The sequence below is a fragment of the Helicobacter sp. MIT 21-1697 genome (assembly GCF_026241255.1).
Taxonomy (GTDB): domain Bacteria; phylum Campylobacterota; class Campylobacteria; order Campylobacterales; family Helicobacteraceae; genus Helicobacter_C.
Genome location: NZ_JAPHNC010000004.1, coordinates 1 through 57,671 on the forward strand (window position 1 = coordinate 1; position 57,671 = coordinate 57,671).

The window sequence follows — 57,671 nt, forward strand, 5'->3', positions numbered from 1 at the left end:
AATAGATTCTAAAATTATATCACCCATTTGCTTACAGCCCACAAGAGTGCAGCCTTCGCTCATCATATCTCCGGTGCGATAGCCTTTTTCTAATGCTTCTTGCACAGCTCTTTGTATAGCTTCACTTTCTTTTGTCAGCCCAAATGAAAGCTCTAACATCATTGCCGCAGAGAGTATCGTGCCTATGGGATTTGCTTTATCTTCTCCTGCAATATCAGGCGCACTGCCGTGTATAGGCTCATAAAGTCCTAAAGTCCCAAGTGAGAGGGAAGCCGAAGGAATGACGCCGATAGTGCCTGTAATCACGCTTGCCTCATCGCTTAAAATATCGCCAAACATATTTTCAGTAAGAAGCACATCAAATTGACTAGGAGCGCGACAAATTTGCATTGCTGCATTATCCACATACATATGCGAAAGCTGGACATCTGGATAGTTTTTTGCCACAGATTCTACCACTTCCCGCCATAATCGCGAAGAGCTAAGGACATTTGCCTTATCCACAGAGATAACTTGTTTTTTGCGTTTTCTCGCAATATCAAATGCCACCTTAGCAATAGATTCTATTTGTGAAGCACTATAAGTCATACCATCTGTGGCGACTTTTTCACCATTTATTTGTTCAATTTTGTGCTCACCAAAATACGCGCCACCGATAAGCTCACGCACAATGATAAAATCAATCCCGCAATTTAGAATCTCATCTTTTAAGGGGCTAGCCTTGCGAAGTTGGGGCAAAAGCGTGGCGGGACGAATATTAGCAAATAACCCCAATTCTTTTCGCAATGTCAGCAAGGCTTTTTCTGGGCGGTTGTGGCTAGGCTCATTATCCCATTTGGGACCGCCCACTGCACCAAGAAGCACACTATCACTTTGTTTGCAAATCTCCAAACTCTCCTGTGGGAGACATTGCCCACACTTATCAATCGCACAGCCCCCTGCTAGGACTTCTTCAAATATAAATGTATGCCCATATTTATCTGCTGTGGATTCTAAGATTCTAAGTGCTTGAGTGATAACCTCTCTGCCAATACCATCACCATATATTACTGCAATGCGTTTTTGCATATTCCCTCCTTTTAGGCATTTGCCTTTCTTTTGGCAATCCAATTTAAATATCCATTTGCATTGATAATCTCTTGGATAAAGGGCGGAAAAGGTGTGGTGCTAAATTGTTGATTATTGTTGCAATTTGTAATCACGCCTTTATCAAAATCAATCGCCACTTCATCGCCATTTTCTAAGCTTTGTGCAATTTGCTCAGATTCTATAATCGCAAGTCCTATATTGATGGCATTGCGATAAAAAATGCGCGCAAAAGATTTGGCAATAATGCAGCTTATACCACTTGCTTTAATCGCAATAGGCGCGTGCTCTCTGCTTGAGCCACAGCCAAAATTCCACCCACCAACCATAATATCACCCTCTTTGACTTTAGCAACAAACTCTTTGTCAATATCTTCCATACAATGACTAGCGAGTTCTTTATGCTCGGCAGTATTAAGATAGCGCGCTGGGATAATCACATCAGTATCAACATTATCGCCATATTTATGGACAAAACCTTGTGCTTTCATTTGAACTCCTTAGATTCTTTGTTTTTCTTTTGCTCTGCAATTCGCCTTACATTCTTATGCAATGTCTTGTGGCGAGCTTAGAATCCCTCTCACAGCACTTGCTGCAGCGACTTCAGGCGAGGAGAGATACACTTCGCTTGTGATATGTCCCATTCTGCCCACGAAATTACGATTAGTCGTAGAGACACATTTTTCATTTGCTGCCAAGATACCCATATGTCCGCCAAGACAAGGTCCGCAAGTAGGTGTAGAAACAACAGCTCCCGCTTTAATAAATGTTTCCAAATAGCCACGATTAATGCACTCTAGGTAAATATTTTGAGTAGCAGGGATAATAATGCAGCGCGTATTTTTTGCAATGGTTTTGTCTTTTAGAATCTCCGCAGCCACTGCCATATCGCTTAATCTGCCATTTGTGCAAGAGCCAATGACAACTTGGTCAATTTTAATCTCACCCCAATCATCTTTTTCTTTAGTATTTTCTGGCAAATGTGGAAAAGCCACTGTGTGATTGATAGAATCTAAGTTAATATCAAAGACTTGCTCATATTGTGCGTCTTCATCTGCCTTGTAGATTCTAAAATCTCTTTTTGTGCGCCCTTTGGCATAATTGATTGTAATATCATCAACTTCAAAGATTCCATTTTTTGCGCCCGCTTCTATTGCCATATTTGCGATACAAAGCCTATCATCAATAGTGAGATTTTTTAATCCCTCTCCACTAAATTCCATACTTTTATATAGCGCACCATCAACGCCAATTTTGCCAATAATATGTAAAATCACATCTTTGCCACTGACATAAGGGCGCAATTTGCCTTTGAGATTAAATTTCATAGCGTGAGGCACTTTAAACCACGCTTGCCCTGTTGCCATACCCACAGCCATATCAGTAGAGCCTACCCCTGTGCTAAATGCACCTAATGCTCCATAAGTGCAAGTATGAGAATCTGCACCGATAATCAAATCGCCAATAGTTACAATCCCTTGCTCGGGTAAAAGTGCGTGTTCTACACCCATATTGCCCACATCATAATAATGTGAAATATCAAAATCTTTTGCAAAACATCGGCATTGCGCACTTTGTGTAGCGGCTTTTATGTCTTTATTAGGTGCAAAATGGTCCATTACTAAAGAGATTTTATCTTTATCAAAAACTTTTTGAAATTTTGCTGCTTTAAAGGCATTAATTGCCACAGGTGTGGTAATGTCATTGCCAAGCACCATATCAAGCTTTGCCATAATTAAATCATTAGGACGCACAGATTCTAATCCTGCCCTATCAGCAAGGATTTTTTGCGACATTGTCATACCCATAGTTTTCTCCTTATATTTATATAATGCGATTAAGGGCACTTACAAGCCCATATACAGACGCATTGATAATATCATTATCAATGCCTACTCCAAAGTATTTCTTTCCTTTACTCTCTATTTGCACATACGAGACAGCCTGCGAAGTAGAGCCTTTTTTGAGCGAATGTTCGCTGTAATCAATGATTTCAAAATCTAAGTTTAAATTTTCCCTTAGGGCATTTGCGATACTATCAAGTCTCCCATTGCCTTTGCCCGTGATTTCTTGTTGTGTTTCAGAATTTTCTTTTGCATACACAATGTGCAAATTCACATTGCATTCTTGTGAAGGCTTAGAATCTGTATGTGTAAAATGAAAATCCTGTACACAAATTTTATTGCCAAGATTCACAAAGTCATTATGAAAAATCTCACAAATTTCATCAGGACTTAATTCTTTATGCGCCCTATCGGAGATATTTTTTACATAATAAGAAAACTCCTCTCTAAAAAGTGGCGGGAGATTCACACCATAATGATGATGCAAGATATAGGCAATACCACCTTTGCCACTTTGGGAATTAATGCGTATCACATCGCTTTCATATACGCGTCCCACATCTTTTGGGTCAATAGGCAAATAAGGCACACTCCAAGTGCTTAGATTGTGTTCTTTGTGATAAGTCATACCTTTAGCAATAGCATCTTGATGAGAGCCTGAAAATGCTGCAAATACAAGTTTGCCAGAATATGGTTGCCGCTCATATACTTGCATTTTGGTTACTTTTTCATATACATCGCAGATAGAGGGGATATTACTAAAATCAAGTTGAGAATCTACCCCGTGAGAGTGCATATTCATCGCAAGAGTGATAATATCCACATTTCCTGTGCGCTCACCATTGCCAAAAAGTGTCCCTTCAACTCTATCTGCACCTGCGAGCAAACCTAATTCTGCATCTGCTATTGCACAACCCCTATCATTATGTGGGTGCAAAGAAATAAGCACATTTTCTCTGCCCTTAAGATGTTTTGACATATATTCTACTTGACTTGCGTAGATATGGGGCAAACTCATTTCAACGGTTACAGGAAGATTGATGATAAGTTTTTTATCAGGCGTAGGCTCAAATACATCAATAACAGCATTACACACTTCAAGTGCATAATCTACTTCTGTGCCACTAAAGCTTTCTGGTGAATATTCAAACCTAAAATTCCCTTTTGTGCTTTGGGCGTAGGATTTTAGCGCGTGAGCACCATTAAGAGCTATTTTTTTAATATCCTCTTTGCTTTTTTTAAAGACTTGCTCTCTTTGGGCATAAGAGGTAGAATTATAAAAATGCACGATAGCATTTTTGCAACCCTCAAGGCTTTCAAAAGTTTTTTTAATAATATGCTCCCTTGCTTGTGTTAAAACTTGCACACACACATCATCAGGGATAAGATTTTGCTCAATAAGTGTGCGCAAGAAAGCGTATTCTGTTTCGCTTGCTGCGGGGAATCCTACCTCAATTTCTTTAAATCCAACTTTTAGCAGCAGTTTAAAAAATGTAATTTTTTCTTCTAGGTTCATAGGTGTGATAAGGGCTTGATTCCCATCACGCAAATCCACGCTGCACCATATTGGTGCTTTGGTAATGTATTCTTTTTTACTCCATTCTAAAGACGGCGCAGGAGGCATAAAATAACCTCTTTGATATTTTGTATAACTCATAAGTTACTCCTAATTTAAGAAAAAATTGCTACTAAAAGCCTTTTATTGTAGCAATAAAAACTACACAAGTAATAAAAATTCTCTAAAAATGAAAGCTTTTAAACAATTAAGAGAACCTTATGTATCACTTTGTGCAGATTTTTACATAAATGCATCACAAAAATGTGTTGTTATTCTTCATAGCCTTGTATCACCCAGCCTTTTGGTGTGGGGATTATTTCATATTTTTGTGCCGAATGCAAATCAAACACATAGCATTCTGAACTTTCAAGCTCTGCTCGCTCCACAGGAATCACTTTAAGCCTATCCCGCACTTCTTGCATATCTTCGCACATAGCACTAAAGCCACACATCATTAATTTGTATCGCATAAGTTTCTCCTAACTTTTTTAATGTAATATTGCCATTTTATTCTTATAAAATAGCAATAATTTAATATAAAGGGGCAAGAGTGAGCAACATTGATTTTAGCTTGTGGTGTGATTTTATACAAAGAGATTTTTTAGAAAATGAGTTTAGCAAACTTGTGGATTCTAAACTCATAAATGGAGCTACAAGCAACCCAAGCATTTTTGCTCAAGCTCTTAAGAATCCTATCTACCAAAGTGCTATTGCCACATTAAAGGGCAAAAATTCAAAAGAAATTTATGAACATCTTGCTCTTGCAGATATTCGCCGCGCCGCGCAGATACTTAAGCCTTTGTGGGAGAGCAATCCTGCGCAAGGTTTTATCAGCCTAGAAATTGACCCACTTTTATGTGATGATGTGGCACAAAGTGTAGATGAGGGTGTGAGATTGTATCAAAGCATTGCTCTGCCAAATGTGATGATAAAAGTGCCAGCTACCTTGGCAGGATATGAAATAATGAATGCGCTTGCTTCAAAGGGTATAAATATAAATGCGACTTTGGTTTTTGCCCCATCTCAAGCAAAGGAGTGTGTGTTGGCATTACAAAATGGCTTTAAAAAAGCTCAAGATTCTCACACAGAGTATTCTAATTTGCTTCAAGGCGTAATAAGCGTGTTTGTTTCGCGTTTTGATAGAATGCTAGATGATTCTTTGCCCACGAATCTGCGCTTGCAAACAGGCATTATAAATGCTATGGATTGTTATGAAATCATTGAACAATACAATGCGCCCCATATCCGCACCCTTTTTGCCTCAACGGGTGTAAAGAATGAAAATGTGCCAAAAAGTTATTATATTGACAAACTGATTTTGCCTCATAGTGTCAATACTGCTCCGCTTGAGAGTATTAGAGCTTATGAAATGAGTGAGGATAAAGGACAAAAATCATTAATCAATACATCTTCGCGCTTGGCATTTTGGGAGAATCTCAAAGAGAAAAATATTCATCGTGATATTATCGCTCATCATCTTTTAGATGAGGGAATTGTGGCATTTAAGCAAAGTTTTGAATCTTTGCTTACATCGCTTTAGCCTTTGGCTATTTATTGCGCTCATATACAAATGGCACACTTTTAATGCCCGCATCTACCACTTTTTGGTTTATTTTCATTATATCTTTTATGTCAATGTTAATATAGCTTGTGGGCACTTTGGATTTGGGTGTATAGACCTCTTTGAGAATCTTAAGCTTTTCTTTGTCATCTTTAACATCAAGCAGCCTATCGCGCAACATACTTGATTTAATGGGTGAATCTTCGCCAACAAATCCCACAAGCAACATATATACATCAGAATCTTTTAGCCTTTCTTGGATAGCGTTTAATTCTTTTTGACAGCTAGGACAATTAGGGTCAGAGACAATGTAGGTAATTTTTTTAGCATTTTTATTGATAGAGCGAAGGATAATATACTCATCTTGTGGAATCTTTTTAAAGAATGTATCAAGGAGGGCTTTATCAGGTTTGGATTCATTTTGAGTTTGTTTGATGAGACTGCCTACCGCGCCCATATCTTCGCTTTTATGTGCAAAAAATACATTTGAAACGCCCATAACAAGCTTGCCATCTTTGCTTGCAAAAATTGGCACTTGCATATTACCCACAGCAATAAGCACAAGTTTTACATCGGGGCTTGATTGGAGACTTTGAGTTTTAAGAATCTGAATGTCTTGCTTTGTATTGCTTTTAATCGTGGCTTTGAGTGTGTCTTCAAAACTTGCCCCAAAACTCATTGAAGCCCCCAATAAAAGCATATAAAAAAACATATATTGCGACATTTTTTTCATTGCATTGTCCTTTGAATGATATAAATTTGGGCTAAGATTCTATAATGTTTTCACAAATATAAAACCAAAGGCAGATAATGGCACACAAAAGCACACAGATTCTAAGCTCCAAGCATTATCCTTATAGTTTGCATAAAAAGCCTCAAAAATTTGCTTTGGCTAAGTATCGCAATATTTTTGTATTAGGACTTGGTTCTAATCAGGGACTTAGCACTCTCCTCAATGAAAAAGGCAGCATTGCCATTTTGGAATCTGTATTTATGTGGTTTAATGCTCATTCGCATATAGAGATTTTACACACATCGCCACTTTGGCGCAATCCACCTTTTGGTTTTAAGAATCAAGATGATTTTTATAATGCAATTATGGTGTGTGGGAGTAATTTAAGTTTGGTAGAAATTTATGGGCTTATTTTTTATATTGAGCGCCGATTCGGTAGAGCGCGCAAAAGGGCTTTTAAAAATGCCCCACGCACACTTGATATTGATATTATCTTTTTTAATGCACTTCGCATCAAACGCCCTTATTTGCAAGTGCCTCATTCTTTGTATGAGAGTAGGGCTTCAGTGATGTTGCCTTTGAGCTTTATAGAAACATATATGTGAAAGTTTGTATCTTTATAGGCGCAGTTAAACTTTACTAAAACATCAACAAGCTACAATAAGAATTTCTATTTTGAGCTTATAGGCGGATACGATGGCAAAAAAACTTCACACTTTTATGGGAGATACCCCAGCCCAAGCCCTTAAAAAGGCACAAGATACTTTTGGTAATGAAATTTTACTCGTAGAAAATAAAGAGATTCGCAAAAAATCTCTCACCCAATCCGGTTTATATGAAATCGTTATTGCTGTTGATGATGAAAACGCACCATCAGCTCCAGAATCTAAGGATACGCAAGGCACACAAGAGAAAGTAGCGGCGAATAGTGTGCAAAAAAGGCTTGATGAGATTGCAGAAAAAAATATGGCAAAGAAGCGTCAGGAAGCAAATAAACCTAAAGTGTATGATGAGGTAACGCTCCAACTTTCTGATGCGGTAAAACAAATATCACAAATTGCTAATGTGCCAAGCAATATGCCTGCAAATCCTAAGATTCAGCCTAAGCGTCCTTATCCTACGGCTAAAGCAACCTTAAACAAAGCAAATACAACGCATATTTCAAGCATAGAGGATAAAATAGAGAATTTGCAACAAACGCGCTTAGAACAAAGTATTAATCAAAAAATAGAGCTTAAGCACATTAAAAATGAGCTTGATGAGATTAATGACAAGATGAAGATTATTCAAAATATGCTATGGGAGGAAAAAAGTCCCAAAAGTGAGGGCATTAATATTCCCCAAGAGTTTGCAGAGATTTATAGAATCGCAAAAAGTAGTGGTATGAACAAGGAGCATTTGGATACGATTATGCAATTATCATTAGAGCTTATGCCACTTAAAATGCGCTCAAATTCTACAACGATTAAACGCTATTTTCGCGAAGTGCTACGAAAAATGATTTATTGTCGCCCTGAAAATCTCCAAAGCAACGCAAAGAAAATCATAATGCTTGTAGGACCTACGGGCGTAGGGAAGACAACCACTTTAGCCAAACTCGCTGCGCGTTATTCTTTAATGCTTAATCAACGTTATCGTGTGGGTGTAGTTACGCTTGATACCTATCGTCTAGCAGCAGTAGATCAATTAATGGCGTATGCGCGTATGATGAAGCTAAGTATTGACACGGTGGTAGAACCAGAAGAATTTGGCAAGGCGATAGATTCGCTTAAGCATTGTGATTATATTCTTATTGATACAGCAGGACACTCTCAACACGACCGCAGCAAACTTCAAGCGCTTAAATCCTATCTCAATAATGATTACAAAATTGATGTGAATCTTGTGCTTGCAATTAATGCAAAGTATGAAGATTTGCGCGATACTTATAATGCTTTTAGCGAAATGAATATTGATACCTTAATTTTTAGCAAACTTGATGAAAGCCGCAACTTTGGTAATATGTTTTCGCTTGTATATGAAACAAAAAAACCCATTAGCTATCTCTCAATCGGGCAAGGTGTGCCAAATGATTTGATTTTGGCAGGTAATGATTATTTGGTAGATTGTTTGCTTGATGGATTTAAACGCCCAGAATCTAAATAGCGGAAGTGCTAAATGATACAAAACCAAGCCCACGATCTTCAAGCACTTGTCCAAAGTCAGGATAAACGCAATTTTAGCGCAACGAAATTTATTGCCATCACTTCAGGCAAAGGTGGCGTTGGTAAATCAAGCATTAGTGCTAATCTTGCGTATTGTTTATGGAAGCTTAAAAAACGTGTAGCAGTTTTTGATGCGGATATTGGTTTGGCGAATCTTGATTTAATTTTTGGAGTAAAGACACAGAAAAATATTTTTCACGCTTTGTGCGGAGAGGCAAGTTTTCAAGAGGTTATTTATCCTATTGAAGATGGTTTATATCTTATACCCGGCGATAATGGCGAGGAGATTCTTAAATATGCTAATAGCGGTGTGTTGGAACGTTTCCTTGAAGAGAGTGATATTTTAGAGAATATTGATTATATGATTATTGATACAGGTGCAGGTATTGGCGGTATAACACAAAATTTTTTAAATGCAAGTGATGTGGTTATCGTGGTTACTACACCTGACCCATCAGCCCTTACTGACGCCTATGCTACTATTAAGCTTAATAGCAAAATACATAATCACATTTATATGATTCTTAATATGGTTAAAAATGCCAAAGAATCGCGGCTTGTTTTTGAGCGCATTGTGGGCTTGGCTCAAAAAAGTATGCCTGCTTTGAAGCTTTTCTTGCTTGGATTTATTGAACAAAGTCAGGTTGTGGCAAAAGCGGTGCGCTCAAGAGAACTTTTTGCCAAAGCCGAACCCTTAAGTATGTCAAGTGGGCAGATTCAAGATATTGCACGAGAGCTTATAGCAAAATTGGAACAAAATATGCTTACCCAACCTCATAAGCAGCATTTTGCTGATTTTTTGCGGCGGATATTAGGTTATATTTGATTGAGGTTATTTAGGGGATTGTATGAAACCAGATAATTATATGAGCTTTAGCATTGTAGCAGGGTTTTTTATTGGATTAACATTTTCCATTACGAAATTTGATGAACCTGAATTTATGGTTTTATGGACAATTATTACGACAATGGGTATATATTTGATTGTGGCTGTGTGTATCATTATATTTTTGGTTTTTGGATTTTGAACGCACTCGGCTTAAAAAAAGCAAGCTTGAGAATAATCTTGAATTTTATCGCCTTGAATTTGATAAACGTGAAAAAGAATCGGCTAAGATTCGGAATTTTATTAGAAGTATAGAATCTGATGATGAAGAAATGGCAGCACAGGCAGCACAACAAAACGCGCCCAAAGAGAGCTAAAGGTATTTAATGAAAAGCATAAAAAACAATAATGGATATAATCAAACGCTTAAATATGCACAAGATGAGCTTGCCTTGCAATACCTGCCAGCAGTTAAAGCGATGGCATTTCGCCTTAAGGAGAGGCTGCCTAGTTCTATTGAAATGGCAGATCTTGTATCTATTGGTACAGAAGAACTTATTAAACTTGCTCGCCGTTATGATAGTAGTCTCAATGATTCTTTTTGGGGCTTTGCTAAAACGCGGGTGAATGGAGCAATGCTTGATTATTTGCGAAGCCTTGATGTGCTCTCTCGTGCTAATCGTAAGCTTGTAAAAAGTATTGATTATGAAGTCTCAAAGTATTTTAATGAACATCAAGAAGAGCCAAGTGATGAATATCTTGCACAGATTCTTAAAGAAGATATAGCAAAAGTTAGAGAAGCGCGTATGGCTTCAGATATATACGCACTTGTGCCTATTGATGAGCAATATAATGCTATTTGTGGGGAAAATATTCTTGAAGATGTGCAAAAAGATGAGCTTATGGAGATTATCTTTGATGTTCTTAAAAAACTCGGCAAACGTGAGCAGATGATTATTCAGCTGTATTATTTTGAGGAACTTAGCCTTAAGGAAATCAGCGAGATTTTAGACATTACAGAATCTCGTATTTCGCAGATTACCAAAGAAATTGTCAAAAAAATTAGACAAGCATTAGGAGATATTAATGGCTGATATATTAAGTCAAGAAGAAATTGACGCCCTCTTAGAAGTTGTTGATGATGATGGCGATACCGCTGATATAGAGAAACAGGACTTAACACATCAAAAACAAGTTACGCTTTATGATTTTAAACGTCCTAATCGTGTGAGTAAGGAGCAGTTGCGCGCTTTTAAATCTATTCACGATAAGATGGCGCGTAGTCTTTCCTCTCAAGTTTCTGCGGTTATGCGAAGTATTGTGGAGATTCAGCTCCATAGTGTGGATCAAATGACTTATGGCGAGTTTTTAATGAGTTTGCCCTCTCCTACAAGCTTTAATATTTTTTCAATGAAGCCGCTAGAAGGTGCAGCAATTTTAGAGATTAACCCAAGTATTGCCTTTCCAATGATTGATAGGCTTTTAGGAGGTAAGGGCGACCCTTATGAAAGCTCAAGGGAGTTTAGTGATATTGAACTTAATCTCCTTGATACGCTTTTGCGTCAAGTGATGCAAAATCTCAAAGAAGCGTGGAGCTCTATCACAGAGATTTTTCCGAGCGTTGATGCCAAAGAATCTTCTCCTAATGTCGTGCAAATTGTGGCACAAAATGAAATTGTTATTATGGTGGTTATGGAGATTATTATTGGGCATAGTAGTGGTATGATGAGTATTTGTTATCCTGTTATTTCGCTTGAAACCGTGCTTTCGCGCTTGGCAAGTCGTGATTTGATGCTGAGTGATACAAGCTCCAAAAAGAGTCGTAATAAAGAACTCCAAGCTCTTATTGCTGGAGCAAATGTCATAGTGTCTGGTTATCTAGGTGATGCTACACTCACGCTTAAAGAAATTTTGGATTTACAGGTAGGTGATATTGTGCGACTTGATACTGTTGCTGATGATACTATAATTGTTTCTGTTGATGGGCGTGAAAAATATATTGCGAGTATTGGATTGCAACGTTATAGGAAGACATTACAGATTAAAGAAGTGATTAAAACAGAAAAAGACCAAGTAAAAGAAGTCCTTGAAATGCTTGAAGGGCAGCGTAAAAATAGAATTGCAAATATCGCAGAGGAGGGAGAATGAAAGCATTTATTGATTTAGTTGCGACAGAAACAACAACGACTATTGAAGGCTTAATGGGAAAAACTCCAAGCGTAAGTCATACGCGAGATGATAGTGTTAGCCTTGAGAATCTCCCCACACCTTATGCTATCAGCTATATCCAAGCAAGTGGTGATGGCAATGGTGAAATAGCAATGGTTATTCCCGTAGAAATGGGAACAGCACTCGCGGATATGATGCTCGGCGGCGAGGGTGAGGTTAAAAACGAGATGAGCGATGATGATTTAGACGCGATAAAAGAAATCAGTTCTAATATTTTTGGTGCGGTTTCTACCTCACTTAATTCACAAAATGAGCTACCAAAGCTCAATTTTGCGTGTAGCACTATTGAATTTATTACAGAAAATATGGATTTATCGCGCTTTGATAAGGCATATATTTTTAATTTTACCTTAGATTCTATCCAGTCAAATTTTACGATTTTAGCAAATAAAAGTTTTGTGGAACTTTTTGAAGGCGGCAATACACCTGTTCAAGCTGATTCCACAGAATCTACTGCCCAAATAAACACACCCCTCTCTCCTACCGAATATAAAAATATCAATATGATTTTAGATGTACGTTTGAATGTTAAGGTGCGCATCGGGCAAAAAAGAATGCTTCTTAAAGATGTCATTGCAATGGATATTGGGAGCGTGATAGAGCTTAATCAGCTTGCAAATGACCCGCTTGAGATTCTCGTAGATGATAAAGTCATTGCTAAGGGCGAAGTTGTTATTGTTGATGGAAACTTTGGGATTCAAATCACAGATATTGGCACAAAACGCGATAGGTTAGAGCAGCTTAGAGGATAGTTTAGCCAAGTTCAAGCACATACTTCTACCCTTTTAGGACATATGTCAAATCTTTTTTGAATCTCCACTGCAAGCGTAAAGGGCAAGGATTCTAATATAAAAGTGAGTGAAAGAGTAGGCTTATCAAAATAAGCCTACATCAAGTTTATTCTTTCTCTTTTTTAGAGATAGGGCAAATGCCAAGTGGGCAAGCCTGTTTCCCTGTCCATACATACAGAGGACAAAAACCAAATGCACCTGTGAGCAAAGGGATAAGTCCTACAAGTCCCCACCAAGATTCAAAATAAAATCCAGCAGCAAAAATACCACAAGCAAGCAAGATTCGGATTATCCGTTCTATGTTTTTCATAAAAACTCCTTTTAAAAAATATGACAAAGTATAGGGTAAAAAAATAATGATGTCTGTGATAAAATCACATTTGAATGACAAAGCAAGGAGGGAGAGTAAGTGAGTAAAGAGCGATTAAAAGCTATTTTTGCTCCGTTAGGGTTAGCGCAAGAAGATTTACAGGCTTTAATGCAGCGCACACTTTTTAAGAGATTCGCTCCACATACACTCATTAATCAAAAGGAAACTTGTTTGGGCTTTATCCTTGTGCTTTCAGGGGGTTTGCGTGCGTATATTATGAGCGAAAATGCCAAAGAAATTACGCTTTTTACCCTTAAAGAAAACGACATATGTCTGCTTTGCTCACATTGTGCGCTGCATTCTATCAATTATGATATTTTACTTGAGAGTAGCCAAGCCACAGAGGTGTTGCTTGTGCCTCAAGAGCTATTTTCAAGCCTCAAAGACACTTATCCTGCACTTTCTAACTTCGCACTCACAATCATTTCTAAACGTTTAAGTCAAACTATCTCCACACTTGAGCAGGCATTATTTAAGCCACTTGTTGAACGAATCCGCGAGTTTTTGCACGAAAATGCGCACAATAAAGAGATTCGCATAAGCCACGAAGAAATTGCCAATCATTTAGGCAGTTCGCGCGAAGTCATCTCGCGAATCCTCAAAGAAATGGAAAACAAAGGAGAAATTAAACGCGCTTACAAAAAGATTATTCTGCTCCCTTAGGCATTGTTTATTGTTTTGTTGAAAGTAATCTTCTATAAATTATAAAATAAAGAAAACGAATGTGCCCTCGCCCATAGAAGTTATATCAAGAGTGAGTGTATGAAAACAAATTAAAGATAAGGGGACAAAATGTTTTTTAAATGGTGTTTTAGAATCGGTGGCGCATTAGCTGTGGGCTCACCTGTGCTTTTTGCTATGATTGCAATTATGATTGAGCCTATGGGGATTGGATTTGCTATTGGCTATGCTCTTGCCTTTGCACCTTTTATATTCCTTGCATTTTGTGTATTGGGTATTATTTTAGAGGGTATTTATACTTTTTGCACACGCAAACTCCTTTTGCCCAAACTCAAAGAATTTGTTATTTTTCGCACTCAAAATGGACATTTTCTTATCTCTTTTAAAAAGGCAAAAGTTTTTCATAAGCTAGAAATCAAGCTTTTAGAGGATATGCAATGTCAAGTGTGGCATAGCACGAGGCAGAGTGTGAATCAAGAGTGGCGTGAGCAATATTTACAACAAAGCCTTATCAATGAATTTTGCAACAAAAATCTGCCTTTGGTTGGCAATCTTCCAGCACTTTTTGCTTTTCTTGATTTTTGTGCAAAAGTGCCTTTAGGACATAAAGATAGAATTTTGCTTCATCGTGGTATGTCTGTGTATTGGGATTTTCCGCTTTTGAATGATGAGCCATTTCCGCAAGAGATTCAATCCCTACACAAGCGAGAGAAAAAAGTCATCATCAAAAGATTTTTGGCATTATGCTTGTTGATTATTGCGCTCATATTTGCTCTGTGGTTGTATTTGCAGAGCACTTTTTATCCTTGTAGTATTTATTATGCTGTGCAAGAGGGCAATACAAAAAAAGTGGAGAATCTTTTAAAAAATGGAGCAAACCCAAATGTGTTATGTTGGAAAAGCAAACTTGCTGCATTTTTATCTGCAATATTGAATATAAATATTGATAGCAAAAGTGGGCAATCTCCGCTCCAAAGAGCGATTGAGGATAATAAAAAGTACATTGAGCAAGAGCGCACATATCGTAATAATAATGAAATAATCAAGCTCCTTATAGAATCTGGAGCACAAATAGAAAATCTCTCTTAAATAGCAAAGAATCTTGCTTGTCTTGTTGCTATAAGATTAGAAAAATAAAGAGTAAAATTGAAACATTGTCGCTAAAATTTGCAAAAAGAAATGTTATATTTGGAGTTTTCTTATAGTATGGAAAAATTTATTTTTTAGGGAGACAGGAGACAATAGTGAATCCACATTCGCAGCAATCAAAAAATGATTTTTTACAAAAAATAGGTTTATATCCTTGCATTGAGATGAGCACAATGCAAAAAATATGCAAATTTAGCGCAGCTCTTATTGTTTTTATGTATTTTTTTCTTATACGCACTTATGTTCCCTTTATGTCGTCCTCTTTGCTCGTAAATGCGATTGGCATTACGGGGTTGGTGCTCTATCTTAAAAGAGATTTTTTTAAAATCGGACTTCTTGTTTTATACTTCTATTTTGGGGTAGTCATTATTCTTGCTATGTTATTTTTTCAAGGGATTTTTGAGATAGATAATTTTACCTTACAAGAGTTGCTTGAGTTTTTGGATAAAGAAATGGGCGTAACACCCCAAGAGACTATTTTAACAATGACTTGTGCCTTTGTTGCGATGATTCTTTATACGCTTGCGGCTGGAGCAAGCGTATTTGTGCGCAAATATGAAAGCAAACTCCCTGCTTTATTTTTGCTCTATCTTGTGCTTATGCCTTTTATATACATTATCGGTGGCGTATTGGCAGAAGTGTTTATTGATTAGGATTTAATGTTTTACTCTTTGTGCAATTTCTTGGACAATATCATAGCCATATTTGATGGCAGCGGCGATTGAGCCACCATTTTTAAGTGCAATATCTCCTGCTACAAAGATATTTTTCACGCTACTTTCCCATAGGGGAGAACAAAGTGGCACACCTTTTTCATCTGCGGCAATAGAGCATTTTTTCAAAAAATCAATAGGCGAAGCTCCACCAATGGCATAAATCACTCTATCAAAGCTCTCTTTGCTCCCATCACTAAAATGCACTCCTACCTTTCCATTATTATCGCTTAACTCTGTAATATCTATGCCAAGTTTTGTGAGAATCTTTCCTCCTTGAGTGAGTGCTTGAAGTTGGGTAGCGTTAATGTCATTGATACGAGTAAATTCACTGCGGCGGTAATTAAGCGTTACGCTTCCACCATTTGCTGCATTTTGGGCTAAATCGCACGCATACTCAACAGCAGAATTTCCTCCACCTACCACGAGAATCTTTTCATTTTGTTGTGCGTCATTGGCATTGAAATTGATACATTTACGAATCGTTGGAGGCAGAGCATAGCTTGGCTTGTTGGGCTGTCCCATTTTGCCAATACATATAATGACAAAACGCGCCTTATAACTGCGATTATCTGTGGTGGTAAGGATAAAACCCTCATTGCCATTATCTGAAGAAGATGTAACAGATTCTACATCACTTTGATAATTTACTTCAATAGGGGAGAGAATCTCATCAAAAAAGGCTAGTGTGCTTTCTCTATTGCCATCTTTAAAGTCAATTTTGCCCTCTAACTGCACAACTTGCCCTTTGTAATCCTTATCCACGCGTTTGCCCTCTTTGTAAAACTTGCGAATACTCATATTGTGCGAATCACCCTTTTCAAGTGCTATCACACTTAAATTATGTGCTTGAGATTCTATGGCAGCACTAATCCCAGCTGGTCCGCAGCCCACCACAGCTACATCATATATCTTACTCATTATTTTCTCCTTTATTTTTTTGACCGAGTTGAGTCTGCTTTTTATCAGTTTTTGCAGCAAGATTTAAATCTTCCACAGAATCAAAAAGCACACCCTGCATCATTTTGTTTGCATCATCAAATTGTCCATTTTTTAATCCCCATATAAATGCAAGCAATCCAAACAAGCCAAGTATAAGAGAAACGCCGAGCATTACAGCAATCATTTCGGTATTCATTTTTGGACCCCTTGATGATGAATGAATGATTTTTGGCAAAGATTCTAACATATTTTAATATCAAACCCCAAACAAAATGCGTTTTAATGGATAATATTTATTAAAATATACTTTAATAAATGTGGTATAATTTTTTAAACATTTTAAGGGAGATAATTATGTCTAAGACTTTAGAAGTTCAGCCCCCAAAGAAAAAAACAAGCGTGGGCGTTATGCTTAGCTTTGGTTTTGGAGTTTTAATTGTATTTTCGTGCGTAATGGTATTTATGAGTCTTAATCGCGTAAGCAGTATTAATGCTTCATTAAGCGAAATCAATGATAAAAATGCCCTTGCTCAACGTTATGCAATCAACTTTCGGGGAAGTGTGCATGATAGAGCTATTGCTGTGCGTGATGTCGTGCTTATTAGTAGCGAAGATAAAAATGGACTTCAACAACTTTTAGAACAGATTAGCACCTTAGAGAAGTTTTATAAGGAAGCAGAAGATAATATGAAGAAGAAATTTATTGATACAAAGCTCCTTAATAAAAAAGAACTCAGCATTTTGCATTCTATTGAGGAAACACAAGCCAAAGCTATTCCGCTTATTGTGCAGATTATTCAGGCGAAGCTCGCAGGAGATTCTCAAAAGGCATACACTATTCTTACAACGCTTTCCCCTTATTTTACGCAATGGCTTGCACAAATTAATGAATTTATTGATTACCAAGAAAATGCTAATTCAGGGCTTACACATCAGCTAAGGAGCGATGTTGATGGGTTTAAAATTTTGCTTTTGGTGCTTCTAGCTTGTAGCATAGTTTTTGGCGTAATTGTAGCGATTGTGATTATTCGTAATTTGTTGCGGGTGCTTGGCGGAGAGCCTTATATTGCTTCATATATTGTTTCTAAAATTGCAAATGGAGACCTATCTGGGCATATAACATATAAAAATAAAGATTCTATACTTTCGTCTATTGCGAGTATGCAAGAGGGATTAAGAGAAATTGTAGAGGCTATTACACATTCATCGCAGCAAGTAAATAAGATTGCTCTTGAAGTCTCCGATGTGGCGCAAAAAGCACAAGATGATGCGAATATACAAATGCAAAATTCGGCAACCATAGTTGGCAAAATAGAGCAAATAAATCATTCTGTCGCTGAAGTGTCAGATATTGCTAAACAAACAGAGGAAAATTCAGTCAAAAGTGTTGAAATTTCATCTAAAGGAGTGGAGATTATCAATATTACTGCTCAAGAAATTGGCAAAATTACAGAAATGATTAGCTCTTCGGCTGATAATATTCGTGGTTTGCAACAACAATCTGTAGAAATTGGTGGAAGTGCAGGATTAATTGCAGAAATCGCAGACCAAACAAACCTCCTTGCACTTAATGCTGCAATTGAAGCAGCAAGGGCAGGAGAGCACGGCAGAGGATTTGCTGTTGTTGCAGATGAGGTGCGAAAACTCGCAGAACGCACAGCTTCTACTACGGCAGAAATTGCTAATATGATAACGCTTATTCAAGAGAGCATAGGAGTTTCTGTAAATTCTATTGAAGCCATCGTGCCACAAGTTGATAAAGGGCAAAAGCTTATTTTAGATTCTGTGCATACTTTAGAGGAAATCCAAAGTCAAGCCCAAGATTCACTTCAAAAAGCTCGCGTGGTAGCATCTTCTTCGGCACAACAAGAAGACACAATGCAAAGTATTTTGCACGATATGCAGAGTATTTCTACATTGTCTCAAGAGACAAGAAATTCGCTTGAAAATACCAATAAGGTTATCAGTGAGCTTAAAAACATCTCTGATGCTTTAAGAAACAATATGACACACTTTAAGGTGTAATATTGACTACTCTTTTTGGGTATTTTGTCTTTGTATAAGTGCTTGCGCTTCTTTAAGAATATGCTCATCGCTTCCCATATCAAAATATATAAATTCATCGCCGCTTTGTCGTTCGCCACTTAGTATATCTCCGCTATTGCGGTATTTTAAATCTAGTTCGGCAATGTCAAAGCCACTTAATGTATTGCAAAAAGCCTTGAGACGCTCATTATTTGGTTGGTGTGTATAGAGATAGCAATATCCTTTCAATCCATTGCGACTTACACGCCCACGCAGCTGATGTAATGTGGCTAAACCTAATCGTTCGGGTGCGACAATGACAATAGTAGAAACTTTTGGGAGTGAGATTCCTACCTCAACGAGCGTAGTTGCAAGAAGTAGTGAGCCATTGCGTGCAAACTCATCTATAATGTTTTGTTTGTTTTTATCTTTACCTGAAGTAAAATATACATTTTCAAAATGTTTTTGCCAAAAGCTTAGCCCTTCACTCAAAGAGAGATAGTTGAGATGTTCGCTTTCTTCTACGAGAGGATAAATAATAATAGCTTGGTGTCCTTTGTTGATTTCATTTTGTAAGGCATAAAGCATTGTCTTAAATGTGCTTTTATCCACAATGGAGGTGCTTATATCTTTTTTAAAGGGTAAGTCTTGAATAACACTTAGATGAATAAATTGCGCATTAATCATTGCAAGAGTGCGTGGAATAGGCGTGGCTGAAAATTGCAAGATATGAGGGCGAGCCTTTTTTTGAGCATCTTGTCCTATTTTTTCTAGCCCATAACGTTGGTTTGTCCCAAATCGGTGCTGTTCATCACTCATCACAAGGGCTACATTTTCTAATGTAAGCTCACGATAAAGCAAGGCTTGTGTGCCGATGATAAAGTGTGCCTCTTGTGAATCTTGGTGCGTTTTTGCAGTGATAAGATGTATTTTAATAAAGGGTGGGAGCAGTCGTTTTGCTTCTTCATAAAGTTGCGTAGCAAGAATGGTAGTGGGCGCCATAAGAATGCTTGTATGAGGGTATGTCATCATTACAGCGCAGAGGATTATTATTGTTTTGCCACAGCCCACATCACCCATAATAAGCCGTCTTGCTGCAATTTGAGAATCTAAGTCTAAGCGTATATCTTGTATGGCAGCATATTGTCCGTGTGTGAGAGAAAAAGGTAAAGATTCTATAAATGGTGTAATATCGTTGTCGCAGCGATATTTGGCATTAAAATGTATTTTTTTGCGCGAGAGCAAATGCAAATAATGATATATTTCAACAAATTTAAGTGCATTGAGATGTGCTTGAGGTAGAGCGTTACATTCTTTAAAGGCAAGCATAAAATGCGATGAGGGCATAAAAATATCATATATTTTTTGAGCAGTTGTGTGAGGAATGCCACAAGAGAGTAGATTTTCCATAGTAATAGCAGCTTGAGTGAGGCTTTGCATTGCTTTGGCACTAAGCAGGGTCGTTTTAAAATGAGGTGTAATGGTGTTAATGTGCTTAATCGATTTTGGCTGAATCAGCGTGTAATGTTGATTGTAAGATTCAAGTTTTCCCAACACATAATGAATAGAATCTTTGCTAAAAATCTTTTTATGAAAAGGCTTTGGGTGGAAAATAATCATTTCAAGCGGTTGGTTAAAATCACTCATTGTGGCATCAATACTTAAACGCGCGTTTTTGCCAAAACCAAGCATTTTCAAATCGTGTATGCATACTTTAATAAGGACATTACTATGAAGAATAAGTGTAGGAGTAAGTGTAGTATCAGTATAAGACTTGGGTGCGTGGGTAATGATAAGGGAAAGGAGATTATCAATTTTGAGCTTTTTTAAGCGTGATTGGTTTGTCTTATCAAGATATTGGATAAAGGAGCTAAAATCATACATAAATGAATTTAAGAACTAATAAATTGTGCCATATCTAGCACACGATTAGCATATCCCCATTCATTATCGCACCACGCTATAATGCGCGCCATATTTCCATTGACAATATAGCTTAAATCTGGCGCAAACACTACGCTATGAGGGTTTCCGATAAAATCACTACTTACACCTTGTTTTAAATCAATACCAATAATATTTTTCATAGTAGTTTTGCTCGCATTGATAATTGATTCATTAAGTTTTGTGGTGTTCGTTGGGTGCGAAAGAATAAAAGTTATGTCAAGGAGCAGGACATTTGAAACCGGCACGCGCACACTATGCCCACCTAGTTTTCCCTCAAGTTCAGGTAGCACACGAGTGAGTGCGTCTATCGCGCCTGTATGCGTAGGAATGATATTTTGAGCTGCAGCCCTTGAGCGGCGTTTGTTGTGTGGATACACACTATCAAGTAGCGATTGCTCATTTGTATAGCTGTGCATAATGCAAAAACTTGCCATTTCAATCCCAAAGCATTCATTTATAATTTTACAAAGTGGTGCTAGCGCATTAGCTGTGCAAGAAGCATTGGAAATAATAGGCTGTGAGCTATAAAGTGTATGATTGGCACCGAGTGCAAAAGTGGGCATATTATCGCTTGGCGTGGCAGATAAAATCACCTTTTTTACGCCTTTTTGACAATGATGTGTAAGCTGCTTAGAATCTAAAAATTGCCCACTTGATTCAATGACAATATCAGCCCCAACTGCAGCAAAATCAAGTTCATCGGGGTGAGTGTGATTAAAGGTGCGAATGGGTGGATAGGTGCTTTGATTGTTTGTAAGTGTCAGCGTATGGGCACTATGTGAGACTTCAAAAGGCAATGTGCCGTGCGTGGTGTCGTATTCAAGGAGATAGCTTAGAATCTCCCATTCATTAATATCATTAATGGCAATAATGTTGATATGTTCTTTGTATTTTTGCTGCAATGCCGCACGCATAATACTTCTACCAATGCGTCCAAAGCCATTAATGGCAATATTTATCATAGTATCCCTTGAGAATTAAGAATAAAAGTGCGAAATGCGATTGTAGCATATTTGCTATAATAGTTATATTTTTGATGTGTAGGGATAATGAAAATGGATATTTTTCGTGTAGCAATTACGGGAGCAAGTAGCGGTATAGGCAGAGCATTAGCAATGTGTTTTTCAAACCAAGCCACTCATTTGTATCTTGCAGGGCGCAATATTGAGCGCTTAGAGGAAAGTAAAACGCATATTTTAGCGCTAAATCCTCAAGTGCAAATAGAAATTGCTTCTTTTGATATAAGCGATGAAAAAGCGTGCAAACTTTGGTGTGAAGAAATATTTGCCTCTAGGCTTGATGTGCTTATTCTAAATGCGGGAGTTGCGATGGGTGCAAAAGAGAGCATACAAAAGCATTTTGAAATTTGCCATACAAATGCTATGGGTGTAGCGTATATGGCATTTTATGCACTTAAAGCATTTTATAAGCAAAAATTAAAAGACAAAAAGAAAGGACAAATGGTGCTTGTAAGCTCTATTGCTGCACTTCTTGCATTGCCAAATGCGCCAAGTTATAGTGCCTCAAAGAGTTTTGTTAAAAGTTTGGGAGAGAGTTTGAGCGTGGCACAAAAAGAGGTATGTATTACAACTATTTGTCCGGGTTTTATCAAAACGCCGCTGACAGATTATATTCACCCCTCTATTCCACAAATGAGCGTTGAGAAAGCAGCTAAAAAGATGTATATTGCGATTAAAAAAGGCAAAAGATTCTATGCGTTTCCATATTCCTTGGTATATGCGGCAAGATTCTATAATATCTTGCCGCTTTGGCTCAAGCGCATACTTGTAAATCTCATAAGTTTTATGGGGAGACTATAAGCATTAATCTCCCAAAGATTCTTTAGTTTTATCTGCGCGTGATTTGGTATTATGATAGAGCATATATGTTGCTGTTTCTAACATATCTGTATTGATTTTTCTAAGCTTTTCTGAAAGATGAGATTCTTTCTCTCCTGCGAGTTGCCAATGAGTAGAATCTTGATGTATAGAATCTTTGAGAGTGCGTTTATAAAGTACACCTCCTCCCGCCTGCTCGTATTCATTAGAATAGCAATACTCATTGCTTATCAGTAAAGGTGGTCTATTCCAGCGGCGGATAAAAGTAAAACGCCCTTCGCCAAAGCTTTTATCTAGTAAATCTCTACCCATAGTTGTATTATGAACTTTGATTCCAGCTAAACCAGCTGCTGTTGGGAATATATCAATGTGCCCTCCGGCTTGGGGCATTATTTTGCCTTGAGGGAAGAATTTTGGAGCGTGGATAATAAGAGGCACTTGAAATTCGTGCAAAAGCAAGCTTGAATAAGTTTTATCAACCGAAGGTGAAATCTGCGACATTCCGTGGTCGCCTGTGATAATAAAGATTGTATTATCATAATATGATGATTTTTTTGCGCTCTCAAAAAACTTTTTGAGCGCATAATCACAATATTTCATAGAAAGATATTCATCTGCTCTATTTTCAAAACCATATTTTTTTAAATATTGCTCATCAGGTATAGTGTAATCAAAATCAGGTATGTCTTTAGGAACGGTGAAAGGTCCGTGAAAACTTGCAAGTTGAATGAGGCTTATAAAAGGAGACTTTTGTTCTTCAAGGAGGGTGTTAGATTCTTGCAAAAGGTTTTCGTCTGAAATCCCCCATACATCCATTCTAGGAGATTTCCAATATCCCTCCTCGTATATTTTAAGCCCAGAAACATTATTTGCCAAGACTCCGCGTATATTTGCCCAATTTGCATTGCCACCGAGCATATAAAGCTTATCGTATCCTTCAAAGTCATTCCACACAATATGTTGGTCCATTGTATAAGGGTCGCGAGAACTTGTTTTAAAATATTCATTTACATCGGGTATGCCTGTGATAATAGAAAACATTGCTCTTGCAGTGGTGCGGGCTGAAGCGTAGTAATTAGGAAAATACAGCGATTCTTTGGCGAGTTGAGCAAGAAAGCGTGTTGTGTCTAGTTCATCAAACATAAGCGAACTTTTATGTGTACTCATAGATTCAATAACTATGATGACAATATTTGGTTTAGCCCCCCCCCCAGTAGCCTTTGAAAAGCGATCATAACTCATAGAATCTACATTAGGATTTTGCACACCTAAGTATTCTACGGCGGTAGGATAAGCTTCTTTGGCTTGTTTTGTATTGTCTGTGTAGGAATTTTTTGGACGCGTATCTGCAAGATTCTGAATAGGATTAAGCCCTAGTGCAGTAATTTGATTATGTCCAGAGAAGAACGCCTCGCTCCATCGCAATGGATAGTAGATGATGCCATATTGCCCATAAATTAAGATAACAACTACAAGTAAAGTGGCTATCCCTGATGTTATTTTGCTTGAAATAGTATTTGTGCCATAAGCCCACTTGTTTAAAATCATTTTGCTTCCAAATGTAAGTAGAGAGACAATAACGCCAAGAAGCACTAAAAGTTTTATAACCGGATATGTTTGCCAAATCATTCCTAAAGATTCTTTGGTGTCCTCTAGTAATCCAATGGCTGCAAAATTCAGTCGTGATTGTAAATACGCATAGTGAGCAAAATCAACGATATAAATAAGAATATACAAAATAAATACAATCGCATAAAATGCCACCAAAAATGGACGCACTTTATGAAAAGATTTTGATATAAAAGGTGCAAAAAGGCATATAAGCAGAGGAAGAGACATAAATGCAGCTATACGCCCATCAAAGCGAATGCCAATATAAAAAGCCTTTCCTAATTCAGTCCAAGAAAAGTCAGCAAGATTCTCCCATTGCCACAATAAAAAGCCAACGCGCATAAGAATAGCTGTGAGCCATAAAAATAAAAGAAACTTTAAATATATTCGTGTATTGTTGGTAATCATCAGGTGTGCCCCTTTAAGAGTTGGATTCAAAAAGTGTTCAAAAGGCATTATTATATATTGGATTATTTAACTTGGTTTCTAAAAAAGATTCTATAAAAGTTTTCTATCACTCTATTTTAAGGAAAAGCAAAAAGGAATTGGCACTATGGGTGGAACACTATAAAAGCGCGTTAAATGCACTTCTAATATTTTCTATGGAGTGCGGTTCAATCAGGCGCTCTCCTACCTCTCGCCCATCTTTATAAAAAATGAGTGTGGGAATTTTACGAATATTGAGTTCGTCCTTAAGATGAACTTGTGTATCAAAGCTGATTTTAAAAATATGAATTTTCCCTGCAAATTCTTGTGCTAAAGTCTCAAGCATAGGCTCAATATGCCGACAATCTGGACACCACGGCGCACTAAAATCTACCACCACACAACCTTGTTGAATCACTTCATAAAAACGTTTGCTATCAATACTTTCTATCATAATGCCTCCTAAAACATAATATATACCAACCCATAAGTGCCAAACATAAGGATAATAAATAAAACTAATGCAAGAGCAAATGTTTTCGCTCCAAAAGAAATAAATTTTTGCCAATCAATTTGCAAACCAAGTGCTACCATTGCAAAAACAAGGCAAATTTTAGAGGTAAATTGCGTGGATTCTATCACTGCGGGTGGAAAATCAATAAAAGAATGAAGCATAATCACGCCTAAGAATCCAAAGGCAAAATAAGGGATATACAACGCATTTTGTTTTGCGTGAGAGCTGTCATTTGAGGTATTTATATCATTTTGAACGCGCTTTTGATTGAGTTTAAAAATAATGTAAGAAACAATAAGTAAAAGTGGCACAAGCAATACAACACGCGTCATTTTAACGATAATGGCGACATTTTGCGATTCTGGAGAGATAGCTGCTGCCCCTACAACATTTGCTACTTCGTGCAAACTTGCACCGATGAAAATACCCCACTGATAGTCATTTAATGGAAGTATGTTGGCATAATATATGACAGGCAAGAGTATCATACCAATAAGTCCAAAGATGACGATAAAACCAAGTGCGACAGAGCTTTTGCTAGGGTGAGTTTTGAGAGTAGATTCTAAGGCAAGGATTGCTGCTGCTCCACATACTGCACTTCCAATGCCTACAAGCAAGCTGATTTCATTATCAAGTTTGAGCGCTCTGCCAATAAAAATTGCTGCGATGAATACTCCGGCGACAACTAATAAAGAAATCAAGAATCCATTAAGTCCAAGCGTGGCAATTTCACCAAGTGTGATGTATGAACCATAGAGGATAATGCCAAGACGCAAAAGCTTCTTTGCGCCAAAGGTAATCCCTGCTTGCATATCATAATGTTGATTGAGTTTGGGATAAAATGGAGAGAATGCAGCCCCGAGCAAAATGCCAATAATAAGTGGAGAAAGAAAAGGTGTAAGGGTAGCAGAAATAAGGAGTGAAAGCACACTAAAAAAAGCAAGAAATACTATACCATAAATAAAACCCTGAAAGCGATAAGCCATTATATATCCTTTAAAAAATAAATGTTTGTTCTATTTTATGATGTATAAATAAATAATAGATACTAAGGGGTGTGCTGAATGGTGGCTCGAGGCGGAATCGAACCACCGACACGGAGATTTTCAGTCTCCTGCTCTACCGACTGAGCTATCGAGCCACAAAAAGAAATGCGGATTATACCTCAATGCGTTTAAAACTTGGCTTAAAATAAAATTAGCTTGATATTATCCTATAAAAGTGCCTTGTGGAGTTAGACAATCGGGCTAGAATCTAACTCCAAAATTCTAGCCCCATAAAAATTTATTGCACACATAAGCCACAAGCACAAGTGAGTGTAAGCGGCGTGTGTTAAGCTATTTCCATAGAGTCTTAATATGCAACTCTATTTTATCGCTATTCATCTTTGATCCTTGCATACCAAAATCTTTAATGTTGAGTTCCCCTTTGAGCTCAAGTGTTGTGTTTGATTCTATAACAAGCAAGGAATCAAACACAAGCGGCAAAGTTACGCCGTGCAAAGTGAGATTTCCATAGACTTTACCCCTTGCTTTATTGCTCTGTGCTCCCTCAAGAACTTCGTATTTTGTCATCACAAAGCGACTTGTTGGGTAGGCTTTAGCGTCTAAGAAATCAGATTCTAATAAATGTGCGTCTCGTTTTTTGCTATCAGTAAAAACAGAAATTATTTTGACTTCACCACTTAAGGCTGTGATGTTGTGAGCAGCATCAAGGCTTAAATTGCCGCTAAAGTCTTTAAAAATCCCATCAACTGATATAAAGCCAAATTTTGTTGCCTTAAAGCCAATATGAGAATCCTCGCTTAAGCTTAAATTACCTTGAGGTGCGCCATAAGCCTGTATTATTATAAGTAATAGCCCGCATAAGAATCTCACTAAAATTCCTTGTGTCCTTTGTTGTGCTGTTTGTCCCATTATTATCCTTTCAGTTTTTGTTTTTTGTGCTCAAGTCCTATGATTGCCTTATACAATATCCTATGAAGCTCTTGCATTTCTTCTTCGCTTATATATTCTAAGAGTAAGTCATTATGCACCTCCTTCATTATTTGGTATGTTTTTTGGGCGTATTCCTTGCCACTAGGTGTAAGGGTGATAAGATTCTCGCGCCTATTTGCTGGGTTTTGTTTGCGCTCCACTAAGCCTTTGGATTCTAAATCATCAATATACATACGCACATAATTTTTATCACTTGAGGCAAAATTGCACAAACTGATTTGAGAGTGTGGATTTTGTGAGCATACCCATAGAATCCCTGCTTGTTTGTGGTGTATGATACCAAGCGGGGCTACGCGTCTATCAAATTCTGCAGAGAGATTCTCCCTAAGATGTGTAGCAAGAAAGCCAATATTTTTGTAAATATCGCAAGATTGCTTATTTTCATTTTGTCTTTTATTTTTCATTATTTCTCCTTAAATTATACTTTTTAAATATAGTAATTAAAAAGTATAATACTTAAAAATGATAATAAAATCAAGTCAAAGCCAAAAATTGATCAAATTGCACCAAAGACAAATGACAATAAAACTACACAAATTCATTGATAATTTGTGTATAATCCCAGCTATGAATAAACAAGTCAGTATGAATTTTACCAAAGTGAATGTATGGCATTTAGGCGTTGCAATAGGCGTTTTTTGCCTTATTATTGGTATGTTAAGAATCTTTGGCTGGAGCGAGCCGGAGGCATATCCACAGATTCAAAAGGATATTTTCTTAGCCATCAATTCGCTTTGGTCTAATGTCCCATCTCTCGCACACAATCTTACCCAACTCGGTGATGCGAGTATAGCATTCGCACTCTTGCTAGGCTTCTTCATCGCACCTAAGCTTTGGGAAGCACTCATCGCAAGCTCCTTGCTTTCTCTTGTGCTTTCTACATTATTTAAGACAATCTATGCAATGCCGCGTCCAGCACGTGCCTTTGAGAATACTTTTCATATCATTGGTGAGCGACTCGCAGGCACAAATAGCCTACCATCAGGGCATTCTATTACTATATTCACGATACTTTCTGTGATACTTTTTGCTTTTATGCCAAGCACTCTCAAATGGCGTTTGCCTTTTATCATAGGTATCACTCTCTTAGGTGTATTTGTGGGGCTTTCACGCGTGGGTGTAGGAGCACACTATCCGCTAGATGTCATTGTTGGTGCGTCCCTTGGGTATGTGTGTGGAGTCTTTGGTGTGCTTGTGGCTAGTAAGACGCGTATTTTTGCTTGGCTAGATTCACATTTTGGTTTGCTTATTTTTGCTACTTTGGGCGCAGTTGCTGTGGTGATTGCGATTCAAAATATCAGCAAGTATAATCTTGCGGTATTTTATCTTGCACTTATTTGTGCGTCAGGCTGCTTATTTATGATTCTACATAAATATTTTACTAGCACTCAAAGATTGGATTTACAATGCACCCCCCCCCCCCCAAGCCAATCTATCGTCTTTATTTTCGTCATCTCCGCACTTCAAGTAGTATTTTTCCATTTTCCTTTTTTAGGATTCGTGTGGGCAAATCTTGCTTTAGATTCGCTCAATGCAATTGTGCTATTTGTCTCACTCGTGCTATTTTTGTTCGCACTTACTACACTTATGCCACTCTTATTAGCACTCATCTCTTTCAAGCTTACCAAAATATGGTTCGCAATTATCTCAATCACAAACGCCATAGCGGTGTATTTCGTCTCTGTATATGGAGTGTTTTTGGATAAAACGATGATGGGCAATCTCTTTAACACAAACCCAGCAGAAGCAGGAGAATTTCTATCTTTAAAAATGGCACTATATATAGTTATACTAGGTCTTCTCCCAGCGTGCTTTCTACTCTTTGAAAAGGTGGCAATACCTACACGCAAATCACTTGCTAAGAGCTTAGGCTTGATATTTTTCGCGCTTATTGTGCTTACTGGAATTAATTTTCAGAATCTATTGTGGTTTGATAAATACTCTAAACAACTTGGCGCGCTTATTATGCCTTGGTCATATATAGGTAACTCAGTGCGGTATTTTCAAGGGGAGTTAGCAAAAAACAAAAAAGAGATTCCACTCCCTGATGCGCGCATTACAAATGACAAAAAATCCGTAGTCGTGCTAGTGATTGGTGAATCTGCACGTGCAAAAAACTTCTCATTTTATGGTTACTCACGCAATACCAATCCCCTCCTTTTAGAAGTGTCAGGGCTGCGACATTTTTATGCAAAATCAAGCACGACATATACGAGTGCATCTGTGAAAAATATGCTTTCATACAAGGATAGCACGAATCTGTATGAGATATTGCCAAACTATCTTGCACGCACTGGAGTAGATGTGATGTGGCGTTCGACAAATTGGGGTGAGCCCCCACTTCACCTACCGAGTGAAAATATTATGCGATATTCGCAACTTGCAGAGAAATATATTCATCTTGATGATAACTATGAGTCTGCACTTGTGGCGGGACTAATTGAAGACATTGAGTTAGCAAAATCGCCTAAAGTGCTTATTGTCATTCATACAAGCACGAGCCACGGACCAACATATTATAAGAAATACCCTCCTCAATTTGAAGTCTTTAAGCCTGTGTGCAAAAGTGTCGAACCAAAGGGGTGCTTACAGAGTGAAATTATCAATGCGTATGATAATACAATCCTCTATACTGATTTCTTATTGCACTCGGTCATTAGTCAGTTAAGCAAACTTGATAAATACGACAGCACAATGATTTATGTAAGCGATCACGGCGAGAGCTTGGGTGAAAATGGTGTATATATGCACGGGATACCATTAGCATTTGCACCAAAGGAGCAATATGAAATACCATTTTTTGTGTGGAGTTCTAATGCGAGTAGGATTAAAGATTTGAATGAAGCAACACACTTTCATATTTTTCATAGTGTTTTGACATTTTTAGATGTGGAGAGCGAAGTGCTTGATGAAAAGATGAGCATATTTACTCAGCAAAAATAGCAAATGACTAGCGTTTGTATAATGTTTGCATTTTTGGTAAATATAAAATCAACAATGCGCAATAATACTTTGTTGATATTTTTCATTATTATGTGTATTGTCTCTTGACAAATACTAGGTATCAGGTTTTATAATTACATTTTTAATTTGAGTTATTTAAGGAGTATTTATGCTTTTAAAAGAGAATTTGACACAAGCACAAAATGGGCAGAGAATCACCGCCAAAGGCTATGCAGTAGAACATAAAAGCGATACATTTAAGCCCTTTAGCTTTTCGCGCCACGCTTTGGGGGAAAATGATATTTTGATTGAGATTCTCTATGCCGGAATCTGCCACAGCGACATTCATAGTGCGCGTGAAGAATGGCATAAGGGCATTTTCCCAATGGTGCCCGGACACGAAATTGCAGGGCGTGTAGTCGCAGTGGGAAGCAGAGTTAGCAAATTTAAAGTGGGTGATTATGCAGGAGTAGGCTGTATGGTTAATTCTTGCGGTGAGTGTGAAGCGTGTAAAAGAAGTCAAGAGCAATTTTGCGAAAATGGCAAATGCGTCTTTACCTATGATTGCAAGGATTGTTTCCACGATAATGAACCCACCTATGGCGGATATTCAAATAATATCGTAGTGAGCGAAAAATTCGCAGTCAATGTCCCACAAGATGCACCTTTAGAAAAGGTTGCCCCTTTACTTTGTGCGGGAATCACGACTTATTCGCCGATTAAATTTAGTAAGGTTAAAGCAGGTGATAAAGTCGCTGTGGCTGGATTTGGTGGGCTTGGCGTAATGGCACTCAAATATGCAATCAAAATGGGCGCAGAAGTCAGCGTGTTTGCGCGCAATAAAAACAAAGAAAAAGAAGCACTAGCACTTGGTGCAAAGGCACTTTATACCGATACAAAGGGTGTGGAAGAGAGATTTGATTTTATCATTTCTACGATTCCAACAAGCTATGATGTAAATGCCTATGCGGAATTATTGAAATTTGGTGGAGAAATGGCGATTGTGGGCTTACCTCCAGCCAATGAGAATCTAAGCATTGATTTAACGCGCCTTGTGTTTGCAGCGGGCAAAAAAGTCTATGGCTCACTCATTGGCGGAATGAAAGAGACACAAGAAATGCTTGATTTTTCACTCAAGCACAAAATCTATCCCGAAACAGAGATTATTTCTATTGAACAAATCAATGAGGCGTATGAGAATCTCACAAGCGGCAAGGCAAAATTCCGCTATGTGATTGATATGAGTAGCCTCAAGGTTTAGCGTCAATGTTTGCAATCTAGGAGAGATTCTAAGAGTGCAAAGCAAGTTGCGTGAAAATCTCTCCTCTTTGTTTATAAGAGCTAAATTGATCTAAGCTTGCCGCAGCAGGAGAGAGAAGCACAACATCTTTGGCGTTTGTATCGCGCTTTTTATGTATGCAATCCATAGCCTTGTATATATCTTGGCAGGGCGTAATGGCGATATTGTATTTTTTGGCAAAGGCACACAAACGCTCTTCATTTGCTCCAATGCTTATAATTTCAATATCCTTATCTTTTATAAACTCAAAAAGGGGCGTGAGATTCGCCCCTTTGTCATCTCCACCAAGTATGACAATAATATGCGTATGTGTGTAGCGAGCGATAGCTTGAATTGTCGCATCAACATTTGTGCCTTTGCTATCATCAACCCATAAACGATTGAATCTATCATAAAATTCAGCGATTCTATGTGCTCCTATATGAAAAGTATTGAGGAGTCTCATATCATCGGCTTTAAAGGCGAATTTAGCAATGCTAAGGGCTATAATTGCATCAAGTAAAAATGGCTCTTTGAAAATAATATCTTGATGGGAAATGCTACATTTTTGGGCTAAATCCTGCGAGGATTCATAGAGAATGAGTGTGCCCTTAAAATCTTTTGCAAGGCTGTGGTGTGCAAATTCGCTCGGAATAATTGCATAAGTGTGGGAATCCATACGCTTTAATGGACTAAGCTTGTCCTCAATATAGTTTTCAAAGCTCCCGTGCCAACTGATATGATCTTCTTTCACCGGCAATAAAGCATAGATTCTAGGAGAGGCATTGTGCGTATAATGCAAGGTAAAAGAGCTTGTTTCAAGCACCCATACTTTTGGATTGTTTGTATAAAGCGTGGCGAGAGGTGTGCCAATATTACCTCCACTTTGGGCATTAAATGGCTCAAGCAAAAGCGTTGTCATTTCTGTGGTGGTGGTTTTGCCATTTGTGCCGCTAATCCATATTATAAAGGGCATATCTTTTTTATGAGTATTCATATCATTGTGCAAAAGCTCATAAAAATAGTCATATTCACTGATAAGGTGTTGGGCTTTGCGCACTAATGAATGCGATGGGGGAATACCCGGACTAAGAATCTCCCTATCGCTTTGCTCTGGGATAAAATCCTTTGGTGGCAGCAAAGTATTGCCAAAATCATCATTATGACTTTGAGTGAATTTGTCATCATAGATATAGAGGTTGTGTCCCTGTTGATTAAGAAAACTTACAAGCGGCGTTGTTGTAACGCCATATCCAAAGATACTTATACGCATAGACTTTCCTTAGCGAATCTTAAGGCTTAAGAGGGCGATGATATTTGCCAAAATGGCAATAATCCAAAAGCGGACAATGATTTTATTTTCTGCCCAGCCTTTTACTTCAAAGTGATGATGAATAGGCGCCATAGCAAAGATACGCTTTTTGCGGTATTTATAGCTACCTACTTGCAAAATCACAGAGAGGGCTTCAATCACAAAGATAATGCCAATGAGCAATAAAAGAATCTCATTGTTTGAGACAATAGCCATAAAGGCAATAAATGCTCCAAGTGCAAGAGAGCCACTATCACCCATAAAGACTTGTGCGGGGTGGCAGTTATACCATAAAAACCCAAAGAGTGCTCCAATGAGCGCCACAGAGAGAATCACTAGTTCCCCACTATCCGCGACTTTAGGGTAGAGTAGATAGCTAGCAAATCCAGCGTGTCCTGCAACATATACAAAGGCAGAGAGAGAAAAAAGTGCGCAAATGCTAGGCATTGTAGCAAGCCCATCAAGCCCATCGGTAATATTTACTGCATTGCTTGTAGCAAGAAATACAAGCACCCAAAATCCAAGTGCCAACACAGGAACATTCATTATCTTAAAAAAGCTCATATCAAAGAGTGGATATTTCATAAAAGGAATGTAAAACTGCGTATCGTGTCCGATATAAATAAGAGCGTAAGTAATGATGACAGAGATAACAAAAAGCAGAAAAAATTTCATTTTTGCACTCATACCGGCATTATTTTTAGCAGAAATTTTCATATAATCATCTCTTGCGCCAATAAGGGCAAAACAAAGGATGCAAAATAAACCAAGCAATACATAGGGATTGAGGAGATTCCCGCAGAGCAAAGAGGCAAAAATCATACTTGATATAAAAACAATGCCTCCCATAGTGGGAGTATTTTTTTTGCCTTCGTGTGCCGCAACATAGGTAGATATAGGTTGATTAGCTTTTTTAGCTTTTGCCCATTTGATAAAATAAGGCATAAAAAATACATTTAAACCAAAAGCAACAAAAAATGCTACCCCTGCACGAAAGGTTATATAGGAAAAAATATTAACTCCATAGTGTTGATAAAACCAATACAGCATATAATTCCTTTTGCCCTTAACTTTTAAGGGAGTTAATTTAGTTAATGAAAGGTTTTGGATTTTAGCTACAATTAGTTAATACTAAAGATTATCAAGGAGTATTTATGAAAACAATTCTTGTGATTACTGATGGCATAGGATACAGCGATAAGACGGATTATAATGCCTTTTATCACGCCAAAAAGCCTACTTATGATTATTTATTGAAAAATGTCCCTTATGGTATGATTGATACTTTTGGCTTAAGTGTGGGATTGCCTCAAGGGCAAATGGGCAATTCTGAAGTGGGACATATGTGTATTGGCTCTGGGCGGGTGTTGTATCAAGATTTGGTGAGAATCTCACGCGCTATTGAAAGTAATGAACTCAAAGATAATCCTGTTTTGATTGCAGCCACACAAAAAAGTGCAGTTGTGCATTTGTGTGGATTGCTAAGTGATGGCGGGGTGCATTCGCATATTACGCATTTAAAGACACTCATAGAGATTCTATGTGCTCAAGGCAAGAGAGTGTATTTGCATTTAATCACTGATGGGCGCGATGTTTTGCCTCAAAGTGCGCTCAATTATCTTGCCGATATAGAATCGCTCTGTAAGGATAATGTGAGCATAGCAAGTATATCTGGGCGTTTTTACGCGATGGATAGAGATAAAAGGTGGGAGAGAGTGCAAAAGGCGTATGAAAGCATAGCACTTGGGGCAAACCCCACAAATCTTTCGCCTAAAGAGTATATTCAATCTCAATATAATCAGGGAATCTTTGATGAATTTCTGATTCCTGCGAGTTTTGGAGGATTTAAAGGAATGAATGATAATGAAAGTTTTGTGTTTGTGAATTTTCGTTCTGATAGGGCGCGTGAAATTGTTGATTGTTTAGGGAATCCGCAATTCAAAGGGTTTGAGCGAAAAAAATATATCAAACTTCATATTGCTACAATGACAGAATATGATGCGACTTTTCCCTATCCTATTTTGTTTCCTAAGCAAAATGTGCAAAATACCCTCGCTGAAGTTATTTCCTCGCATCATTTGAGGCAGTTTCACACCGCTGAAACTGAAAAATATGCTCATATTACATTTTTTCTCAATGGCGGAAAAGAGGAGGCTTTTATTGGAGAGGAGCGAGTGCTTATCCCCTCTCCTAATGTGAAAACCTATGATTTGCAACCCCAAATGAGTGCTCCAGCTGTGGGTGATGCAGTGATAAAAGCCATAGAAGATGGATATGATTTTATAGTGGTGAATTTTGCAAATGGTGATATGGTAGGGCATACAGGGAATTTTGAAGCAGCGATTAAAGCGGTAGAGGCGGTTGATAAAGAACTGGGCAGAATTGTAGAATCTGCTCAAAAACATCATTATGCACTTTTTATTACAAGCGATCACGGAAATTGTGAGGAAATGAAAGATGAAAAGGGCAATACGCTCACAAATCATACTATCGGGCAAGTGTGGTGCTTTGGTATGATTGAGGGTGTGAGCAAAATCGCCAATGGAGGATTAAATAATATCGCTCCGAGTGTGCTTAAAGCAATGAATTTGCCAATTCCCTCTGAAATGGATAAGCCATTATTTTAGTCTTGCAACGAATCCAAGCTAAAAAGAAAGGCACAAAAACTTTTGTGCTAAATGCTCAAATACACCGCAAGTATGGTGATAATAAATCCTGCCCCTAAAACACCAAAGGCTACCTTGCGTTTGCCTTTGCAAAATGAAGTAATAATCAAGCCAGAAAGATAAAAAAGTAGCATTGAGATACCAAAGCCAATGGCAATCATATCAAAAAAAGAGAATTTGAATCCACCCAGCTCCCATTTGTTCCCGCTGCTTTTGTGCATAAGCATTAAGATTCCATATAAACCCCTATCTATGGTGCGTAAAATTGGTTGTTCATTTTTATCTTTAGTCAATGTTACACCATATTTGATGTTACCCATAGTGATATTCCCTTTCATTACGCGTAAATTCGTATCTTTAGGGACTTTGAGTTGATGTTCTTGCAAGGTTTGAATGATAAAATCCCTCTCTTTTCCTTTTTGTGGCATAGAATCTAGCTTAATTTCTGTAATGCTCGCTCCTGAATTTTGACGAATTTCAAAGATATACAACACCCCAGTGAGCGCATAAATAAGTGCTGCAGGGAGGAAAAAGAGGCTCAAATATAAATGGATTTGCATCCATAATTTGCGATGAAGTTTCATTGAAAGTCCTTTCGTGCAAGATTTATTTTAGATTCTCAAATCGTATCTAAAGAATGTGAGATAAATGTGAAACATTAAAAATCAGCCCTAAAGCTTATCCAATAATTCCGAGAGGGTAAGATTCTCTGATACGCATTTTGCGCACTTTGGTTATTGTCGCTTGAATATTGCACATAATCCATAAAATAGACATCAAAGAGATTATTGACTGCCAAAGTAAGGGCGTAATGTTTGGCAAATTTATAAGTTGCGGCAATATCCACAAGCTGATAATCTTTATAATACTGCCCCACGATTTGACGCACATTTGTTCGCGCACTTGCTCCAGCATAAGGCGTGGGAGTTTTGTATTTGCCACTCCAGCGGATATACATATCAAAGTTGCCATATTGATATTTTGGCGTGATTGTGAAAGTATGGCGGGGGATAGAGTTAATTGCTTCTCCTTTGCCCGAGCCACTTAGAGCTTTTGTATAGGTGTAGCCATACCCTGCATCAAGTGAGAATCCACCAATGGGCTTTAATTTTGCATTTGCTTCTGCACCAGCTACAAGAGAGCTTTCTACATTGCGATAAGTGGTGCAAGTAGCATTATTACAAGTTTGATTGCCCGGAAGTGGAATGCCTTGTCCGCTAAGAGTTTCAATTTGGTTGTTAAAGTCTGTGTAATAGCCTGTGAGAATAAACATAGCACTTTGAGTATCCACAATCGTGCTAAGTTCGTAATTCCAACTTTGTTCAGGTTTAAGGTTTGGATTCCCATAAGTTTCTGTTGTGCCTCCACCACTAGCAGTTCCTGTGGTAACTATGCCATCAATAGTTTGCATAAGGGCAGGAATAAGCATACCATTTGCCACTCCAGCTTTGAAAGTGAGCCAGTCTGTGGGATTATAATTGATATAGAATCTAGGATTTGGCACGGTGGCAAATCTATCGCTATAATTATATCGCAAGCCTAAAGTTGTGCTGATTGCTTCGTTTATAAAATATTCTCCTTCAGCAAAGAGTGCAGCTTGATTTTGGTGCATATTTCTGTATTTGCTAGAGATTGTTCCTTGTAGGTTTTCAAATTGATAATATACACCACCATTAAAAATCAAGCTCCCTGCCTCACCAAAATCAAAGTCATTGGTATAAGTGCTTTGAAACACTGCTGTTTGAGCAGTGCGTTTATTTGCCCAATTAATATAATCTCCCCTGCTTGCACCTATGGGGAGTCTTCCATTAGCGCTATAACTTGCGTGTGGTGCGATAATATTATAGGTATGCTGTGCATAAGTGGAGAGTTTGCCCCAGTCATAGCTTCCATCGTGGCTTAGTATGGAATTTACCTTATAGAGCTCTTGCACAGAGGTAATGCTATTAGAAGAAGTATTCAAAGTTCCTAATCGCCCATTATAGACTTCAGAATCTAAGTAAATATAGTCTTTTGAAGTAGGTGTGTAGTTGAGCCGAAATCCTGCATTCCAATTTTGTGAGCCTGTGGAAGAGTGTGCGGCATAGGGATTGTTATTGCGAATCGCATAGCTTGGGAGTAAAAATGCATTTGCTTCATTGAATCTATATGAGCCACGCAAATTAAGAGAGAGTTTGTTCTTAACAAGTGGGGTGTTGAGATAAGCATTTAGCCCATAGGCATTGCCCCATTCATCGTTGGGCTCAAAAAGTTTAGTTTCTAATTGGATTCCGCTTTGGACTTTATTTGTATGTTTCTTAGTGATAATATTAATAACTCCTCCCATTGCATCAGAACCATAAATAGTTGAAGCTGGTCCTCGTATGACTTCAATGCGTTCAATCATACTTGCTGGAGGCATAAATGAGCTTTGATTTCCTAATCCATTTTGGATAAAGCCACGTGTGGTATTTTGCCTTTTGCCATCAATAAGTATAAGCGTGTAAGCAGAGCTAAGTCCGCGCATAGTAATGGTGTTTTGTCCTGTTTTATCTTGCTCTACATATACACCGGGCACATCTTGGACGGCATCGCCAATGTCCCGAATAGGACGTGTCATAATTTCCTCTTTAGAGATAATGGATATAGACGCTGGGGCTTCTTTAATATCCTGCTCATAACCACTTGCAGTTACGACAGAGCGCCCAAGATTAACTTTTTTTATCTTATCCCCCCCCCCCGCTAGAATCTTTAGATTCTATGCTAGATTCTTTAAGTTCAAGTGTATCAGCAATTAAGCCACTCAAGCTTATCAGTGCCATTAAAAGTAGATGTGTCAATGCTTTCATAGAAAATCCTTTTAGAGAACAAAATATATAAATAATAATAAGAATGATTTGTAAAAATATAATATTAATGATAATTAACTTAAATATCTATAAAAGTAAGGTTTTTATGTATTATGGAAAAATAGAATCTTCATATGAGATTCTATAAAGCTAAATATTTGATTCTTAGAAAAATAAAGAGATAATCAAAACACTAGAAGTTCGCGCTTAAGCTTATTGAGTGCGTCAATTTGGGCTTTAAGCTTTTCAATTTGTTCATCAATTTGTGCAAGCATAGTAAAGGTGAGATGTTCGGGCATATCCTGTGAGCCCCGTTTAATCATAATATAATCAATAAGTGAAATTTTGGCAATATTAAGCAAGATATTAATATCATCACGAATATCTTCTATATTTTTAAAAATCTCATCTATTTTTTCAAACATATTTTCTCCTTTAGCGGCTATTTAATCCCAGCAGCAATCAATGTATGTAAGTGTATAACACCTTGTATATGATTTTGCTTATCTGTGATGATAAGAAGTTGAATTTTATTTTCTTCCATTAGCTTAAGTGCGTCAAATGCAAGAATGTTGGGATTGTCGCAAGTTTTGGGGTTAGGCGTAGCGTAGTTGCTCACTGGTGCGTTTAAATTAAAATTATCCATCATCATTGCGCGGCGCAAATCACCATCGCTTAAAATACCCCACAATGTGTCATTTTGGGTAATAATAGCACTGCCCAATCGTTTTTGGCTCATTATGATAATAGCTTGAGAGAGAGGTATATCTGGCGAAATGAGTGGTAGATTTTCTGTCTGCATCAGGTCTTTTAGCTTTACAAAAAGCTGTTTGCCCAAAGCTCCACCGGGGTGAAATGAAGCAAAATCATCGGCTTTAAAATCGCGTCTCTTCATTAAGCATACAGCCAATACATCACCAATTGCCAAAGTGAGGGTAGTTGAGCTTGTGGGTGCGATATTAAGCGGACACGCTTCTTTTTCAACACTGATGTCTAAAAAATAATCCCCCATACGCGAAAGAGGAGAATGTATATCCTTGCTCATTGTAATGATAGGATTCCCTAGTCGCTTGATATGAGGGATAATATTGAGTAATTCCTCACTTTTGCCACTATAGCTAACAGCAAGGACAATATCATTTTTTTGTAACAATCCTAAATCGCCGTGCATTGCCTCTGTGGGGTGCATAAATACACTAGGAGTGCCTGTGCTAGAGAGTGTGGCAGATATTTTTGCGCCAATGAGCCCACTTTTGCCAACACCACATACAATGACCTTTCCTTGAGAATTGATAATACATTCTACAATAGATTCTAGCATAGTTCCATCTAGTCGCTCTCTTGCTTCAAGTAAGCTCGTAGATTCTATTTCAAGTACTTCTTTAGCGATTAATGTATAATCTAATTTCATCGTTTGGCTCACTATAATACATAAATCATTGGCACAATCGTAGGATATTTTTTGACTTTTTTGAAAATATGCCTTTTAAATACATTATGCACTTCATTTTCAAGATTCTTTGCATTAAAGCCCTCGGCTTTGAAATTTTTTACAAGGAACTCAAGTGTTTCATTCATTTCTTTCTCAAAGCCTTTGTCTTCTTTGTCCGCTACAAGCCCATAACTTGATATTTTAGTTTCTAATATTTTACGCTCTTTGCTTATGCGTGCAGAAATAATTACGATACCATCGTGTGCTAAGGCTTGGCGGTCGAGCACGACATCATTTTCAATTTGCCGATTGATTTGGTTATCAATGAAAGTTTTGCCATTTTTAACACTTCTTACTTTTTTGAGATAATTAGGATTCACTTCAATTTGGTCGCCATCTTCCATAAGATAAATATTTTTTTCTAATACCCCACAAGCGATGGCTGTTTGCTTATGCTTGGCGATATGATTATATTCGCCATGCACGGGAAGAAAGAATTTTGGTTTGATAAGGCGCAACATCAGCTTTTGCTCTTCTTGTGCAGCGTGTCCGCTTACGTGAATCTCACTAAAATCTTGGTATGCTATGTTTGCTCCTGCCTTCATTAGATAATTAAGCACGGCAGATACAGAGCCTTCATTGCCCGGAATAGCTTTAGCAGAGATGATAATCATATCACTTGGTTTGATTTTGATATGTCTATGTTCATCTGTCGCCATACGATAAAGCGCACTCATAGTTTCACCTTGAGAACCAGTAGTAACGATAAGCACCTCTTCGTCAGGATACTTTTCTACTTCGTGTGCTTCAATGAAAATATTTTGTGGCAAGTCAATATAGCCAAGTTCGCGTGCAATTTCAAGGTTTTTTTCCATAGAGCGTCCGATAACAGCGACTTTTCGGTTGTATTTTAGTCCATAATGGATTGCTTGATACACGCGATGAATATTTGATGAGAAAGTGCTCATAATCACGCGTCCTTGCGCTTGTTTAAAGAGTGCTTCAAAAGTTGGTCCCACACTTGCTTCACTTGGTGTTGTGCCACTACGATGAGAATTGGTTGAATCACTGAGCAAGAGCATTACTCCTTCTTCTCCATAATGTGCAAGGCGGTGCAAATCTGTGGGAAGATTATCAATAGGTGTATGGTCAATTTTAAAATCTCCTGTGTGAATAATGACTCCTGCATCTGTACGAATAGCAAGTGCAGAGGCATCAATTACAGAATGTGTGATATTAATCCATTCTACTTCAAATGCTCCAATTTTAATGGGCTTGCGTTTTTCAACAATTTTAAAGAATGAGCGGTATTTTTTTAATCCGTGTTCATCAAATTTGCTTCCTATCATACCAAGTGGTAGAGGTGTCCCATAAATAGGGAATTGTAAAAGTTTGAATAAATAGGGCACTGCACCGATATGGTCTTCGTGCGCGTGGGTAATAACAATACCTGCAATTTTATCCTTAATTGCAAAGAGATAGCTAAAATCTGGCACAAGAATATCTACGCCGTGCATATCTTCATTGGGAAAACTCATACCCACATCAATGACAATTGCAGAATCTGATGTTTCAATGATGGTAATATTGCCTCCAATTTCACCTAGCCCACCAAGTGGCGTAATGCGTACACTTGCTTTTGTGTTGAGGTTAAGTTTATTGTGGGGATTAAGGCTCTGCCTTTGGATTCGTGTGTTTGCTTCCACACCTCGTTTAAGGTCTTTGTGTAATCCAAGATTATCTTTTTCATTTACATCTTTTACTTCTCGGATACCATTTTTGCTCTCATCGGAATTAGGTTTGTTTTGATGAGTGGCTTGTGGATTCTTTCCTTGCCATCGGCGTTTTTCAAAGGGCTTTTGATTATCATAATGGGTTTTTGATGTGTGTTCATTATGATTTTTTTCTGCTGCGTGTGGTTTTGGCTTATAGCGATTTTCTCTGCGCGTGTCTTTTTGATGAGTTTTAGAAGCGTGAGAGAAATGTTCATTTGCATTTTGAGAATCGTGAGTAGATATATCAGCAAGCATATCATTGGCTTGCTCTTCAGGCGTCTTTTTTTTAAATCTGTCCGTAAATGATTTAAATTTGCTGACTTGGTCGTTTTGTTGTTCTTGTGAGCGTTTGTTTTCCATTGTCATTCCTTTTTTTTAAAAATTGTAAAATGTGGTGAAAACTTTCTGTCTTTACTTCGTGAGCTCGTGCATTGTATTTGATATTTGCTTTTACAAAAACTTCTTCAAGGAGTTGTTTTTCAAAAACTTGCGAGAGATTTTTGAAAAGCGTTTTGCGTGGAGCATAAAAGGCAATTTTTAAAAAATATTCTAAATCACAGAGGAAAGAGTCCTCAATTTGGTTTGGTTGGGAGTGTTTATGTATCACAAAAACAGATGAGGTTACTTTAGGCATAGGAGAAAAAGCTTCTTTTGGCACATCAAAAAGCATTTTTGCTTCACCGAAACTTTCAACTAAAACGCTCAAAGCACAAAATTCTTTTTGTCCAGTGGTAGCGCAAAATTTTTGTGCAACTTCCTTTTGTGTCATCACAATAAAGGCACGACAGAATCTATCACGCAAAAGTCGCAATATAATATGTGTCGCAATATAGTAAGGAAGATTAGAGACAACCTTATATTCGTGAGTGTGTAACCAAGCTTGTTGTGAAGGGAGATTTAAAATATCTTCATATATGATATTTAATCGCCCACTCTGGATTTGGTTAGAAAATTTTTTGTTAAGTAAAGAACATAAGTCTAAATCGACTTCATAGGCTATCAAGGATTCTATTTTTAATAGCTCTTGTGTCAAATCACCCAAGCCAACCCCGATTTCTACACATTGAATAGGAAGTGCGGGAATGGATTGGATAATTTTATGCAAAAAGTGGGAATCTTGCAAGAAGTTCTGCCCGAAACGTTTTTTGCTCCGATATTCTCCCACTTCTTTACCTTATATTTTGGTTCATATTATAACCAAAATATGCAAATATTTTGTTTTATAAGGAGTATTTAGCTATGATGTATATAAAATCTACAATATTTTACACAATAGATAAGATTCTTAAGAGAAATCTCAAAATACAAGTAAATTATAGAATCAAGAACAAAAAGGAGCAAGAATGAGCCTTGCTAAAAGAATTATTCCGTGCCTTGATATTAATGGTGGGCGTGTGGTAAAGGGGGTAAATTTTGTTGGATTGCAAGATGCGGGCGACCCGGTAGAAATTGCTCGGCGCTATAATGATGAAGGTGCTGATGAGATTGTCCTTCTTGATATTGCCGCAAGCTATGAGCAACGTGGCACAATGATAGAGGTTGTAAAAAATATAGCAAAAGAAGTTTTTATTCCTTTTAGTGTAGGTGGAGGTATAAGCTCATTGGAGGATATGTCTGCGTTATTGAACGCAGGTTGTGATAAAATTAGTATTAATAGTGCAGCAATTAGGAATCCACAGCTTATTGATGAGGGCGCAAAGCGATTTGGCTCACAATGTATCGTGGTGGCGATTGATGCAAAAAAAATATCTCAAGATTCTTGGAATGTTTATAGTAATGGTGGGCGCGTGGATAGCGGTAAGGATATGTTAGAGTGGATAAAGGAAGTGTGTGCAAGAGGTGCAGGAGAAATACTCCTTACGAGTATAGATGCTGATGGCACTAAGAATGGTTATGATAAAGAAATGATAGAATCTATACAATGTGTAAATGTGCCCATTATCGCAAGTGGTGGAGCTGGAAGTATGAAAGATTTTGCTGATGTATTTGAATATGGAGCTGATGCGGCTTTAGCGGCAAGTGTGTTTCATTATGAAGAAATTGAAATAAAAATGTTAAAGGCTTATTTACAAGATAAAGGCGTGTCTGTAAGGATTTAAAAAGATAAATAAAGAAATTGAATGTGAGGTTTTAAAATTTGACACATAAAATACAAAGCATTGAATACAAAATTTGTCGCGAGGAAAAAGAATGATTGTATGTGCTGGATATAATGAGAGTTTTTCTTTTGCAAAATCTATCGGTGTAGGTTTGGTGGAAAGTGCAATGGGTCTTTCTCAAATATGTGCAAGGGAATATGTGGATTGTGTTATTTTTATAGGAAGTGCGGGAGCATATGATAAAAGTATTAATATATTTGATATATATATATCCGATAGTGCTACGCAAGTAGAGCTTTCATTTTTACAGGATAAATCTTATACACCTCTTGATAATCGCATTGAAAGTGGAATGCTGAAAGATTTGGTTTCATATGAAACATTGAAACATAGACTATATTATAAGCAAGCTGTTATTAATAGCTCTAATTACATTACTACCGATGGACATTTAGCAATGCGTTTGGCTCAAGCGGGGATTTTACTTGAAAATATGGAGTTTTTTGCTTTAATGAGGGTGGCACAGCATTTTCAGATTCCTTGTGTGGGTATATTTTGTGTAAGTAATTATTGTCATAGTGGCGCACACGATGAATTTATGAATAATCATCAACAGGTGAAACAAAAACTCATTGAGCAACTCCCTTTGATTCAAGATATTTCTTATGTGCTTGGCAAAGATACGATACGGAATCTAAAAAATTAGGATAAGAGATTGATATGAGTGCAGATTTTCCACTTCGACCACAAAGCCTTTATGGCTACAAACTTAATGAGTTAAAATCCATTCTTTCTCCCTCATTTCGTGCAAAACAAATTTATCATTGGCTCTATCATCGCTATGAAAATGATGTGATGCGTATGGATAATATTTCAAAGACTATGCAAAATTATATACGCGAACATTTTATCCTCTCACAAATTTATCCTCTACGCATAGAGCACAGCATTGATGGAAGTAAAAAATATCTTTTTAAAACCTATGATGGGCATAGTTTTGAATCTGTGTTAATTCAAATGCGCGATAAAAAATTTGGAGAGCAAGGCGAAGTAATAGAGAGTGAAAAATGGACAATGTGTCTTTCAAGTCAAATTGGGTGTAAGGTAGGTTGTGCATTTTGTTTCACTACAAAAGGTGGATTTGTGCGAAATCTTCACGCAAGTGAAATAGTTGAGCAAGTTGTCATTATGAAAAAAGACAATCAAATAGCGCCTCATAAAAGAGTGAATATCGTTTATATGGGAATGGGTGAGCCGCTTGATAATATTGAAAATGTAACGCGTGCGATTGAGATTCTCTCCGAATCTGAAGGATTGAGTATCTCGGCTCGGCGACAAACAATTTCTACAAGTGGCATAGCACCTAAAATTAAGCAATTAGGAAAGCTTAATTTGGGTGTGCAGCTTGCTATTTCGCTCCACGCAGTAGATGATAAGCTACGTTCTCAACTTATACCTATGAATAAAGCCTATAATATATCTGATATTCTTACTGAAGTGAGAGCATTCCCCATAGATACGCGCAAAAAAGTAATGTTTGAATATCTTATGATTAAAGGTGTGAATGATGATTTAAAAAGTGCAAAAAAATTACTCTCTTTGCTCAATGGCATCAAAGCTAAAGTTAATTTAATTTTGTTTAATCCACACGAAGGAAGCACATTTGAACGTCCAAGAATGTGTGATGTTCAAGCATTTGCTGATTTTCTTATAAAGAGAGGATTGCTCTGCACTATACGAGAATCTAAGGGTATTGACATTAGTGCAGCGTGTGGGCAGCTACGCGAAAAGGTTAATGCTGAAAATGTTTCCTGTGAAACATTAATACAGAATCCAAGAAAGGAGAAGCATATACGATGAATCTTGATATGATTTTGGTAGTATTTTTGGCAGCAGTTGTCATCATTGGTGTCATTTCATTTTGGTATTTTGCGGATAATAAAAATGAGTGAAAGCATACATATACAAAAAAAGAAAAATATGCTTGTGCATATATGTTGTTCGGTGGATAGTCATTATTTTCTTAGCGAGATTCAAAAAATTTATCCTGATACAACGATGATAGGATATTTTTATAATCCAAATATTCACCCAAAAAGTGAATATGATTTACGACTTCTTGATGTGAGGCGAAGCTGTAAAATGCTAGGAGTAAGGCTTGTAGAAGAAGAATATGAAAGCCAAAAATGGTTTGAAAGTGTTAAAGGGCTTGAAGAAGCTCCTGAAAAAGGAGAGCGATGTGTGAAATGTTTTGATATGCGATTAGAAAAAACAGCACAAATGGCACATACAATGTCAATAGAATCTTTTACCTCAACCTTGCTTTCTAGTCCTCTTAAGGAGCAACAGATTCTTTTTGCACAAGGTGAGCAAATCGCACAGCATTATGGTTTGTATTTTATCAAAGTTGATGTGCGAAGCAATGGAGGCACACAAGCGCAAAGTCAATTGGCAAATAAGGACAGACTTTATAGACAAACATATTGTGGGTGTCAATTTGCCTTGAGTAAGCAAAGAGCATCTCAAGGGCAACTTCCTCTTGAGTTAATGAGTAATATTGGGAAGCAAATTTTACCAGCGAGCAATGAGCAACGCAAAGCAGTTTTTGATTTGCGTGATAAATGTGAAAAAGAGGGGAGAGAGTATGCGCTTTATAAGCAATCAAAAATTATTTGGCGCAATTTACGAAGTGTGTGTATTGATGAGGGCAAGGTAATAAGTTCGTATGTTATTACACATTCGCGTAGTAAAAATATGATAAAGACTTCAAATATTACTTATATCAAGCGTTCTGTATATGATAAGGATTATATATTTCAGTGTATTGAGGTAGGTTATGCAAAACGCGATGAAAGTGTATTTTTGAGCATAGATGATGTGAATATTTTATTGAAAACGCAGTATGCAAATGTGCAAGAAATGGTGTATAATGCACCTTATTATGAAGATGAAATAGCATTGCGCACAGCATTGTGTGGTGCAGATAGTATCAATCCTATCATTATCCTTGATACAAAAATTAAACATAATCTAAAACTTTTTATCAATGCACATTTTCAAGAAAGCAGTATTTTTGCTATCACTCCATATTAAAATTTTTTGGTAGAATATCACATTTGTTATAAGGAGTAAGAGAATGGACACAAATAAGATACAAGGAGATATGCCTATAATGAATGTAGAGAAAATTCGTCAAATTTTACCACATCGTTATCCAATGTTGCTTGTTGATAGAGTTATGGAACTTGTGCAAAATACAAATGATACACAGCCAAATGGATATATCAAAGCATATAAAAATGTAACAATTAACGAGGAGGTATTTTTGGGGCATTTTCCAAACAAGCCTATTTATCCGGGTGTAATGCAGATTGAGGGAATGGCGCAAGCTGGTGGTCTTTTAGCATTTGTAAGTATGTTTGGTGATGATGTTGCAGAGGCAAAAAATAAAATTGTATATTTTATGACGATAGATAATGTTAAATTTCGTGTTCCAGTAGTTCCGGGTGATAGACTTGTATATGAACTTAAAGTTTTAAAACATAAGGGAAATATATGGCAACTTGGGGCAAATGCTTTTGTTGAAGATAAGCTTGTAAGTGAAGCTGAACTCAAAGCTATGATTACTGAAGCTAAAGAATCTTAAGGAATGTATATGATAGGAAAAACAAGTATTGTAAAAGAAGGTGCAAAAATAGGAAAAAATGTCCAAATTGGCGAATTTTGCATTATTGATGAGCATACTATCATTGGCGATGAATGTATTATAGGTAATTATGTCCATATAAGTGGTTACACAACTCTAGGTAAGCGCAACAAGGTTTTTAATAATGCTGCTGTTGGTGTGCCACCGCAAGATTTAAAATATGCAGGAGAGAAGACAGAGCTTATCATTGGAGATGATAATTTGATTCGCGAATTTACTACCCTTAATCCCGGCACAGCAGGAGGAAGAGGGAAAACAATAATAGGCGATAGAAATTTGTTTATGGCTTATGTCCATATAGCACACGATTGTATCGTAGGCAGTGATTGCATTCTTGCAAATAATGCCACACTTGGTGGGCACGTGGAGCTTGGTGATTATGTCAATATTGGTGGCTTAACGCCTGTGCATCAATTTGTTAAAATAGGGAATGGTTGTATGATAGCAGGTGGCTCTGTTTTAACGCAAGATATACCTCCTTATTGCCTTGTAGAAGGTAATAGAGCATATATTAGAGGCTTAAATAAACACAGAATGCGCAAACTTTTTTCTCGTGAAGAAATTGATGAAATAAATCGTGTGTATAAGATTCTCTTTTCGCACACTGCACCTATTCGTGAGCTTGCTCAAGCTCAACTTGATAAGAATCCAAATGAGACGATTGCCTCTATTTGTGAGTTTATTCTTTCAAGCACGCGTGGTATCCCCTTTAAAGGAGTGCAAAGTGAATGAAATAAATAAAAAAAGATGTAGTTTTTGCAACAAAGAAGAGAGTCTGGATAATCCTGTTATTCATTCAGGTGTTACGCCAGATGTTTATATTTGTAATTGTTGTTTGATTGTTGGAAGCGAACTTTTGACGAGGTATTTGAATAAAAATCCACAGCAATCCGAAGAAGAAATGGACATCAAAACGCCATCGCCCAAAGAACTCAAGGCAAGACTTGACGAATATGTGATAGGACAAGATGAGGCAAAGCGCGTATTTTCAGTTGCGGTATATAATCACTATAAGCGTATTAAAGCAAATAATATCTCCGAAGAAGAGATGTTAAATCCGATTTTGCAAGATGATGTAGAGCTTTCTAAATCAAATATTTTACTCATTGGTCCAACAGGTAGCGGCAAAACATTAATGGCACAGACTCTAGCGCGTTTTTTAGATATTCCCATTGCCATTTCTGATGCGACAAGCCTCACAGAGGCAGGATATGTGGGCGAAGATGTAGAAAATATCCTTACCCGTCTTCTTCAGGCTGCTGATGGCAATGTCAAAAAAGCAGAGAAGGGTATTGTATTTATTGATGAAATTGATAAAATTTCCCGCCTTTCTGAAAATCGTTCTATTACACGCGATGTGTCGGGTGAGGGTGTCCAACAAGCATTGCTTAAAATTATTGAGGGTAGCGTGGTAAATATTCCCCCAAAAGGTGGAAGAAAGCACCCTAATCAAGAATTTGTGCAGATTAATACAAGTGATATTTTGTTTGTATGTGGCGGTGCGTTTGATGGATTGAGTGATATTATTAAAAGACGTTTGGGTGGAAATGTGCTTGGATTTCACGGAGAAAAAAAAGGCAAAAGTGAAGAAGATACCTTGCTCAAGTATGTAGAGCCTGATGATTTGATTAGCTATGGGTTGATTCCGGAGCTTATTGGTAGGCTTCATATGATTACAACTCTTGCTCCAATTAGCAAAGAAGCGATGGTGGAGATTCTGACAAAACCTAAAAATGCACTCATAAAGCAGTATCAAAAAATTTTTGAGATTGATGGCGCAACATTGCATTTTGAAAAAGATGCGATTGAATCTATTGCCGAACTTGCTATTGCAAGGAAAACAGGTGCGAGAGGTTTAAGGTCTATTATGGAGGGGGCAATGATTGATTTGATGTATGATTTGCCAGAACTTGCAGGCTATGAAATTACTATTTCTAAAGAATGTATTTTACACAAGCAAAACCCTCTTCGTGTGAAAAAAAAGAGAAATATGCAAAAAAGAGCTTAATTTAATATAAAACAAAAGGTTTAGCAAAGGATTAGAATGTATAATGCACAAATTATTTTGTAATATTTTTAAGGAGCTTTTATGTTGATAGATAGACTCGTTGGCGCTTTTTCCAAAGATATTGCGATTGATTTAGGGACGGCAAATACTTTGGTTTTGGTTAAAGGAGAGGGTATCATCATCAATGAGCCTTCCGTAGTGGCAGTGCAGGCTGATAGATTTAGCACAGGTAAGATTCTTGCTGTGGGAAAAGAAGCGAAGGATATGTTAGGAAAAACTCCTGATGGTATTCAAGCGATTCGCCCAATGAAAGATGGTGTGATTGCAGATTTTGATATGACAGAGAGAATGATTCGGTATTTCATTGAGAAAGCCCACAAGCGCAAAGCACTTATTCGCCCTCGTATTATGGTGTGTGTGCCCTATGGTTTGACAGGAGTAGAAAAAAAGGCGGTGAAAGAATCTGCAATGAGTGCAGGTGCTCGTGAAGTGTTTTTAATAGAAGAACCAATGGCAGCAGCTATTGGGGCAGGACTTGAGATTCAAGAATCTAAAGGCAATCTTGTTATTGATATTGGTGGTGGCACAACAGAGATTGGTGTAATCTCTTTGGGAGGTTTGGTTATTAGTAAATCAATTAGAGTTGCCGGTGATAAACTTGATACGGCAATAGTAGATTATGTGAGAAAAAAATTTAACCTTTTAATTGGTGAGCGCACAGGTGAGGAGATTAAGATTCAGATTGGTTCAGCATCTCCGATGGAAAAACCGCTTGTAATGCAAGTCCGTGGGCGCGACCAAGTGAGTGGATTGCTCAATACGATTGAGCTTACAAGTGAAGACGCACGCGAAGCAATGAAAGAGCAGTTGCGAGAAATCAGCAACGCACTTAAAAGCGTGTTGGAATCTATGCCACCTGATTTGGCAGGAGATATTGTTGAAAATGGTATAGTGCTTACAGGTGGTGGTGCGTTAATACAGGGACTTGATAAATATCTCTCTGATATTGTCCGTTTGCCTGTGTATGTAGGCGAAGAGCCGCTACTTTGTGTAGCAAAAGGCACGGGCAAAGCAATGGAAGATTTGGATTTAATGAATCAGCTTGCTTTTGATTAGAGAAAATTATGAGATATAAATTCCTTATTTTTGGGATTATCTTTTTTATTTGTATTTTTGTTTTGATGGAAGTTGATAAATCTATTCAAGCCAAAATACTTTCTGTAAGTGATTATGTTAAGGTATTTTTTTTAGATTCTAAAGAGGATATAGCCAATACTTATAACAAACATATTGACCAAGTTGCAAGGATAGAATCTCTTAGTGCGAAAGTCCAAGATTACGATAGGCTTAAGCTTGAGATCCAAGCTCTTCGAGACGATAGAGACAAACTACACAATCTTATCGGCATAGGTGGTATTACTTATGCTACAAGTGAGATTCACCCAGCACGCATTATTTCGTTCGCAACATTAGGGCAACGCGATAGAGTATGGCTTAATACAGATTTAAGTCGTTATCGTCAAGGTGGAAACTTAGAGGATAGAATATTTGGGATTGTAAAAGATAATGTAGCACTTGGTGTGGCAGTTTATCAGAATGGGCGCATTGAGGGATTCTTAAATGGCAATGAAAATTGCCATTATGATGTATATATTGGTGAGAATAAAGCAATGGGTATTGTATCTGGTTCTCGCAATGGCAAAATACTTGTGGATTATATCTCTGATTGGATTGAGATTCACAAAGGAGACAAGGTTTTTACAAGCGGACTTGATGGCATATTTTTGGAAAATATACCTGTGGGTATAGTTGAAGATGTGCGGGAAAATTATGGGTATTTGAGCGTTGATGTGAAGCCATACGCGAGTGTGAGAGAGTTATCGTATGTATGGATTATTGATAGGGAAATCCCTCAATTAGGCATACAAGATGCCCAAAATGAAATGCTTAAAGAAGTGCCCGAAAATGAAAATGTTGAAGAATCGGCACAAGTCTCTGACAATGAACAATCCTAATTCTGTGCCATTCTCTCCAAATCCCAATACTCAAATCTGCGAACGCAAAGATAGAATCTTGGAGTTTTTACATATTTTTATCAACGCCTTGAATGCCGCTACAAGCAAGATACAAGTTGATTCTTTGCTCAAAGAGCTTTATAGCTTAAAACGTGATGATATGATTTTGCTTCAATCTCACCACGAAAGCCAAATGCTCCTTATGGATATAATCTCACTTGTGAGGGAAAGAATCTATCATTTTCTTTCACAAGGGCATATTTGTGGTGTGGAATATTTGAATATTTTGCTTTTTGTTGATACCTTACAGATGCCTTGTGAAGTTGATACGCGTTTTGAAATCTTTACTCAAATGGCGCAAGAAAGCCTTTTTGCCGATGGAATAAGCGATGTTGAAAATCTTTTGCTTATTGAGCTCTATATACTTTCAAAAGCCTTGGGCACAATGTGCAATTTTGGAGACATAATGCGCGAATACATTTCACTTGTGATTCTTATAGACATTAATCTCCCCTCTTCGCTTGAGCACACAAGTTTTATCGTGGAACATTTTGAGGCGCTTGGTGTGGATATGCCCCTTTTGTTATCTGCACTTCAAATACAGCTTGAGCCGCAAACCTATTTTGCTCACTCTACTCTAAGGCGAAGAAGTATTTTGAATTGGCAGCTGCATTGTTTTTGGAATGTTTCACATTTTTTTAATCATCACTTATGGCTTGAACTCTATCCATCGTGGAAAGGCATATTTTATGCACTTCTTCAAAAAGGTGATATACAAAGCATTGATGAGGCAATGTATATGCAGTTTTTTATTTATCATTTTTGTGGCAATAATTTTCATCACCAAGAACAATGGCGCACATTTTGTGATGAAATTGATAGAGTAGGTGTGCAATATTATGAAGCATTTGCAAAATCTCAAGGTATTTATGGTGTGCGCAAGGAAAGCAATGCTAGTATGTCGCCACAAAGCAACAAAAAATGTATTGCACTCTTGCGCGATAGGCTTGTAGCAAACTCTCCTTATAAGGTTGAATATAGCCTTTTGAGTAATTTGATGAATGATGAGGCATTTTCACAAGAATACGAAATAAAAGTTTATACAATGAATCTCATTGAAAAAAGTGCCGATGATGTGAATATTATCCGCTCTTATGAGGAGATTGGGATAAGCGTTGTTGATGTTGTTTCGCCTTTTAATGCAAAAGGATTCTATAATTCTCATCTCCAAAAAGCTCTCGCGCTCAAAGAGGCATTTCACCGCGATAATATCTCAATACTTATAAGCCCAAATAATGGCTATGGCATAAGCGATTTTCTTCTTGCTTCAAGGAGCGCACCTTTACAAATGTATTATTCTCACGGCAATTTTGTATATGATTTGCCTTGTATTGATGTGAAAATGACGCATATTTGTCAAAACAAGCCACGCATTGTGCGCGAGGGCTATGAATTTTATGGTGTGCCTGTGAAAATGTGCGAGAGATTCTATAATCCGCCTTTAAGCGCAGAATCTAAGCAGCACATAGCTGCTTGTCGCTTAGATTTTCCACAAGATTCTGTGATTATAGGGACTATTGGGCGTTTGGTAAAATTGCAATCGCGTGAATATTGGCACTGCGTGGTTGATATTATGCTCTCTTTTCCTCAAAGTATCTATCTGGCTTGTGGGGCGGGTAATAGCTCACTTATTCGTGAGTGCATTATGGATTGTTTTGCGGACAAGGCGCAGGGCGAGATATTTTTAGAGCGCATATATTTTATCGGCTATGTTGATAGCACTCTTTATGGGCATATCATTGATATATGGCTTGATAGCTTTCCGCTTGAGCAGGGAGAAAGTCGCATTGAATATGTGGCAAAAGGTGGGCTAAGTCTTATGATGAGCAAACAAACTCAGCAAGAGCGCACACAGCATTTAGAGCAATGGATAGCACAATGGGCAACTCTCCCCCATCGTAATGGCTTACTTAAAAGCAAAGAAGAGTGCGAACAAGCCCATAGGATTCTCATAGAATCTCACTTGCCTCTTATTGCTTTTTCGCAGCAAGATTATATCCAAAAGGGAAAGGCTTTGCTTGAGCTATTTGCAAAGGGTAAAACGCAAGAAATACAAGCGCTTAGAGACATAGTAGCTTATGGGAGGGCTGCGGGAGATGAGTTTAGGGAGATAAAAGGAGTGCAAGCATTTAAAGACATAATGAACTCACAATGTGCTGTAAAATAAAAGGGTGCATAATAGCGTTATTTTAATGCCAAAAATATAAAATGGTTGTCCCCCTTGTCTTAAGTATTAAAATTGATTTTAGGGCTATTTTTGTGATTATAATGGCTATAAGTTATTTTTTGTTTTAAAGGTATAAAATAAATAAGCATTTAGAGTCTTTTTCTATTCTTCCAGAGCTTTAACTAATTTATCGCATATGCTTGAATAGAGCATAAAACCAACATAAGGCTTATTATGTCAAGCATTTTTCATCTGTGTTTCCTCTTTGGCTTATTTTATATTCTGCCATTCTCTCATCTCTTATTTCTTTTAAAGTTTTTAATATTTTTTCATTAATAAGAGCATTTTCTGTAAGCTTATCGTGTATAGCTAAAAGCGTCCATAAAAGGATAATTATTACAAAACTGCTAGAGTATAAAACAAATTTAATGATTGCTTCAAGGTATGTGTATCTTGCCGCCTCTTTATAATCACCCATACCATTAAAACATATAATAAAAAAAGCAAAGGCAAGTATTAGCTTTAAAATTGTTTTAATGGTGTTGTTTGTTTTTATTGTGCTTGTTGAGCCATTAAACTTGCCGTTATCATAGTCTTGTGGATTATTTCTCCTATTCCACTCTAAAATCCCTTGTAGGTTGTCTTGTTCTTGATTGTTATCCTTTGGCATTTTCATTTGCATAATATTCTCCTTTTTAATCTAAGTTAAAATTTTAAACATTCCAACTTGTAATTTGATTTGTTTCGTATGTAATTGTATTTCTCTGTGTAATCGTCTGCATATAACTTTTTTTCTACTTTCTGTATTACTTTATCATTATTACTGATAGTTACATTTATGTTTTGTCTTATTGGTATATAACCTGCAATAAATGTATTTATTAGATTTTGTATCTGTTGTTTTTTGTTATCGCTAAAATAGAAATAGTCATAAATTGCTGTCTCAAATGAATCTGGTGCTACTCTTGCAAATCCTGTTATTCCATTTTCTAAAGCTTTATCTAAAACTTTTATGTATATTGGTGTTTTATCGTTAATTTGTTTCTTTGCGTTTTGCCATAATTTGCGATTATTTGTATTTTTTTCTTTATAAGCTTTTTGTATTTGCTCTGCTGCAACGCTACAAGCTTTATCTAGCTCTAAAATATGCATTAAGGCATTTTCAATGTTTCTATATTTCATTTCTCTTTCTTTTTTAAACCATTGAAAGAAATATATTATCCCTATAATGCTTAAGATAATTAGTATAGCATATAATATTTCTTTTAGACTTGCTTGTTGTGGCATATTAATCAAACTCTATCACTTCGCAATGTTCGTTAAATAGCTTATTGTAATGTTCGTATGCTTTTAATAGTCTTGTTTCGTTAATTTTTATTGCTAAGTTTTTGAATCTTTTTTCATTGATTGGGTCTGTGTCTAGTCTCCTTGCATTATCCCAAGCTCCAAAAGTTTGGTTTCCACTTTCCCTTATCTTTACATAAAAGCCTTTATCACTGCATTTTCCTAGCTCTTTGGCTTTTATATTTTTGTTATCATAGTCTAATACTATTGATGTTCCTTTTTCGCACTTATCTATTTCTATTATTAGTTCTACATCTATGTTGGAATCCCCTAAACTAATTGCAAAATGTTTTGTATCATTGAAGTATTCTAAGTCTATATTATTACAATGGATTTTCTTTACTTTTTCTGCACTCTTTGGCTTTTGCTTTGTATTTGCTTCTAGGCTTAGGCTTAGTATTAAGGTTGTGAAAATATATACTAGAGTTCTCATTGGTTTGTCTCTCCTTCTGTATCTTTTTTCATTATTACTTTGCATTCTCCGCTCTCTAGGATATTTTCTAAGATTTTGTTATATTCCTCATAAATATGCTTTTTGTGCTATGGCGTTATCATCATAGGTTTCATCATCATTGTTATTGAGATATTTCTCTCCAACTAAAGCTTTATATCCGCTTTTACAATTCTTGCATTTATAAATTTTTGCTGTGAGTTTATTGTAATTGTCTTGTATTGATGTGTTGTCGTTGTAAAACCATAATGCACTATCATCATATTTGCATATGAGGTTATATTCCGCTGTCTCTAAAAATCTGCCGTCTTTTTCATTATTTTTATCACTTATTTGTTTGCTTTTTTGTATTATGTTTTCATATTCTCGAAAAATATCCGAGTGGCTATTCCAAGAATGATTCAATGGTCTGTAATATCGTAAATCACTATATGTGCTTCCAAAAAAACATATAATAGTCCTTGTTGGCTCTGTGTAACATATATTTTGTGCTAATAATGTATATTCTAGTATCAGGAATGTTCTTATATTTATTTTTTCTAAGTTTTCTATCTCTGGTTTATTTATATCTATGCCTGCTTCTTTTAGTTTTTTACTTAATTGTTTTATTTTTTTCCAATTCTTTTGTGGTTCTCTTAATTCTTTGATAGTATTTTTGTAGTATTCTTTGGCTTTTTCAATATTTTCTCCCTTAATATCTCCAAATCTAATTAGTTCTGTAGCCAAGACATTATCTAATCCTTCTGTGTCTTTTATGATTTTTTGCTGAGTTAAATTTAATTTTTGTATTTGCATTAGAGATTGTGCTTGAAAAGCATTATATGCGTAGCAAATATTTTGAGTAAAGCATAAAATTAATATAAGACTTATTATACGAGTGTTGTTCTCGCGGTTGTGAATAAGATTTGAAGAGTGTAATGTGTGAGAATCTAGCTTATGCCCCCCCCCCCCCCGTTAAAAAGCAATTCATATTATCCCCCTGCTATTAAAATTAAGTGGGCATTATAACAAAATAATCAAAAAAACTTACTTAATTTGGTAATATTTACATTCAAAATGAAAGCAAAGATCTTATCAATCAAGCTGCAGAATCTGCGGCAAATCCCTAAAAGTGTAGAAAGGAATAGGTATTGTGCGAGTATGAGACACACTATGATGAATACAGGGCAGAGGCAAAACCCCGAATCTTAATTCTTGCAGCGGCGAATATTTCTACTTGCCCACGCCCTATGCGAATGGTTGAGGTGCTCAAAGATGATTATGATATAAGCGTGATGGGCATTGATAATGAAGATGGCACACCAATGCCCCCTGTGTTTATCAAAGGAGAAGCAGCACAGACATACGAAGTCAAAAGCTTTAGTTACCCAAGCTTTAAAAAACGCAATGCGTGGGGTGAGGTAAAATTATGGATTAATGTAGCTCTAAGGCGGTGGGATAAACTTAGCTTTATTCCCAATCGTTTGGCGATTATAGAGCATTTGTGCAAGGAAAGCTATGATGTGGTGATTTGCCACGATTTGCTACTTTTGCCTGTGCTTTTTGCAGGGCTTAAAAAAAGTGGGCGTAAATGTGGCAAAAAGAATGATATAAAAGTTGTTTTTGATGCAAGGGAATTTTATCCTTTGCAAAATACAAGCTCGTTGCGTTGGCGATTGCTTTTTAAGCGATTTAATATTTATCTTTGCGCTCATTTTGCCTCTCAAGCAGATGTGCTTTTAAGCGTTTCGCCACGATTTTGTGAGCTATACAAGGAGCATTTTGGGCTAAAGGCTCATCTTTTAATGAGTTTGCCGCAATATTATCCATTTGAGCCAACACCCATAAATCCTCAAAAGATTAAGATTCTCTATCACGGGGCGTTAAATCGCAATCGCGATATTGATAAAGTCATAGAGATTTGCCAATATCTTGATAAGCGCTTTTGTATTGATTTTATTTTCACAGGCGGGACACAAAGCTATCGCAAAAAAATACAATCTCGCATTGCACAGCTCCAAAGTGAGGGCAACGCAGTAAGAATCCTGCCACCTGTGGAATTAACGCAAATTGTGCCTTTTGGGAATGCTTATGATATAGGATTACTTTATATCCCAGTGCATAATCATAATCTCCTTGCCACGATTCCAAATAAATTTTTTGAATATATCCAATCGCGCTTAGCAGTGCTTATGCCTCCATTGCAGCAATTACAAGGATTTGGCGATACTTATAAGAATTTCATTGTTGCCAAAGACTTTGCGATAAAATCTTTGGCAGATTCTCTCAATGTCTTAAGTAGCGAAGAGATAGAGCAATTAAAGTGTGGCTCACACGCGGCTGCTCAAGAACTCAATCTTGCGCAAAATGCACCATTTGTGCGCAAAATGCTAAAAGAACTTCTGGCTCAATAATCTATAACGACATTGCGTAATGAGCCAATGTGTTGTATTTCACAGATTATTTCGTCATTCTTGCCTAAGAATTTTGGTGGATTAAACCCCATACCCACACCGCTTGGTGTCCCCATAGAGATAATACTGCCTGCTTGGAGCATACAAT

The 57,671-nt window shown here is 37.2% G+C and carries 58 protein-coding genes and 1 tRNA gene (1 of these 59 running past the window's edge); 28 read left to right on the forward strand and 31 right to left on the reverse strand.

Annotated features, from left to right (window positions below; genetic code table 11):
* The 5 genes from leuB to OQH61_RS04710 form a co-directional block, all read right to left on the reverse strand.
* Nucleotides 1-1,068: 3-isopropylmalate dehydrogenase (gene leuB, locus OQH61_RS04690; RefSeq protein ID WP_266026146.1), on the reverse strand; the 1,068-nt coding region annotated here is incomplete at its 3' end.
* 11 nt (nt 1,069-1,079) lie between these two features.
* On the reverse strand, nt 1,080-1,577 hold the full coding sequence (leuD, locus tag OQH61_RS04695) for a 3-isopropylmalate dehydratase small subunit (RefSeq protein WP_266026147.1): 498 nt from the start codon (nt 1,575-1,577) through the stop codon (nt 1,080-1,082).
* A 54-nt stretch (nt 1,578-1,631) separates the two neighbouring features.
* Nucleotides 1,632-2,894, reverse strand: coding sequence for a 3-isopropylmalate dehydratase large subunit (gene leuC / locus OQH61_RS04700; protein WP_266026149.1), 1,263 nt, complete (start codon nt 2,892-2,894; stop codon nt 1,632-1,634).
* A gap of 16 nt (nt 2,895-2,910) precedes the next feature.
* Nucleotides 2,911-4,587 (reverse strand): 2-isopropylmalate synthase, encoded by a 1,677-nt coding sequence (locus OQH61_RS04705; RefSeq protein ID WP_266026150.1) that lies wholly within the window; start codon nt 4,585-4,587, stop codon nt 2,911-2,913.
* A gap of 170 nt (nt 4,588-4,757) precedes the next feature.
* The gene (locus OQH61_RS04710) at nt 4,758-4,958 is read right to left on the reverse strand and encodes a hypothetical protein (protein ID WP_266026151.1); all 201 of its coding nucleotides are present in this window, start codon (nt 4,956-4,958) and stop codon (nt 4,758-4,760) included.
* 80 nt (nt 4,959-5,038) lie between these two features.
* Here OQH61_RS04710 and OQH61_RS04715 point away from each other — a divergent pair, with 80 nt between their 5' ends.
* Nucleotides 5,039-6,028, forward strand: coding sequence for a transaldolase (locus tag OQH61_RS04715; RefSeq protein WP_266026152.1), 990 nt, complete (start codon nt 5,039-5,041; stop codon nt 6,026-6,028).
* Between the two features lie 7 nt (nt 6,029-6,035).
* On the opposite strand, the gene OQH61_RS04720 is transcribed toward OQH61_RS04715, so the two are convergent.
* Complete coding sequence (locus OQH61_RS04720) at nt 6,036-6,782, reverse strand: protein-disulfide isomerase (protein ID WP_266026153.1); 747 nt, start codon at nt 6,780-6,782, stop codon at nt 6,036-6,038.
* Nucleotides 6,783-6,859: 77 nt separating this feature from the next.
* On the opposite strand from OQH61_RS04720, the gene folK reads away from it, so the two are divergent.
* The 8 genes from folK (at nt 6,860) to fliY (ending at nt 12,793) form a co-directional block, all read left to right on the forward strand.
* On the forward strand, nt 6,860-7,387 hold the full coding sequence (gene folK, locus OQH61_RS04725) for a 2-amino-4-hydroxy-6-hydroxymethyldihydropteridine diphosphokinase (RefSeq protein WP_266026154.1): 528 nt from the start codon (nt 6,860-6,862) through the stop codon (nt 7,385-7,387).
* Nucleotides 7,388-7,478: 91 nt separating this feature from the next.
* A complete protein-coding gene (gene flhF, locus OQH61_RS04730) occupies nt 7,479-8,927 on the forward strand; it encodes a flagellar biosynthesis protein FlhF (protein WP_266026155.1) in 1,449 nt (482 codons plus the stop codon).
* Nucleotides 8,928-8,939: 12 nt separating this feature from the next.
* Nucleotides 8,940-9,812 (forward strand): MinD/ParA family protein, encoded by an 873-nt coding sequence (locus OQH61_RS04735; protein WP_266026156.1) that lies wholly within the window; start codon nt 8,940-8,942, stop codon nt 9,810-9,812.
* A gap of 22 nt (nt 9,813-9,834) precedes the next feature.
* Nucleotides 9,835-10,014: a hypothetical protein gene (locus tag OQH61_RS04740; protein WP_266026157.1), complete on the forward strand. Its 180-nt coding sequence runs from the start codon at nt 9,835-9,837 to the stop codon at nt 10,012-10,014.
* Complete coding sequence (locus OQH61_RS04745; protein ID WP_266026158.1) at nt 10,004-10,189, forward strand: hypothetical protein; 186 nt, start codon at nt 10,004-10,006, stop codon at nt 10,187-10,189. The genes OQH61_RS04740 and OQH61_RS04745 overlap by 11 nt, the downstream gene beginning before the upstream one ends.
* Nucleotides 10,190-10,198: 9 nt before the next feature.
* Nucleotides 10,199-10,906: an RNA polymerase sigma factor FliA gene (locus tag OQH61_RS04750; protein ID WP_266026159.1), complete on the forward strand. Its 708-nt coding sequence runs from the start codon at nt 10,199-10,201 to the stop codon at nt 10,904-10,906.
* Nucleotides 10,899-11,960, forward strand: a complete 1,062-nt coding sequence (fliM, locus tag OQH61_RS04755) for a flagellar motor switch protein FliM (RefSeq protein WP_266026160.1) — start codon at nt 10,899-10,901, stop codon at nt 11,958-11,960. Before OQH61_RS04750 ends, fliM begins: the two co-directional genes overlap by 8 nt.
* The gene (gene fliY / locus OQH61_RS04760; RefSeq protein ID WP_266026161.1) at nt 11,957-12,793 is read left to right on the forward strand and encodes a flagellar motor switch protein FliY; all 837 of its coding nucleotides are present in this window, start codon (nt 11,957-11,959) and stop codon (nt 12,791-12,793) included. The genes fliM and fliY overlap by 4 nt, the downstream gene beginning before the upstream one ends.
* Nucleotides 12,794-12,938: 145 nt before the next feature.
* On the opposite strand, the gene OQH61_RS04765 is transcribed toward fliY, so the two are convergent.
* A complete protein-coding gene (locus OQH61_RS04765; RefSeq protein WP_266026162.1) occupies nt 12,939-13,142 on the reverse strand; it encodes a DUF2892 domain-containing protein in 204 nt (67 codons plus the stop codon).
* 99 nt (nt 13,143-13,241) lie between these two features.
* Between OQH61_RS04765 and OQH61_RS04770 the strand changes: the two genes are divergently transcribed.
* The 3 genes from OQH61_RS04770 to OQH61_RS04780 all read left to right on the forward strand — a co-directional run bounded on the left by OQH61_RS04770 (nt 13,242) and on the right by OQH61_RS04780 (nt 15,685).
* The gene (locus tag OQH61_RS04770; protein WP_266026163.1) at nt 13,242-13,865 is read left to right on the forward strand and encodes a Crp/Fnr family transcriptional regulator; all 624 of its coding nucleotides are present in this window, start codon (nt 13,242-13,244) and stop codon (nt 13,863-13,865) included.
* 129 nt (nt 13,866-13,994) lie between these two features.
* Nucleotides 13,995-14,972: an ankyrin repeat domain-containing protein gene (locus OQH61_RS04775; RefSeq protein ID WP_266026164.1), complete on the forward strand. Its 978-nt coding sequence runs from the start codon at nt 13,995-13,997 to the stop codon at nt 14,970-14,972.
* Nucleotides 14,973-15,127: 155 nt separating this feature from the next.
* On the forward strand, nt 15,128-15,685 hold the full coding sequence (locus tag OQH61_RS04780; RefSeq protein ID WP_266026165.1) for a hypothetical protein: 558 nt from the start codon (nt 15,128-15,130) through the stop codon (nt 15,683-15,685).
* Between the two features lie 3 nt (nt 15,686-15,688).
* On the opposite strand, the gene OQH61_RS04785 is transcribed toward OQH61_RS04780, so the two are convergent.
* The gene (locus OQH61_RS04785; RefSeq protein ID WP_266026166.1) at nt 15,689-16,666 is read right to left on the reverse strand and encodes an NAD(P)-binding domain-containing protein; all 978 of its coding nucleotides are present in this window, start codon (nt 16,664-16,666) and stop codon (nt 15,689-15,691) included.
* Entirely contained in the window at nt 16,659-16,883 is a 225-nt protein-coding gene (gene ccoS, locus OQH61_RS04790) for a cbb3-type cytochrome oxidase assembly protein CcoS (RefSeq protein WP_266026167.1), read from the reverse strand. Before ccoS ends, OQH61_RS04785 begins: the two co-directional genes overlap by 8 nt.
* Nucleotides 16,884-17,041: 158 nt before the next feature.
* Here ccoS and OQH61_RS04795 point away from each other — a divergent pair, with 158 nt between their 5' ends.
* The gene (locus OQH61_RS04795) at nt 17,042-18,712 is read left to right on the forward strand and encodes a methyl-accepting chemotaxis protein (RefSeq protein WP_266026168.1); all 1,671 of its coding nucleotides are present in this window, start codon (nt 17,042-17,044) and stop codon (nt 18,710-18,712) included.
* Nucleotides 18,713-18,718: 6 nt separating this feature from the next.
* Here the strand turns inward: OQH61_RS04795 and recG are convergent, their stop codons facing one another.
* Together recG and OQH61_RS04805 are read right to left on the reverse strand one after the other, a co-directional pair.
* On the reverse strand, nt 18,719-20,596 hold the full coding sequence (recG, locus tag OQH61_RS04800; RefSeq protein ID WP_266026169.1) for an ATP-dependent DNA helicase RecG: 1,878 nt from the start codon (nt 20,594-20,596) through the stop codon (nt 18,719-18,721).
* Nucleotides 20,597-20,604: 8 nt separating this feature from the next.
* On the reverse strand, nt 20,605-21,621 hold the full coding sequence (locus tag OQH61_RS04805) for a type I glyceraldehyde-3-phosphate dehydrogenase (RefSeq protein WP_266026170.1): 1,017 nt from the start codon (nt 21,619-21,621) through the stop codon (nt 20,605-20,607).
* Nucleotides 21,622-21,714: 93 nt separating this feature from the next.
* Here OQH61_RS04805 and OQH61_RS04810 point away from each other — a divergent pair, with 93 nt between their 5' ends.
* Entirely contained in the window at nt 21,715-22,479 is a 765-nt protein-coding gene (locus OQH61_RS04810; RefSeq protein WP_266026171.1) for an SDR family NAD(P)-dependent oxidoreductase, read from the forward strand.
* A gap of 3 nt (nt 22,480-22,482) precedes the next feature.
* On the opposite strand, the gene OQH61_RS04815 is transcribed toward OQH61_RS04810, so the two are convergent.
* The 6 genes from OQH61_RS04815 to OQH61_RS04840 form a co-directional block, all read right to left on the reverse strand.
* Nucleotides 22,483-24,516 carry an LTA synthase family protein gene (locus tag OQH61_RS04815; RefSeq protein ID WP_266026172.1) on the reverse strand — a complete coding sequence of 678 codons (2,034 nt, stop codon included), beginning with the start codon at nt 24,514-24,516 and terminating at the stop codon, nt 22,483-22,485.
* Nucleotides 24,517-24,673: 157 nt separating this feature from the next.
* Complete coding sequence (locus tag OQH61_RS04820; protein WP_266026173.1) at nt 24,674-24,988, reverse strand: thioredoxin family protein; 315 nt, start codon at nt 24,986-24,988, stop codon at nt 24,674-24,676.
* Between the two features lie 8 nt (nt 24,989-24,996).
* Nucleotides 24,997-26,034, reverse strand: a complete 1,038-nt coding sequence (locus OQH61_RS04825) for a YeiH family protein (RefSeq protein WP_266026174.1) — start codon at nt 26,032-26,034, stop codon at nt 24,997-24,999.
* 79 nt (nt 26,035-26,113) lie between these two features.
* A tRNA-Phe gene (locus OQH61_RS04830) sits at nt 26,114-26,189 on the reverse strand.
* A 196-nt stretch (nt 26,190-26,385) separates the two neighbouring features.
* A complete protein-coding gene (locus OQH61_RS04835; RefSeq protein WP_266026175.1) occupies nt 26,386-26,964 on the reverse strand; it encodes a YceI family protein in 579 nt (192 codons plus the stop codon).
* Nucleotides 26,965-26,966: 2 nt separating this feature from the next.
* The gene (locus OQH61_RS04840; RefSeq protein ID WP_266026176.1) at nt 26,967-27,449 is read right to left on the reverse strand and encodes a MarR family winged helix-turn-helix transcriptional regulator; all 483 of its coding nucleotides are present in this window, start codon (nt 27,447-27,449) and stop codon (nt 26,967-26,969) included.
* Between the two features lie 112 nt (nt 27,450-27,561).
* On the opposite strand from OQH61_RS04840, the gene eptA reads away from it, so the two are divergent.
* Entirely contained in the window at nt 27,562-29,988 is a 2,427-nt protein-coding gene (eptA, locus tag OQH61_RS04845; RefSeq protein WP_266026177.1) for a phosphoethanolamine--lipid A transferase EptA, read from the forward strand.
* A gap of 169 nt (nt 29,989-30,157) precedes the next feature.
* Nucleotides 30,158-31,249: an NAD(P)-dependent alcohol dehydrogenase gene (locus OQH61_RS04850; protein WP_266026178.1), complete on the forward strand. Its 1,092-nt coding sequence runs from the start codon at nt 30,158-30,160 to the stop codon at nt 31,247-31,249.
* A gap of 28 nt (nt 31,250-31,277) precedes the next feature.
* Here the strand turns inward: OQH61_RS04850 and murD are convergent, their stop codons facing one another.
* A complete protein-coding gene (murD, locus tag OQH61_RS04855; protein WP_266026179.1) occupies nt 31,278-32,540 on the reverse strand; it encodes a UDP-N-acetylmuramoyl-L-alanine--D-glutamate ligase in 1,263 nt (420 codons plus the stop codon).
* A gap of 9 nt (nt 32,541-32,549) precedes the next feature.
* A complete protein-coding gene (gene mraY / locus OQH61_RS04860) occupies nt 32,550-33,629 on the reverse strand; it encodes a phospho-N-acetylmuramoyl-pentapeptide-transferase (RefSeq protein ID WP_266026180.1) in 1,080 nt (359 codons plus the stop codon).
* A gap of 104 nt (nt 33,630-33,733) precedes the next feature.
* On the opposite strand from mraY, the gene gpmI reads away from it, so the two are divergent.
* The gene (gene gpmI / locus OQH61_RS04865) at nt 33,734-35,206 is read left to right on the forward strand and encodes a 2,3-bisphosphoglycerate-independent phosphoglycerate mutase (protein ID WP_266026181.1); all 1,473 of its coding nucleotides are present in this window, start codon (nt 33,734-33,736) and stop codon (nt 35,204-35,206) included.
* Nucleotides 35,207-35,253: 47 nt separating this feature from the next.
* Here gpmI and OQH61_RS04870 read toward each other — a convergent pair whose 3' ends face one another.
* The 7 genes from OQH61_RS04870 to rsmA all read right to left on the reverse strand — a co-directional run bounded on the left by OQH61_RS04870 (nt 35,254) and on the right by rsmA (nt 42,445).
* Entirely contained in the window at nt 35,254-35,829 is a 576-nt protein-coding gene (locus OQH61_RS04870) for a hypothetical protein (RefSeq protein WP_266026182.1), read from the reverse strand.
* 74 nt (nt 35,830-35,903) lie between these two features.
* A complete protein-coding gene (locus tag OQH61_RS04875; protein WP_323054043.1) occupies nt 35,904-37,973 on the reverse strand; it encodes a TonB-dependent receptor domain-containing protein in 2,070 nt (689 codons plus the stop codon).
* A complete protein-coding gene (locus OQH61_RS04880) occupies nt 37,951-38,073 on the reverse strand; it encodes a hypothetical protein (protein ID WP_266026184.1) in 123 nt (40 codons plus the stop codon). Before OQH61_RS04880 ends, OQH61_RS04875 begins: the two co-directional genes overlap by 23 nt.
* A gap of 185 nt (nt 38,074-38,258) precedes the next feature.
* Nucleotides 38,259-38,498 carry a DUF2443 domain-containing protein gene (locus tag OQH61_RS04885; RefSeq protein ID WP_266026185.1) on the reverse strand — a complete coding sequence of 80 codons (240 nt, stop codon included), beginning with the start codon at nt 38,496-38,498 and terminating at the stop codon, nt 38,259-38,261.
* 17 nt (nt 38,499-38,515) lie between these two features.
* Nucleotides 38,516-39,484 (reverse strand): KpsF/GutQ family sugar-phosphate isomerase, encoded by a 969-nt coding sequence (locus OQH61_RS04890; RefSeq protein WP_266026186.1) that lies wholly within the window; start codon nt 39,482-39,484, stop codon nt 38,516-38,518.
* A gap of 11 nt (nt 39,485-39,495) precedes the next feature.
* Complete coding sequence (locus tag OQH61_RS04895) at nt 39,496-41,640, reverse strand: ribonuclease J (protein WP_266026187.1); 2,145 nt, start codon at nt 41,638-41,640, stop codon at nt 39,496-39,498.
* On the reverse strand, nt 41,588-42,445 hold the full coding sequence (gene rsmA / locus OQH61_RS04900; RefSeq protein ID WP_266026188.1) for a 16S rRNA (adenine(1518)-N(6)/adenine(1519)-N(6))-dimethyltransferase RsmA: 858 nt from the start codon (nt 42,443-42,445) through the stop codon (nt 41,588-41,590). Before rsmA ends, OQH61_RS04895 begins: the two co-directional genes overlap by 53 nt.
* Before the next feature lie 178 nt (nt 42,446-42,623).
* Here rsmA and hisF point away from each other — a divergent pair, with 178 nt between their 5' ends.
* The 10 genes from hisF to OQH61_RS04950 all read left to right on the forward strand — a co-directional run bounded on the left by hisF (nt 42,624) and on the right by OQH61_RS04950 (nt 53,335).
* Nucleotides 42,624-43,379 (forward strand): imidazole glycerol phosphate synthase subunit HisF, encoded by a 756-nt coding sequence (hisF, locus tag OQH61_RS04905; RefSeq protein WP_266026189.1) that lies wholly within the window; start codon nt 42,624-42,626, stop codon nt 43,377-43,379.
* A gap of 91 nt (nt 43,380-43,470) precedes the next feature.
* Complete coding sequence (locus OQH61_RS04910) at nt 43,471-44,085, forward strand: purine-nucleoside phosphorylase (protein ID WP_266026190.1); 615 nt, start codon at nt 43,471-43,473, stop codon at nt 44,083-44,085.
* 14 nt (nt 44,086-44,099) lie between these two features.
* Nucleotides 44,100-45,239 (forward strand): 23S rRNA (adenine(2503)-C(2))-methyltransferase RlmN, encoded by a 1,140-nt coding sequence (rlmN, locus tag OQH61_RS04915; RefSeq protein ID WP_266026191.1) that lies wholly within the window; start codon nt 44,100-44,102, stop codon nt 45,237-45,239.
* Between the two features lie 84 nt (nt 45,240-45,323).
* Nucleotides 45,324-46,472 (forward strand): epoxyqueuosine reductase QueH, encoded by a 1,149-nt coding sequence (locus OQH61_RS04920; protein ID WP_266026192.1) that lies wholly within the window; start codon nt 45,324-45,326, stop codon nt 46,470-46,472.
* Nucleotides 46,473-46,515: 43 nt separating this feature from the next.
* Nucleotides 46,516-47,025, forward strand: a complete 510-nt coding sequence (fabZ, locus tag OQH61_RS04925; RefSeq protein WP_266026193.1) for a 3-hydroxyacyl-ACP dehydratase FabZ — start codon at nt 46,516-46,518, stop codon at nt 47,023-47,025.
* 3 nt (nt 47,026-47,028) lie between these two features.
* Nucleotides 47,029-47,817 carry an acyl-ACP--UDP-N-acetylglucosamine O-acyltransferase gene (gene lpxA, locus OQH61_RS04930; protein WP_266026194.1) on the forward strand — a complete coding sequence of 263 codons (789 nt, stop codon included), beginning with the start codon at nt 47,029-47,031 and terminating at the stop codon, nt 47,815-47,817.
* Between the two features lies 1 nt (nt 47,818).
* Nucleotides 47,819-49,093, forward strand: coding sequence for an ATP-dependent protease ATP-binding subunit ClpX (clpX, locus tag OQH61_RS04935; protein WP_416232492.1), 1,275 nt, complete (start codon nt 47,819-47,821; stop codon nt 49,091-49,093).
* Nucleotides 49,094-49,174: 81 nt separating this feature from the next.
* Nucleotides 49,175-50,209 carry a rod shape-determining protein gene (locus tag OQH61_RS04940; RefSeq protein ID WP_323054033.1) on the forward strand — a complete coding sequence of 345 codons (1,035 nt, stop codon included), beginning with the start codon at nt 49,175-49,177 and terminating at the stop codon, nt 50,207-50,209.
* Between the two features lie 8 nt (nt 50,210-50,217).
* The gene (gene mreC / locus OQH61_RS04945) at nt 50,218-51,108 is read left to right on the forward strand and encodes a rod shape-determining protein MreC (RefSeq protein ID WP_266026196.1); all 891 of its coding nucleotides are present in this window, start codon (nt 50,218-50,220) and stop codon (nt 51,106-51,108) included.
* On the forward strand, nt 51,059-53,335 hold the full coding sequence (locus tag OQH61_RS04950) for a hypothetical protein (RefSeq protein ID WP_266026197.1): 2,277 nt from the start codon (nt 51,059-51,061) through the stop codon (nt 53,333-53,335). The genes mreC and OQH61_RS04950 overlap by 50 nt, the downstream gene beginning before the upstream one ends.
* 232 nt (nt 53,336-53,567) lie before the next feature.
* On the opposite strand, the gene OQH61_RS04955 is transcribed toward OQH61_RS04950, so the two are convergent.
* The 4 genes from OQH61_RS04955 to OQH61_RS04970 form a co-directional block, all read right to left on the reverse strand.
* Nucleotides 53,568-54,017 (reverse strand): hypothetical protein, encoded by a 450-nt coding sequence (locus OQH61_RS04955; RefSeq protein ID WP_266026198.1) that lies wholly within the window; start codon nt 54,015-54,017, stop codon nt 53,568-53,570.
* 23 nt (nt 54,018-54,040) lie between these two features.
* Nucleotides 54,041-54,622: a hypothetical protein gene (locus OQH61_RS04960; protein WP_266026199.1), complete on the reverse strand. Its 582-nt coding sequence runs from the start codon at nt 54,620-54,622 to the stop codon at nt 54,041-54,043.
* 1 nt (nt 54,623) lies between these two features.
* Nucleotides 54,624-55,112 carry a hypothetical protein gene (locus OQH61_RS04965; protein ID WP_266026200.1) on the reverse strand — a complete coding sequence of 163 codons (489 nt, stop codon included), beginning with the start codon at nt 55,110-55,112 and terminating at the stop codon, nt 54,624-54,626.
* A gap of 87 nt (nt 55,113-55,199) precedes the next feature.
* Entirely contained in the window at nt 55,200-55,925 is a 726-nt protein-coding gene (locus tag OQH61_RS04970) for a hypothetical protein (RefSeq protein ID WP_266026201.1), read from the reverse strand.
* Nucleotides 55,926-56,260: 335 nt separating this feature from the next.
* Here OQH61_RS04970 and OQH61_RS04975 point away from each other — a divergent pair, with 335 nt between their 5' ends.
* Nucleotides 56,261-57,523, forward strand: coding sequence for a capsular biosynthesis protein (locus tag OQH61_RS04975; protein ID WP_266026202.1), 1,263 nt, complete (start codon nt 56,261-56,263; stop codon nt 57,521-57,523).
* On the opposite strand, the gene OQH61_RS04980 is transcribed toward OQH61_RS04975, so the two are convergent.
* Nucleotides 57,517-57,671, reverse strand: partial view of a fumarylacetoacetate hydrolase family protein gene (locus OQH61_RS04980; protein WP_266026203.1) — the 3' end only. Its footprint extends 784 nt past the window's final position; the window shows 155 of its 939 coding nt (coding positions 785-939); the start codon falls outside the window, past its right edge; its stop codon occupies nt 57,517-57,519. The genes OQH61_RS04975 and OQH61_RS04980 overlap by 7 nt on opposite strands.

Excerpts from the sequence above, each read along its gene's own strand:
- leuD (WP_266026147.1), bottom strand. The coding sequence starts at position 1,577 with ATGAAAGCACAAGGTTTTGTCCATAAATATGGCGATAATGTTGATACT.
- leuC (WP_266026149.1), bottom strand. The coding sequence starts at position 2,894 with ATGGGTATGACAATGTCGCAAAAAATCCTTGCTGATAGGGCAGGATTA.
- OQH61_RS04705 (WP_266026150.1), bottom strand. The coding sequence starts at position 4,587 with ATGAGTTATACAAAATATCAAAGAGGTTATTTTATGCCTCCTGCGCCG.
- OQH61_RS04710 (WP_266026151.1), bottom strand. The coding sequence starts at position 4,958 with ATGCGATACAAATTAATGATGTGTGGCTTTAGTGCTATGTGCGAAGAT.
- OQH61_RS04720 (WP_266026153.1), bottom strand. The coding sequence starts at position 6,782 with ATGAAAAAAATGTCGCAATATATGTTTTTTTATATGCTTTTATTGGGG.
- folK (WP_266026154.1), top strand. The coding sequence starts at position 6,860 with ATGGCACACAAAAGCACACAGATTCTAAGCTCCAAGCATTATCCTTAT.
- flhF (WP_266026155.1), top strand. The coding sequence starts at position 7,479 with ATGGCAAAAAAACTTCACACTTTTATGGGAGATACCCCAGCCCAAGCC.
- OQH61_RS04735 (WP_266026156.1), top strand. The coding sequence starts at position 8,940 with ATGATACAAAACCAAGCCCACGATCTTCAAGCACTTGTCCAAAGTCAG.
- OQH61_RS04740 (WP_266026157.1), top strand. The coding sequence starts at position 9,835 with ATGAAACCAGATAATTATATGAGCTTTAGCATTGTAGCAGGGTTTTTT.
- OQH61_RS04750 (WP_266026159.1), top strand. The coding sequence starts at position 10,199 with ATGAAAAGCATAAAAAACAATAATGGATATAATCAAACGCTTAAATAT.
- fliM (WP_266026160.1), top strand. The coding sequence starts at position 10,899 with ATGGCTGATATATTAAGTCAAGAAGAAATTGACGCCCTCTTAGAAGTT.
- fliY (WP_266026161.1), top strand. The coding sequence starts at position 11,957 with ATGAAAGCATTTATTGATTTAGTTGCGACAGAAACAACAACGACTATT.
- OQH61_RS04765 (WP_266026162.1), bottom strand. The coding sequence starts at position 13,142 with ATGAAAAACATAGAACGGATAATCCGAATCTTGCTTGCTTGTGGTATT.
- OQH61_RS04775 (WP_266026164.1), top strand. The coding sequence starts at position 13,995 with ATGTTTTTTAAATGGTGTTTTAGAATCGGTGGCGCATTAGCTGTGGGC.
- OQH61_RS04785 (WP_266026166.1), bottom strand. The coding sequence starts at position 16,666 with ATGAGTAAGATATATGATGTAGCTGTGGTGGGCTGCGGACCAGCTGGG.
- ccoS (WP_266026167.1), bottom strand. The coding sequence starts at position 16,883 with ATGAATACCGAAATGATTGCTGTAATGCTCGGCGTTTCTCTTATACTT.
- OQH61_RS04795 (WP_266026168.1), top strand. The coding sequence starts at position 17,042 with ATGTCTAAGACTTTAGAAGTTCAGCCCCCAAAGAAAAAAACAAGCGTG.
- recG (WP_266026169.1), bottom strand. The coding sequence starts at position 20,596 with ATGTATGATTTTAGCTCCTTTATCCAATATCTTGATAAGACAAACCAA.
- OQH61_RS04805 (WP_266026170.1), bottom strand. The coding sequence starts at position 21,621 with ATGATAAATATTGCCATTAATGGCTTTGGACGCATTGGTAGAAGTATT.
- OQH61_RS04810 (WP_266026171.1), top strand. The coding sequence starts at position 21,715 with ATGGATATTTTTCGTGTAGCAATTACGGGAGCAAGTAGCGGTATAGGC.
- OQH61_RS04815 (WP_266026172.1), bottom strand. The coding sequence starts at position 24,516 with ATGATTACCAACAATACACGAATATATTTAAAGTTTCTTTTATTTTTA.
- OQH61_RS04820 (WP_266026173.1), bottom strand. The coding sequence starts at position 24,988 with ATGATAGAAAGTATTGATAGCAAACGTTTTTATGAAGTGATTCAACAA.
- OQH61_RS04825 (WP_266026174.1), bottom strand. The coding sequence starts at position 26,034 with ATGGCTTATCGCTTTCAGGGTTTTATTTATGGTATAGTATTTCTTGCT.
- OQH61_RS04835 (WP_266026175.1), bottom strand. The coding sequence starts at position 26,964 with ATGGGACAAACAGCACAACAAAGGACACAAGGAATTTTAGTGAGATTC.
- OQH61_RS04840 (WP_266026176.1), bottom strand. The coding sequence starts at position 27,449 with ATGAAAAATAAAAGACAAAATGAAAATAAGCAATCTTGCGATATTTAC.
- eptA (WP_266026177.1), top strand. The coding sequence starts at position 27,562 with ATGACAATAAAACTACACAAATTCATTGATAATTTGTGTATAATCCCA.
- OQH61_RS04850 (WP_266026178.1), top strand. The coding sequence starts at position 30,158 with ATGCTTTTAAAAGAGAATTTGACACAAGCACAAAATGGGCAGAGAATC.
- murD (WP_266026179.1), bottom strand. The coding sequence starts at position 32,540 with ATGCGTATAAGTATCTTTGGATATGGCGTTACAACAACGCCGCTTGTA.
- mraY (WP_266026180.1), bottom strand. The coding sequence starts at position 33,629 with ATGCTGTATTGGTTTTATCAACACTATGGAGTTAATATTTTTTCCTAT.
- gpmI (WP_266026181.1), top strand. The coding sequence starts at position 33,734 with ATGAAAACAATTCTTGTGATTACTGATGGCATAGGATACAGCGATAAG.
- OQH61_RS04870 (WP_266026182.1), bottom strand. The coding sequence starts at position 35,829 with ATGAAACTTCATCGCAAATTATGGATGCAAATCCATTTATATTTGAGC.
- OQH61_RS04880 (WP_266026184.1), bottom strand. The coding sequence starts at position 38,073 with ATGAAAGCATTGACACATCTACTTTTAATGGCACTGATAAGCTTGAGT.
- OQH61_RS04885 (WP_266026185.1), bottom strand. The coding sequence starts at position 38,498 with ATGTTTGAAAAAATAGATGAGATTTTTAAAAATATAGAAGATATTCGT.
- OQH61_RS04890 (WP_266026186.1), bottom strand. The coding sequence starts at position 39,484 with ATGAAATTAGATTATACATTAATCGCTAAAGAAGTACTTGAAATAGAA.
- OQH61_RS04895 (WP_266026187.1), bottom strand. The coding sequence starts at position 41,640 with ATGGAAAACAAACGCTCACAAGAACAACAAAACGACCAAGTCAGCAAA.
- hisF (WP_266026189.1), top strand. The coding sequence starts at position 42,624 with ATGAGCCTTGCTAAAAGAATTATTCCGTGCCTTGATATTAATGGTGGG.
- OQH61_RS04910 (WP_266026190.1), top strand. The coding sequence starts at position 43,471 with ATGATTGTATGTGCTGGATATAATGAGAGTTTTTCTTTTGCAAAATCT.
- rlmN (WP_266026191.1), top strand. The coding sequence starts at position 44,100 with ATGAGTGCAGATTTTCCACTTCGACCACAAAGCCTTTATGGCTACAAA.
- OQH61_RS04920 (WP_266026192.1), top strand. The coding sequence starts at position 45,324 with ATGAGTGAAAGCATACATATACAAAAAAAGAAAAATATGCTTGTGCAT.
- fabZ (WP_266026193.1), top strand. The coding sequence starts at position 46,516 with ATGGACACAAATAAGATACAAGGAGATATGCCTATAATGAATGTAGAG.
- lpxA (WP_266026194.1), top strand. The coding sequence starts at position 47,029 with ATGTATATGATAGGAAAAACAAGTATTGTAAAAGAAGGTGCAAAAATA.
- OQH61_RS04940 (WP_323054033.1), top strand. The coding sequence starts at position 49,175 with ATGTTGATAGATAGACTCGTTGGCGCTTTTTCCAAAGATATTGCGATT.
- mreC (WP_266026196.1), top strand. The coding sequence starts at position 50,218 with ATGAGATATAAATTCCTTATTTTTGGGATTATCTTTTTTATTTGTATT.
- OQH61_RS04950 (WP_266026197.1), top strand. The coding sequence starts at position 51,059 with ATGAAAATGTTGAAGAATCGGCACAAGTCTCTGACAATGAACAATCCT.
- OQH61_RS04955 (WP_266026198.1), bottom strand. The coding sequence starts at position 54,017 with ATGCAAATGAAAATGCCAAAGGATAACAATCAAGAACAAGACAACCTA.
- OQH61_RS04960 (WP_266026199.1), bottom strand. The coding sequence starts at position 54,622 with ATGCCACAACAAGCAAGTCTAAAAGAAATATTATATGCTATACTAATT.
- OQH61_RS04965 (WP_266026200.1), bottom strand. The coding sequence starts at position 55,112 with ATGAGAACTCTAGTATATATTTTCACAACCTTAATACTAAGCCTAAGC.
- OQH61_RS04970 (WP_266026201.1), bottom strand. The coding sequence starts at position 55,925 with ATGCAAATACAAAAATTAAATTTAACTCAGCAAAAAATCATAAAAGAC.